Here is a 52,551-nt window from a genome sequence, read left to right on the forward strand (position 1 = left end):
CGTATGCAGACACGCTCAGCTGGAATTGATTTCAGTGCGACCGATCGGCAAACGAAGCGGCTCATCGCGCTTGAAGACATTGAATACTCGGCTGGCGACAAGAAGTTGTTTAGCGGATTGGATTTTGCGATCACGGCCGGCATGCGTGTAGGGCTGGTCGGGCCGAACGGCAGTGGCAAGACTACATTGCTGCGGCTGTTGAGCGGCGAGATCGAACCGGATGCGGGATCGATTCAGCGAGCCAACGCGCTGAACGTAGTTTACTTTGAGCAGAATCGGCAGATGGACGAATCGCTCACACTGCGGCGCGCGCTTGCTCCAGAGAGTGATTCAGTGGTGTATCAGGACCGCGTCATTCACGTCGCCTCATGGGCGGCGCGCTTTCTCTTTACCGGCGAGCAGCTCAATCAGCCGGTGTCGCGGCTTTCTGGCGGTGAGAAGGCGCGAGTACTGATTGCGAATCTCATGCTGCAACCGGCAGACCTGCTGCTGCTCGATGAGCCGACGAATGATCTTGATATTGCCACGCTGGAAATTCTGGAAGAGAGCCTGCTTGAATATCCGGGCGCACTGGTGCTGGTGACGCATGACCGCTATATGCTCGACCGCATCTCGAATGTGGTGCTGGGCCTCGATGGCGCAGGTGGCGCAGAGCGTTTTGCGGATTATTTACAGTGGGAGTCATGGCTGGCGGAAAGAAGGCAGCAGAAGGAGCAACCTGCGCGCCAAACTCCTAAAACGGCTTCGACGTCATCAAAAAAGAAGCTGTCATATCTTGAGGCCCGCGAATGGGCAGATATTGAAAACCGCATCTCAATAGCGGAAGCAGCGCTGCAACAAAAGCAGGCGGAGCTTGAAGACCCGAAAATTGCTGTCGACGCCTTAAGATTGCAGGCTGCGCTTGCTGAAGCGGAAGTAGCACAATCGGCAGTCGATGCGCTGTATGCGCGCTGGGCGGAATTAGAAGCGAAGCAGAGTTAGACGCGGGAGTGGTCAGGTCTCCAATTCTGAATTCTCTTCTTAATATCTTTAGGACCTAATTGCTCTCTAAGCGCTTCTTGAACCAGATTTGGAACTTCCGCATCAGACGCGAACCTGAGCGCAATGAGTTGGTGTTCCGTAAGCTCTGGAACGCGCGCCCGCTCTGGTTCAGAAAGCAGTGCGGTAAGTCGCATTCGCTCTTCAAGGCGAATCAGGCGATCCTGCACTTTGATGGGATTGATGCGCACCAGAAATGCGAGCATCAATAATGCAGCGGAAACGATGAGCAACCATGCCGGCAGCAGTCCCGGATGCAGTATGAGATACACGATGGCCACGATAAGGTTTGTAATGAGAACAGGAATGACGAAGAAGTGAAACGGGGGTAGTCGGCGCTTGTAGTTTGCGAATGACTGCGGTGTTCTCTCACTCATATTCTGTTCATCCTATAGAAATGTCTAGTGGCCGTCATGAATCCGGCGCTGGCCGCAAATTTTTCTCACGATTGCCTATTTGCCGGTTAAATGCTGTAACCTTTTCTCCGTCCCATATTCTTATGGGCAGCAGCAGGTCTCCCACCGTCGCGAAGAGCGGCAGGTCTTAGGCTTGCAAAATCACGGAGGAATGACAACGTATGAAGCATTCAATGAAGACCTTGATGGTTGCCGCAGCGGTTTCCGGCATGTTGGGCGGCGCCGCGACCATGCAAGCTGCGACCACGTCAACCAGCGCCACTTCAGTGGTCAAGGTGGGCAAAGCGTCGTTTGCAAACGGTTCGATGCAGGACACTACGAAGCACTCCTGTAAAGGCAAGAATGACTGCAAGGGACAAGGTGGTTGCAAGAGCAGCGACAACGGCTGCAAAGGCAAGAACAGCTGCAAAGGCAAGGGCGGCTGCGCGACTGACGGCTCGAAGATGCCGAAGTAGTCTTCTTCATCAAGGGGCCATGCGCAGCACGGGCATGGCCCCTTGTACTTTCTGGGGAGAATGAGCAGTGCCTGCGAATCGCTTTAACGGCTTTACGGAATACGGCGTTGGAATCGGGCTGCGTATTCCGCACTACCGGCACATTCTGAGCAAGAAACCAGTGGTGGACTGGTTCGAGATCATCTCGGAAAACTACATGATTGACGGCGGGCGCCCGCTGGATGTGCTGGATCGGATACTCGAACAGTACAACGTGGTGCAGCACGGCGTATCGATGTACTTCGGCTCTGCGACCGCGCCCGATCCGGAGCATCTGAAGCGCTTGAAGCGGTTGGTGAAGCGAACGAAGACGCCGTGGTTGAGTGACCATCTTTGCTGGGGATCTGTTGATGGACGTTATACGCATGACCTGCTGCCCATGCCCTACACGTGGGAAGCGGTGAAGGTGACGGCGGAGCGTATCCGGAACGTTCAGGATTTTCTTGAGATTCCAGTTGTGGTTGAAAATGTTTCGAGCTACGCCGAGTATCACGTTTCAGAAATGACCGAGTGGGAGTTTTTGAACGAGGTCGTCGAGCGCGCGGACTGCGGCATTCTGCTCGACGTGAATAACATTTACGTCTCGTCGCAGAACCACAGCTTTGATCCGTTTACCTATGTGAATGCAGTTCCGGCGGAGCGAGTCGCGCAGATTCACATCGCCGGGCATTCAAAGTTTGAGAAGTACATTCTTGATACACACGATCACCCGGTGCTGGAACCGGTGTGGCAGCTGTATGCGCGCGCTATCGAGCGCGCAGGCCCGACGGCGACTCTGCTGGAGTGGGACGACAACATACCGTCATTTGAAGAAGTTCATGCCGAGGCCTTGAAGGCGACCAGGTTTCTGCGGGCAGCGGCGAAAACGGCGCATCCGGAACTGGAAGAGGCGGCGCGATGAGCGAGCTTCAGGAGATACAGCGCCGGGTTGCCGCAGCGATCATGCATCCTCTAACGCGGCAGGAGACTATGCCTCACCGTCGCAAGGATGGTACGTCGAACAACAGCGAAGCCGAGGCGCTGATCAAGCCGAATGACCGGCTCACATCGTTTGAGCGGCTCGAGATTTACAACCGCCAGTATTGGTTCCGTCTGTACTCCTGCTTTGAAGAGGATTTTCCCGGACTGATGGCGGTCATAGGCCGGAAGAAGTTCGATGCGCTTATGCGCACGTATCTTACCGACTTCCCTTCCCGGTCGTTCACGCTGCGCAATCTGGGATCGCAGCTTGAAAACTGGCTGCTGACACATCGCGAGTATGTTGAACCGCGCGCCGAGCTTGCCCTCGATATGGTGCGGATTGAGTGGGCGCACATTGAGGCGTTTGATTCGGCGGACGATCCGCTGATTGACGCGGATGATCTGGCGGAGATTCACGACGGCTCGATCCTGCGCCTGCAGCCTTATTTGCGCGTGCTGAAGCTGCATTATTCGGTTGACGATCTGATCATCGATATACGCAGCGAGAGCGGCAGCAGCGATTCGAGCAGTAACAACGCCAGCATTGCGCGGAAGCGGAAGCGGGCGCGCCATGTTGCGGAGATGGAGCCGGAGGAAATTTACCTTGCGGTGCACCGGCATGAGAACTCGGTCTTCTACAAGCGGCTCAGCCGCGAAGACTACCTGCTTCTATCGGCACTGATGGCAGGCGAGCCGATCGGCATGGCCATCGACACGGCACTTGCCGGGAGCGCAATGCCTGAAGCGGAGCACGCGGCGTTTCTGCAAGCGGCGTTTCAGGCCTGGTCCTCGCTCGGCTGGTTCACAAGATACGAAAGGCAAGAAGAAGTATTATGAGCACGCAACCCGCACCCATCACTGCGACCAAGAGCCATTCGCTCATACGAAGGCTCAGCGGCTTGTACTGCCGGTTCAAGAGCTACGCCGCGTGGCTTGATTCGCCATTTCTGTTGCTGGTGCGGCTTTACTGGGGATGGCAGTTTGCACAATCGGGCTGGGGTAGACTGCACAACTCGCACGCAGTTGAGTTTTTTGCGAGCCTGGGTATTCCGGCACCTGGGATTGTGGAGCCAGCGATCTCCTGCCTTGAGCTTTTTGGCGGCATTCTTTTGATTGTCGGCCTGGCGACGCGACTCACGGGTTTTTTGCTGGCGTGCGACATGTTTGTCGCGTACCTGACCTCAGACCGTGATGCCCTGCGTTCGATTTTCAGCGACCCTGGCAAGTTCTACAATGCCGATCCGTTTACGTTTCTCTTTGCCTCGCTTATCGTACTTATCTTCGGCGCCGGGTTCTTTTCGCTTGATTACTACTTCACGCATCGGCGCAGGCGATAGCATGACCGCGCCACAGGCCATAGCGGGATTGCAGCAGGAGCGCGAAGGGGCGTTTATTGCGGCAGTCCTGAATGGCGAACGCGAGAGATTCCACGATCTCATCCGCCCGTATGAGCGGCAGGTGTACCTCACTGCGCTGTCGCTGGTGAAGAATGAAACAGAAGCGGAAGACGTGGCGCAGGAGGCCATCCTGCGCGCCTATCGCAAACTGGCCAGCTTTCGCGGCGACGCGAAGTTCAGCACATGGCTTATTGCGATTACGCTGAACGAAGCGCGGACGCGCTTACGTGAAGCAAAGCGCGCGACGTTTGACTCGCTCGATGACCATGACGCGGAAGACGGCGACTACACCCCGGCTGCGCTCACGGACTGGCGCGAGGTTCCGTCCGAAGCGCTGGAGCGCCAGGAAATACGTGCGCTGATGCGTCAGGCGATAGCCAATTTGCCCCCTAGGTTTCGTGAGGTGGTCATCCTGCGCGACATGCAGGAACTCAGCGTGAATGAAACTTCCGAGGCGCTGGGGATTTCTATATCGCTGGTAAAAGTCCGGCTGCATCGCGCACGCCTGCTGTTGCAAAAACGTCTTGCGCCGCAGTTAAAAGCAGAATTGAAAAGCACAAAAAGGGATGGAATGCTGAGGGGGTTGCCATGGTTCTGAACTGCAGACATGTGTGGGACCGCATCTCCGATTACATTGAAGGCACGCTCGACCCCGAAGTGCGCGCCGATGTGGAGAGGCACCTCGCGCACTGTGAAATATGCTCGGCGGTGCTCGACTCGACGCGCAACGTCATCATTCTCATGGCGGACGACCGTGTCTTCGAACTGCCGGTTGATTTCAGCAAGCAGCTTCATGCGCGGCTCGATCTGGTGCTGGCTGAGGAAGCTCCGGAGCCGGCCTGAAGAGTTGCGTTCGATTAATAATCGGGGCGTAAGGTATGCTTTGAATCGAATCTCGAAGGAGAAACGTTGGGGGAACTAAAATTCGTTCTTTTGGCGGTCAGTCTTATAGCATTGGGCACTTCACGCGCTTCAGCACAAAGCGGAACGACATATCGGGATGGACCGAGGATCACTTGCGCCTCCGATGACGGCAACCGGCACTACTGCGCGGCGGACACGCGCTACGGCGTGCGCATGGTGAATCAGCGAAGCGGATCGCCCTGCAGACAGGGATACAGTTGGGGATACGACCGGCGCGGCATCTGGGTAGATCGCGGTTGCAGGGCTGATTTTATTGTCAGGATTCCGTACGGCCCCGGTCCCGGCTATCCATCGGTAGGACCAGGACCAGGTTACCCGCCACAGGGACCGCCGACTGGGTCAGTCATCACCTGCTCGTCTAATAACGGTGGTCGAAATTTCTGCCCCGCCATTACACGCAACGGCGTGCGTCTGGTACGGCAACGAAGCGACGCTCCCTGCCGCAGCGGATATAGCTGGGGATTCGATCAACGCGGCATCTGGGTTGACCGCGGTTGCCGTGCCGATTTTGCACTTGGTCGATAAATCGAACCATACATAGCAAAAGGCCTCCGTCCGACGGAGGCCTTTTTATTTACTTCTGTGCTCATGCTGCTTTTCCGAGGTATCCGTTTGGGTCGAGCACATATTTCTTTGCCGCCCCTTTATCGAAATCCGCGTAACCCTCGGGAGCCTTGTCGAGGCTGATGACGGTTGCGTTGACGATCTTCGCGATAGGCAGACGGTCGTGAAGAATCGCCTGCATAAGCTGGCGATTGTACTGCAGCACGGGCGCCTGGCCGGTGTGGAAGTGCAGCGACCGGGACCATCCTTTGCCGATGCGAATTTTCAGGATTCCCTTCTTCGCGTCTTCGTTTGGCGCGCCGGGATCTTCGACAACGTAGAGTCCTGGAATGCCAACGCCGCCGGCAACGAAAGTGATGCCCATCAACTGGTTCAGCACGCTCGCCGGCGCTGCTTCGCTGGGGTTTCCATGAGCGCTGGCTTCAAAACCAACGGCATCGACGGCAGCATCAACTTCGGGCACGCCTATGAGCTGTTCAATCTGCTCGGAGAGATTGTCGTGCTTGCCTATATCGATGGTTTCGAAGCCCATCTTTTTCGCGTGAGCAAGCCGCTCGGCGATCTTGTCTCCGACGATAATGACTGCCGCGCCTAAAATCTGGGCCGCTGCGGCGGCAGCCATCCCAACCGGGCCCGCCCCGGCAATATAAACGATCGATCCAACCTCTACGCCCGCAGACTTTGCGCCGTGATAGCCGGTTGGCAGGATGTCGGAAAGCATGGTGAGGTCTTTGATCTTCGACATGGCTTGGTCTTTGTCAGGAAATTTGAGCAGGTTGAAATCGGCATAAGGAACAAGCACATATTGCGCCTGGCCCCCCGCCCATCCACCCATATCGACATAGCCGTAAGCTCCACCGGGCTGTTGCGGATTCACATTGAGGCAAACACCTGTGTGTCGCTCGCGGCAGGCGCGACAGCGCCCGCAGGCAATGTTGAACGGGACGGAGACGAGATCACCAACATTGATGAACTCGACATCTTTTCCCTTCTCGATGACTTCACCGGTAATTTCGTGGCCGAGAATCAGGCCTTTAGGGGCTGTGGTGCGGCCTCGGACCATGTGCTGGTCAGAACCGCAGATATTGGTTGAGACGATCTTCAGGATCGCGCCATGCTCGATGGAGCGCCCCTGAGGCGTCTGCATTTTCGGATAGTCGATGGATTGGACCTCAACCTTGCCGGGGCCCATGTAAATAACACCACGATTTGTGGCCATGGTTCCTCCGTGATACTGCGTATGAAAATTAGCTGGGTTTTAAGTTTCCTGCGCGCTGATACGGCTAGAAAGCCGCTGCGCCAGCATCTGCAACTGCGTGGTCCTGATCACCTGAACCGCCACTCACGCCGATGGCTCCTACAACTTTGTCTCCGCTCTTGAGCGGAATGCCGCCAGCGAAAATCATTATCTTTCCATCATTCGAAGCGTGGATTCCGAAAAACTGACTGCCACTTTGCGCATGCGGCGCCAGATCTTTCGTGGAAATGTCAAACGCGCGCGATGTAAATGCCTTTTTCTGCGAGATATCAATGCTGCCAATCCACGCGCCCGGCATCCGAACAAAAGCGACGAGATTCGCTCCCTCATCAGCGACAGCTATGTTCATAGGCTGACCAATCTCCTGCGCCTTCTTCTCTGCTGCGGCAATGACGCGGCGCGCGTCTTCAAGCGATACGCCCGTTTTCTGTGCTGTTGCCATTGGTCTTCCTTTCTTTCTGCATATGAGATGGACTGCGTCTATATCTTATGGGATGCGAGTGACATGCGCATGAAATCCGGAGGCGGTATTTGACGGAAACGAAAAGGCCTCCGGTAACGGAGGCCCCTTGCTTCCAACTGCAACTATTTCACGACTGCGAAGACGATGAGCAGGGTGAAGAGGGCCAGCGACTCAATGAAAGCCAGGCCGAGGACAAGCATCAGCTGAATGCCAGCGCGCGCTCCAGGGTTGCGGGCAATGGCTTCGGCAGCGGAGCCGGCAACTCGGCCCTGCCCGATGCCGCAAAGGCCGGAAGCGATGCCCATGCCGATGCCGGCGCCGATGGGCACCCAGCTGGGCGCGGAACCGCCGGTAGATTGTGCGAACGCGGGCGAGGCCATGCAGAGGACGGCCAGCGTCATGAATAGATATTGCAGTTTGCGCATTGTATTTCTCCTTGCTTCCTTCAAAATGTGCCGTCAGTGGGTGGTTGAGGCTCACCGGGCTGGCTCCCTCACGCTCACGGCCGCTTTTCCGAAGTGGAAGCAGAACTCCGGATGCGAAGCTTAATTCTGAATCAGTGGCCTTCCTGCGCCGTCGCCTCGGCGAGATAAATCATCGTCAGCAGCATGAAGACATACGCCTGAATAATCGCGACGCCGAGGTGCAAGAAGAGAAAAATGACCGGAATCGCAATCGGAATCAGCGAATAGAAGACGAGCGTAAGCAGATCGCTGGCAAACATGTTCGCGTAGAGACGAACGGTGAGCGACATGATGCGCACCAGGTTCGAAAAAATCTCAATCGGGAACATGAGCGGAGAAATCCAGATAACCGGGCCGAGAAAGTGCTTGAAATAGCCAATAGGCCCCTGCACGCGCACGCCGTGGAAGTTGTAGTAGATGAATGTGATGATGGCGATGCCGAGCGGAACAACCGGGCTTGCTGTGGGCGTCTCAATATGCGGAAAGAGACCCATGATATTGCAGAGCAGAACAAAGAGCAGGATCGTGGTCACATACGGCATGAATCCTTCGTACCCATGAGACCCCATGACCGATTGCGCCTGTTCATCCACAAATCCGTGAATCAACTCGGCCAGATGCTGGATGCTGCCCGGCTTCTCGACGCTCAGTGTTGCCCGCACCACGATGAAGAACAGCACCAGGACAGCAGCTACTACCAGCTCAAGGGTGAGCCGGTCATTAATAGGCGTAGTGGGATGCAGCGGATAGATGTGCAGCTTATTCAGCAGCTCGGTGACATACGCTCCGAAGAGCCGGTTAAGCAGACTTGTGATTGCGACGAGAAAGCTGTGCATGACTTCCTAAAAACGTCTCTGTCCCTGTAGGTAATTTGCCGCAGATCTTTGTCAGGAGCGAATCATGCGCACAGCTTCGACGGTCAGGGCAAAAATGCCTAAAGCCAAGCCCGCCACCAACGCGTAAATCGACCCGTGTAAACACCTTAGACTAACATAGAGCAGTCCTGCCGCGAACAACAAGCGCAGCAAAAAAGTGGTGGCAACACGGCCCGCCCCGGTGGTTTTTTGCTTGTCGAGCCGGGCATTGATGAAGGCCACCAGCCGCTGCCATTCCCACAGACCAGTTGCCGAGATAACAGCCCCAATCAGAAGCAGAGTGCCTGTCCGCCAGCCATAGACGAACGTCAGGACGACGGCGAGGACCACCCCGATGATCGCGGTCACCTTGAAGGCGCGGCGCAGCGCAGCTTTCAGGTCTGCGTCGGTAAAGTCGAAGATTGGATTGCCGGTTTCGGTCACTGCTGGTCTTTTCCTGAGGCGGCGATCAGCCGGAAGGTTTGAACGAAGCCAGCCACCGCTCCAAAAATGATGCCGGCAATGTAGATCCAGTGCTGGTGGAGCCACTTGTCAAGCGCCACGCCCATCAGCCATCCAATAAAAACCGCGCAAGGGAGGATGACAGCGATCTGCGTCAGCTTTTCAGCGCGCAGCAGCGTGTCCATTCCTCCGTCGTCTTTTTTCTGGGGCGGCTCGTTCGGAGTCATGTTTAGTGGGTGCTCGAAGGATGTTATATCACTTCAGCGGGTTGGCAAGTCAGCGCGCTTGACAGCGCAGGCGAGTGAGCAGCCCCGCAGACATTCCGAATCTCAGCGACACGCTGACTTGCTGGCCTGCTTGTGCCGCGAGGCGCGCTGGCTCGCTATACTTGTCCTTTACCCATTTCAAATCGCACCAAGCAGAGGCGCCAACGTGTTTGAATCCGAGTTTGAGCGGAACCTTTTCGCTCTTCGTAAGGAAAAGCTGAACCAGATCACCGCTCTCGGGCAGCAGGCCTACCCGAACCAGTACGTCGCATCGCATACCATCGCCGATATCTGGGCGAAGTATCGCGAGGCGACGGCGGAGGAGCTGGAGGCGAATCGTGTTCAGGTTTCAGTCGCCGGACGCCTCATGGCAATTCGCGGTCAGGGCAAGGCGGGCTTCGCGCACCTGCAGCAGAATGGCGAACGTCTGCAGATTTACGTCCGCAAAGATGACGTGGGCGAGACGGCGTTCCAACTCTACAAGCTGCTTGATCTGGGCGACCACATTGGTGTAACCGGCTATCTCTTCCGCACGCGGACGGGTGAACTGTCGGTGCATGTGCAGACGATCACGTTTCTATCAAAGGCCATGCTGGCACTGCCGGAAAAGTATCACGGCCTGTCGGATGTGGAGCTGCGCTATCGCCAGCGCTATGTCGATCTCTTCATGAATACGCCTCTCAATGAAGGCGGTCTCGACGAGATCAACGTGCGCGATGTTTTCATCAAGCGCGCCCAGGTACTGAAGGCGATCCGCAACTTCTTTGACGCGCGCGGATACATCGAAGTGGAAACGCCGATGATGCAGCCTATCGCGGGCGGCGCGGCGGCTCGTCCGTTTGTGACGCATCACAACACGCTTGACATGGACCTGTTCCTGCGCATTGCGCCGGAGCTTTACCTGAAGCGGCTGGTGGTTGGCGGCATCGACCGCGTGTATGAGATCAACCGCAACTTCCGCAACGAGGGCATCTCGACGCAGCACAATCCTGAGTTCACGATGCTCGAGTTCTACCAGGCATATGCGAACTACCACGACCTGATGCAGTTGACGGAAGAGTTGATCGTTTCGGTTGCTAAGGATGTAAATGGTTCGACGATTACGCACTTCTACGGGCATGAGATTGATCTGGCAAAGTGGGAGCGCTTTTCAATGCGTGAGGCAATCATTGAGTTCTGGCCTGAGGATTATGGTGCAAAACCGAAGATGGCAGACTTCGAGAGCATAGAAACACTCGAACGCGTGTTGTCCTCTGCACTTCAGAATGCACCAATATCACACGGTCGATGGCGCGAAGGCGGAAAGGAGCACTCGGTGCTTCCAAAGAATTTACCCCATGGTTCTTTCGGCGGTCTTAGTACACCGGAAGAGGTTGCTATCGACGCGCAGTGGCGAAAATCCGCCGAGATTCATGTTGCACTAAGCCCTGCGAAGGATGCTCTAGACAAGTTAGGCAATCTTGGGATAGCCATCGCTACTCTTTTTGAATCCATTGCCGAACATCAGCTCATCCAGCCAACCATCATCTACGACTTCCCTCTCGCCGTCTCGCCGCTGTCGAAGCAGAAGCCAGACGAGCCGGACTGGGTGGAACGCTTCGAGTTTTATATTGGCGGATTCGAGCTGGGCAACGCCTTCAGCGAGTTGAACGATCCCGAGGAGCAGCGCAAGCGCTTCGAGCAGCAGATTGAGCAGCGCGAACACGGCGACGAAGAAGCCCACCAGATGGATGAAGATTACGTCCGCGCCCTGTCCTATGGCCTTCCGCCAACCGGAGGCGAAGGCATCGGCATCGACCGCCTCACGATGATTCTCACCGGGGCACGGTCGATTCGAGATGTGATTCTGTTTCCGTTGTTAAGGCCGCAGAAGACCGAGGAGTGATCTTAGATCGTGTAATTAACCCGAGTCGTTGCTGGAGCATAGAGAAAAGCAGATCCTTCGCTGCGCTCAGGATGACAGCACTATCTGTGCTGCGATTTAGCATAATGATACAAACACCATCGCTAGCAATTGTGATGTCATCCTGAACGAAGCGAAGCGGAGTGAAGGATCTGCTTTTTTTCGTCGGTAGCTGCACTAACCTATCCGCAATGACTCAACGAATCTACTACACCTACATCATGGCCAGCGCGAGCCGCAATCTTTACATAGGTGTCACTAGCAACCTAGAACAACGTGTCAAAGAGCATAAAGAGGGAGCCTTTGGAGGCTTCACAGCTCGATATCGCTGCCATCGCCTCGTCTGGTTTGAGCGCTATAGTTGGATTGGCCAGGCTATTGCTCGCGAGAAAGAACTAAAGGGCTTGCTCAGAGCTAAGAAGATTACCTTAATTCAGCAGGCGAACCCGACATGGGTTGATTTGAGTGAAGAGTCGGGTACTCAGATCAAACCTTACCGAGGGTAGAAAAGCAGATCCTTCGCTACGCTCAGGATGACAGCATAAAGTTTCTATCTATGCGGCAGTAAGCAGCAAAGGCTCGCTGTCTGTAATCATCAAAGTATGCTCATAATGCGCGGCGAGTCCCCGGTCGGCGGTGCGCATGGTCCAGCCGTCGTGGGCCAGAACTGCGCGGCTGGATTGGCTGGCGATGATGGGCTCGATGGTGATGACCAGCCCTTCAGTAAGAATCTGCCGGGCATGAGGATCGGCAAAATTCGGCACGCTTGGCTGTTCATGAATGGTTCGGCCAATGCCGTGACCGCATAGCTGATGAATCACGAAGAATCCACTCTTGCGAACTTCAGCTTCCACCGCGCGGCCGATTTCATTCACCCGGTTTCCCGCGCGGGCAGCCAACAAAGCATGTTCGAAAGCGCGTTGCGCGCAGACTGCCAGGCGCTCTCCCACCTGCGATGCGTTTCCAACCACCACCGTCTCAGCAGCGTCGGCCATGAAGCCATCTTTCTCGATGGTCACGTCGAGTTTGAGCAGGTCTCCGTTGCGAAGCCGTCGCTTGCCCGGAATGCCGTGCACGATCTCATCATTTACGCTGATGCAGCTTACGCCCGGAAATCCATAGACCATGGCAGGGGCTGAACGCGCTCCATGTTGGCGCATAACGGTGGCGCCAACCTCGTCGAGTTCGCCAGTGGTGACGCCGGAACGGCCGGCGCTTTTCATGGCATCCAGCATTTTGCGTACGATGCGGCCCGCGGCCTTCATTCCTGCCAGTTCTTCCAGCGTCTTGATGGACATAAGTTACTCTCCCAACAAAAACCGTTGTGTCCGTAATGCCCTTCCCGTAGCGCCATCGCATTCGATCAGAGTCGCAGCCATGCGCGGATCGCCCTTTGCTGCTTCAAACTTTCCCGGCATACCGGTAAGAAAGCGCTGCAGTACCAGTTCTTTTTCTACTCCAATGATGCTGTCGTATGGTCCACTCATGCCCACGTCCGTTTGATAGGCTGTGCCATTGGGCAGAACGCGGTTGTCTGCCGTGGGCACATGGGTATGCGTGCCCAGCACGGCCGTCACGCGGCCATCAAGATACCAGCCCAGAGCGGCTTTCTCTGACGTGGCCTCCGCATGTACGTCAACCAGAATCACCTTCGCCGTGATCTGCTTCAGCAGGGCATCGGCTACACGGAAGGGATCGTCACTTGACCCCATAAAGACGCGGCCCTGGAGATTGATGACAGCGTATTCCTGCCCTGACGCGAGCTGGCCCTGATAGAAGCCATAGCCAGGGGTTCCGGCTACATAATTTGCCGGACGAATCACACGGCGTGGGTGTTCGTGGCTATCTTCAGGCACGGACTTCATGTATTCGATAATTTCGCGTTTGTCCCACACATGGTTGCCGGTCGTAATGACGTGTGCGCCCAGTTCGAACAACTCATCGGCGATTGCAGGCGTGAGACCGAAGCCTCCTGCGGCGTTTTCTCCGTTAATAACGAGCAGATCGACATGGTGCTGCTCAACGACGTGACCGAGATGTTCGCGGACGATGCGGCGGCCGGCGCTCCCGAAAACATCGCCTACAAAAAGAATGTGCAAATGCAGAACTCCCACAGTCTAAATAAGAATCTGATATTCACTTTAGAACAGGTTGGCTGGAAGTCCTATTTGATCTGTGACGGTTACAAACCATTTTGGCGAATTTCACAAAACGATTCGCGGAACCTATGGTAGCGTGGCAGTATGGCCGTCAATACCCGATTCGCTACCGGCGTACACGCCCTCCTTCTGCTCGCTGCCGAACCGGATGTACTGCAGACCTCAGAGGATGTGGCGCGTAAGCTCAACACAAACCCTGTCGTGATTCGGCGCGTCTTTTCGTTGCTGCAACGGGCTGAGCTGGTGGAAAGTCAGAAAGGTCCCAGCGGCGGCTCGCGGCTCGCGTGCTCTGCCAAGGAAATTTCGCTTGCTGATATTTACCGCGCGCTGAATCACGGCGACATGTTCCATTCAGCTTCTGCGCATGCAATCCCAGGTGGAAAACTGAACCATGCGCTGGGCCAGATTTTCAGAGATGCGCAGAAGGCCCTGGAAAAAGAGTTGGCGCAGACAAACCTCAGCCAGCTTGTGAAAAAGGCTGGGAAAAAAGACAAGCATTGAGAGCTGGGCTTTACATCTGGGCAATGCTCAGAATGTTGCCATCCGGATCTTTGAACCAGGCAATTTTCGCGCCACCAGGGGCAGTCCAGATGCCGTCGGCATCCTGCTCTACGTGCGGATATTGCTCAGGCTTCACTCCGGCTCTCGCAAGAGCACGCGCCATTGAAGTTGCGTCACTGACCTGCCATCCGAGCACAGTGTACGGCTGTGGATGCACCTCGCCCACAAGCGTCACACGCAGCATCACGCCGCCCACATCAAAGACGAGCGCGAAGCCGTCCTCATAAAGCATATTCAGCCCCAGAGTGTCGCGATAGAAGGCGCGCGCCTTGTCCGCATTACTCACTCCTACAAAAGACATGATCCTTTCGTTCTCGAGCATCACCCACCTCACACAAATCCTTGCGGCAGTGTAGACCAGAATTGTGAATACGGCGTAGGCTGAATGGATTCCGTCGCAACCCTCATGGCCCTGCTCACATTTCTCTACGCCTGCGTTGTGTTTCTGAGCGCCTTTCTGCTTTTTCTGGTGCAGCCCATGGTGGCGAAGCAGTTGTTGCCCGTGCTCGGCGGCTCGGCGGCGGTGTGGACGACGTGCCTGGTCTTTTTCCAGACAGCGCTATTTCTCGGCTATGTGTACGCGGACTTCGTCGCGCTGCGTTTGCGGCCCCGAGCGCAGGCGCTGACTCATGTCACTCTGCTTGCGGTTGCCCTGGCCACGCTGGGACTGCACATTCGCGCTAATCAATGGGCCACAACGTGGCATCCCATCCTGACCATCTTCACGTTGTTGACGCTGATTATCGGCCTGCCTTATCTCGCATTGTCGGCGACCACTCCTCTTTTGCAGACATGGTATACGGACAGTTTCCATGCCGGCTGGTCGTACCGCATGTTCTCGCTATCCAATGCGGGGGCGCTTCTGGCGCTGCTCGCGTATCCCACAGTGATCGAACCGCACATCACACTGAAGACGCAAACTTGGGGCTTTTCGACGGGCTTCTTCATTTTCGCGGTGCTATGCGGAGGCATCGCCTGGAGCGTGCGCCACACGCTGCCGGAACGCAAAGAACGGCCAGGGCTGGAGTCTGAGAGCGAAAGAATAACTCCGCAGCGGCGTGTTCTCTGGCTGCTGCTGCCCGGCTGCGCTTCCCTTCTGCTCTGCGCTATCACCAATCATCTAAGCCAAAATGTCGCGGCCATCCCCCTGCTGTGGATTCTGCCGCTCTCAGCCTATCTGTTGAGCTTTATTGTTGCGTTCCATTCGTCGGGTGCATACCGGCGATGGCTGATGGTGCGGCTCGCAGCCTTTACGCTGGGCGTTCTCGGATATCTCGCCCGCGATGTGCATCAGGGCTTGCCTGTGCAGATTTCCGTGCCTCTATATTGCCTAGGCCTGTTTGTGCTCTGCCTCTTTTTTCACGGCGAGCTTTACCGGCTGCGCCCCACTTCAGGGCCAGCAACCGGTTTTTACCTGCATGTTGCGCTTGGTGCGGCGATGGGAGGGCTGTTCGTCGGCGTGGCCGCGCCCACCATCTTCCGAGCAAACTACGAACTGGCCATTGGCCTCGTGCTCTCCGCGATTTCGGCCCTGGTGGTGATGTGGAATTTTGGCGTCATGGCACGAATCTTCTGGACCGCGGTGGCATTGGCCCTCGCTTGGATTGGCGTAATGCAGGCGAGGGCCTGGCAACAGGATGCTCTTGTTCAGTTGCGAAGCTTTTACGGCACGCTGCGCGTCACGGAAACACACTGGCCTCCTCTGGCCGAAACAACCCGCACTCTCTATCATGGAACAATTCAGCATGGCGTACAGCTCTTCGGCAACGGCCTGCGGATGCAGCCCACGTCCTACTATGGACCAGATTCAGGCGTGGGCCTGGCGCTGCGTTATTGCTGCGAAGGCCGCGCCAAGCGCGTCGCAGTTGTTGGATTAGGTGCCGGAACCATCGCCGCCTACGGAAAGCAAGGCGATATCTTCCGTTTCTTTGAGATCGATCCGCTGGTGGAGCGCATTGCGCGGGAGCTATTTACCTATCTACGCGAATCTCCGGCGCACACTGACGTAGTGCTTGGCGACGCCCGCTTTTCCATTAGCCGCGAACACGGCGACCCATTCGATGTGATCGTGCTCGATGCATTTTCCGGCGATGCAGTTCCCGTACATCTGCTCACGCAGCAGGCAGTGGCGCTCTACCGCAAGCATCTTGCGCCAGGTGGAATCCTGGCGTTTCACATTTCCAGCCAGTATCTCGATCTGGAGCCAGTGCTGGCGCGCGAAGCGCAGCAGGCGGAAATGCGCGCCGTCACAATCCAATCGGCGGGAGATGAAAATCACGGAATCTTCATCGCGGAATGGGTATTGCTGACAAACAATGAGCGGTTTCTTGCCCAACCCGAAGTGGCGCATGCCACCCTTCCGTCAGCAACGCGCAGCAATGTGGGCTTGTGGACGGACGACTATTCGAGCATCCTGCCGATTCTGAAATGGCCGCAACGTGTTCATTGAGGCTGAACAGGCTTTGCCGCCGGCTGTGGCGAGGACGTGTCCTTGATCGAAGAAGCTGGGGGCTGTGGCATCACTTTCGGAGTCGGCTCAGGAATCGTCTTAACAATAGGCTGCCCAAATGATTGCCGGTCATCGCTCACGCCGATGACATGGCCATTCGCGTCGTAGCTAATGTCCCACAAACGGTATTCCACAGGAGAGATGGGATCAACGAACCGGACCTCGTGATCCTGTCCGCTGACGGAAATCCGCAACGTTGGCGGAGGGGCTTTGATCATGCGCACATCCATGCTGGGATGGTTAGGCACCTGCGGCCGCGCGCCTGTCATCTCTGCATAGCAGACCGATAGAAGGAGCCATTTGCCGTCAGGACCGCTGTTTGTCTTTGCCACATCGGCAGGCACAACCTGGCTGAAGATTTGAAAATTCCTGGGGTCAACCGGGGCCGGCTTAAAGCGTGTCGCTCCGTGGCTGAGCACAGGAACTGCCAGCACGCGCCCCCCGCTGCGCGGCACCAGTGCCGTAAAGATGGAATCCGCGCCCGCTGCGTCTTTGCTGGTATAGCGCACTAGGACGTAATCAGGCATGAGCGAGCAGACAGACTGCTCATAGTTCCACCCCGCCGTGCTCATGTCATAGCCGTAGAATTCGGCCTCGTTCAGCAGGTCGCGGTTTCGATTCTTTAGCAGGTCGGCATCAGTCGGCTCAATCTGGGCCGGCGAGCGGTGTTCGAGCGTGAAGAACTGCAGCTTCTCAATGGGGGAGAAGACGGTCTCGGTTTCCAGGTTTCTAACTTCGGCTTGCTGCGAGGATTGACCGGCTGGCGGCGCGTTCTGAGCGGACGCGAATGCAGCAAGCAGGGGAAAAAGAGCAGCCGGGGGGAGCAGGCCTGAAAATCTTGCCATTGATTTTTACTCTACCAGACAGAGAGGGCAGCCTCGCGGCTGCCCTCTCTGGATTGATGAATGGTCCTATTTCCTGCCGCTCGGGTGATGGACAGGACGCCTTGCTGTTGGCTTCTTCGGCGCTGCTGGAGGCTCGCCATCCTTGAGGATAATCATGAGCGGGTTCTGCGTGTAGGAGTCGAAGGTCGCAGTGTACTTCACTTGCGCTCCGGCCTGCGGAACTTCCTTGAGCGGAGTCTTCATGTTGATGGTGAAGTCCGCCTTGTTGGAAGCTTTCGCGTCATCAGAGACAGCCAGTTGCACGCTGTCCGCGGTAGCGGTGACCACCGTGCCCGGCACTTCCGCGGTCACGTCCTTCAGAACATCCCAGACCTTTGCGGCATCATCCGGAGTGCCGTTGGCCAGGATAAACTCCTTGTCGCCCAGCGCCAGCGTCTTCAGATCAGGCGTGCTGGCAATGGCCTGGTGCGCCAGGTCCTGTGGCGAAGGCGGCGGAGGCGCGGCTACCGGCTTGTAAGAATCCGGCGGGAATACGTTGGCCTTGGCTAACTGCTGAATCGCCGCGTACCCGTCAAGGTTCGTCTGGCAGGCCGTGTCGTTCTGTGCGCAGTGATACTTCTTGTACCAGTACTCGGCGGCCTTTTCGATTTGGTCCTTGTACCCCGCAGGAGCATATTGAGCGGCGCGGGTCAGGAACCAGACGCCATTCACCAGGTCCTTGGGATCTTGCGAAACATAGGCATTGCCAAGGTTGTAGGTTGCCAGCAGGCCCGGACCAGACTGCGTCTGCGCGGGATCATACGCTTTCAGCTCCGCGGTATAGGCTTCAATCGCGCCCTTGTAGTCCTTCTTGCCATTCGCATCGACGGCAATGGCATCCTCAAAGATAGGAGTAGTTGCAGTCTTCAGCTTCTGGAAGTCAGCATCGGAAAGGTTGGACGGCTTGGGCGCGTTCAACGCGGTCTTCGCCTTTGCTGCGGCATCGTCCAGCTTGGCCTGGTCGCTGGTCTGCTTCTTCTCCATGTAAACAACGATGGTCAGAGCGCGGATGCTGTTCGGGTTTACCTGTAACAGGCGATTGGCGGCATCCAGTTCCTTATCGGCTTGCCCAGCCTGCTCATAGGCGGCCATCAACTGCTCCAGCATTTCTTCCTTGACCTGACTGTTCGGATACTGCTGGAGAAACTGCTCGATCGCCGAGGCCTTGGCAGCCGGAGACGACTGCCCCACCGCGTTGGTGTAGGCATTGTATTCAGCCGGATCTTTAATGGTGATCTGGCCAGATTGCGCACCCTGGTTCTGGGCATCGTCCAGCGCCAGCGCGGCAGGCAGATAATATGCGGTGCAGGCGCCTACGGCCAACACGGAAGCAACGACGACTTTCTTCATTCAACGCTCCTAGGAAACTTCCTGATAATTGCTCAATGCGGATTTTAGGGGGTGCTCACTCGCATTGAAACACGCCAGCCCATCATTGAGGAAAAAAATTCGGCAGTCCGATGCGATTTGCTGAATTATAAAAACCCGCAGCCATCAGTGACAAGTAATCACTTTTGGCGATTCCGTCAATGCCAAAAGTGAGATGCGGCTTCAGGACAATTCGGTTGACCTGCCGCTTTTACCTCCTTTTATGCTTAAGACACCAAAGCTGCGCGGAGAGTGCCGCAATCAACAGGAGTTTTCGCATTATGGAACTTGCAGGTCAACTGGCAGTAGTAACAGGGGCAGGACGCGGCATCGGCGAGGCCATCAGCAAGCGTCTTGCGTCCATGGGAGCATTCGTTATGCTCGTAGCGCGCGATATGGAACGGCTGGAACGCGTACAGCGCGAGATTCAATCCTCCGGCGGCTCGGCGCAGGCCGCACAGCTCGACCTTCTCAACGAACAGTCCATCGCAAAATTCGCAGAAAACCTGTGCGCGCACCACGGGCGCTGCGACATCCTGGTCAACAATGCAGCTATAGGTTCGACCGGTACACCGCTGCATGAAATGCCGCCCGCCGAGTGGGACAGGCTGATGGCGACGAACCTTCGCGGGCCTTATCTGATGATTCGCGCGCTGACGCCAATGATGATCGCCGCAAAGTCAGGGCACATCATCAACATCTCATCGCTGGCCGGCCACAATCCCCTGCCCAGAGGAGCCGCCTATTCCGCGTCAAAGTGGGGACTGAACGGGCTGACCTATTCCGTCGCCGAGGAGCTGCGACCGCACAATATCCGCGTCTCCGTCATTGCTCCGGGATCAACCAACACACGCTTTGAAGGCCAGGGCGACCGCAAGGACCCCAACAAGAAAATCCAGCCCGATGACGTGGGCCGCATCGTCGCCATGCTGGTGACGCAGGCCCCGCAGTCGTTTATTAGCGAAGTGCTGATACGTCCCACGCAGAAGCCGTGAACGCGGCTGTCATACTGAGCGCGGCGACCGATCTGGGTGCCCCATCCTATCGCCTCTTTTGCGATAGGGTGGGAGACCACAAAACTGACCCCGCTACCGCTACTCGGCCCGCAGCGCCTCCACCGGGTTGACGGATGCCGCCCTCCGCGCCGGCAAATAACTCGCCAGCAGCGCGCACGCTCCCAGCACCACTGCCACGGTAACCAGGGTCGGAACGTCCCACGCGCGCACGCCAAACAGCAGCTTACGCATCAGCATGGTTGCAGCCAGTGAAACCACCAGCCCTGCCGCGATTCCGAGAAGCGTAAGCCATCCTGCTTCACCCAGCACCAACCGGTATACAGAGCCGCGCTGCGCTCCCAGCGCCATGCGCACGCCGATTTCTCGCGTCCGCTGGCTTACGGAATATGCAATGACGCCATACAAGCCGACAACGCCGAGCAGCAGAGCAAGTGCGGCAAAGCCGCCCACCAGCCATGCCGCCGAGCGGTGCAGATAGGCAGACGGTGAATCGTGAATGCGTTCCGCCATCGTCGAAGGCTCGAAGGTTGCAAGCATGGGATCGATCTGATGAATGGTCGAAGTCAGCGAAGGCAGAATCGCCTGCTCGCTCTGCGACGTGCGGACAACCAGCGAGAAAAAGCTGCTTGGGCCCTGATTGTATGGAACATACATGGCAGCGCGTGGATTGGCGTCCAACTGCCCTTCCTGCAGGTCCTTGACTACACCAACAATCTCGATATGAGGATCACTGTCGCCCATGCTGATCGCCATGCCAACAGGATTCTCGCCGCGAAAATACTGCTTCGCCATCGTCTCGCTGATGATCACAACTTCCGGCTTCGATTTGTCCTCGTCCTCTCTGAAATAGCGGCCCTGCAATAATTGCGCGTGCAACGTTTGAAAATAGCCGGAACTTACCTTGCGAATGGCGACCTCCATGTGCTCGCCATGATATGGACGTCCGACCACGCGGAATCCCGCCGTGCCGTCGCCGTCGCCGATGGGCAGAGTCGATGAGATTCCCACAGACTTCACGCCCGGCAAACTGGATACCCGGCTGATCATCTCCCGTTCCAACGCAATCCGCTGTTCGTCCTTGTCATAGCTGTTTGTAGTTGCGCCAATCGTAAGCATCGCCAGATGGTCCGGCTGTAATCCGATATCCACATGGAGCAGCCGGTAAAAGCTCTTGCCCAGCAGCCCAGCGCCCACCAGCAGCACCATCGCGGTCGTCAACTCAAGCACCACCAGGTTCGAGCCGAACCTCCGCCACATGGTTCCCGCGTAGCTTCGTCCGCCGTCTGTCAGGCCATCGTGCATATCTGACAAGGACAGCCGCAGCGCCGGAGTCAGCGAGAACAACACGCCCGCGAGGACCGAAATCGCGCAGGCAAACAACAGAACCCGCCAATTCAGACCAATCCCTTGCAGATACGGCATGCCGGCCATCATGTCTTTGGGAATGGCATGAGCAAGAAACTGCATGATCCCATAGGCCGCTGATATCCCAAGCACGCTGCCCGTTGTCACCAACACCAGCCCTTCGGTCACAAACTGCCGCATAAGCCGCGCTCGCGACGCGCCCAGCGCTCCGCGAACAGCAATCTCGCGCCTGCGGCTTTCAGAGCGCACCAGCAGCAGACTTGCTACGTTCACCGTCGCAATCAGCAGCAGCAGTCCTGCCCCGCTCAACAGCACCAGCAGTACAGGTCGGATGTCTCCTACGATCACCTCGCTCATCGGCAACATGAATGCCTTCTGGTCGCGGTTCGAATCCGGGTATTGCCGCGCCAACTGGTCGGCAATCTGCTTTATGTCTGCGAATGCCGTCTGAAAAGAAACCCCGTCCTTCAGCCGCGCCACTCCGTAAAGCCCGTGACAGCCCCGGCAATCACTGATTTCGCTCTGCGAAGTTGTCCAGAAGTCGGCCGGCTCGGCCGGAGCAAAGTGAAAGTCACTCGGCAGCACTCCAATGATCGTATTGGGATGGCCGTCAAGGACCACTGTCTGGCCTAACACATCGTTTCTTCCACCAAAACGCCGTTGCCACGCGGAATAGCTCAACAAAACGGTGCGCGGCGCATTTTTCTGGTCCTCGCCGGAACGGAAATCACGCCCCAGCACGGGAGCAACACCCAGCGTGCGAAAGAACCCGTCGCTCACGCGCGCACCATACGCCTGATGCGTTCCGTCACGGTCCGTCAGCATGAAGCCATAAGGCGCATACACATCGAGCGACTGAAAAACCGTATTCTCCCGCTTCCAGTCCAGATAGTCAGGATAAGAAAGATGAAAGCGCGGCCCCAGCGGAATACTCTCAAACAACACGACCAGTCGATTGGGATTCTTGTAGGGCAAAGGTTTAATCAGCGCCGCATCCACGAAGCCGAAGATGGCCACGCTCGCGCCAATGCCCAGCGTCAGGATGAGAATCGCGGTCAGTGCGAACCCAGGATTCTTCCGCAGTTGCCGCAGGGCGAAGCGAAAGTCCTGCAACACGCTCTCAAACCAGAACCCAGCGGTCTCGCGCGTCTGGCCTCTCAGCTTCGCATCATTGCCGAACTGCCGGTTCGCCGCGTGCCGCGCATCTTCAGATGCAATACCCTCGGCGCTTAGTTCCCTGACCGTCTCCTCGCGATGAAATGTCATCTCTTCTTCAAGCTCGCGGTTAAACCGGTCTCCGCGAAGAAAGATTCCCAGTTTGCGAAAGAAGCGAAGCATCCAGTCCATCGATATCTCCTGTGCTATGTACGTTCAAAAATCCAACGGGTGATGGGTGGCCCATTCAAGCCTTCCTTTGGCTTGAGTGGGGTTGTTTTCCGGTTTGAGAACTACTCGCTCGGGTGCCCCATCCTATCGCGTAGTTTGCGATAGAGCCTGCCCTGAGCTTGTCGAAGGGGTGGGAGACCACAGAACTGACCTGACCACCCTTACTCCGCCCTCAACGCCTCCACCGGATCCACCGAAGCCGCAATCAAAGCGGGCCGCAATGTTGCCAGTACGACAGGAACCAGCAGCAGCGCAATGGACCCCAGATAAATAACCGGATCGTCCGGCGTTACACCATAAAGCTGGCTGCGCAACAGGCGCGTCAGCAGAAGCGCGCATACCGTTCCGGCAAATAATCCGAACATGGCCGAAGTCAGTGCCCGCCTTATGAAGTGGCGGGAAATCTGACCGCGTGTCGCGCCAAGGGCCATGCGCACGCCAATCTCCTGTGTCCGCTGCGCCACCGCATAAGCGACCACGCCATAGATGCCCACACAGGCCAGCAGCAGCGCGACCACGGCAAATGACACAACGATGGCCATATTCAAGCGTGGCTGCGCAACGGCCTTATCGAGCAGGTCGTCCATCGATCGGACATTGGCAATCGCCTGCCGCGGATCGACCTGATGCACCTGTTCCCGGATGGCGTTCATCATCTGCTCCGGCGGGACATGCGAGCGGACAACGAAAGAGCGCATCACCGAATGCCCATCCAACGGGAAATAGACTTCCGGCCCGGCCTTGCTCGCTATTGAGCCAGCAGTCCCGCGCACATTGCCAATCACGCCGACAATCTCTACCGTTCCGATGTAGCTGTTGTCGCTTATCAAATGCCGGCCGCTTGGATTGCCGCCGGGAAAATACTGCCGAACAAATTGCTGGTTCACAATCACTGGCGCAAGGTCCGCAGTCGCATCCTGCTCCGTAAATGTGCGTCCGGCAAGCAGAGGCGTACCCATGGCAGCCAGATAGTCCCATGCAAACGAGCGCTCTTCTACATTCACGGTGTCCCGTTTTGGGCTGCGCGGCAGCCAGTCCGCGTCGAAGTTCCCTCTTAAATGCCAGTCAACTATGGGTAGCGTGCTGATTTGGCCTACAGACTGCGCCCCCGGCAAAGCGGCGATCCTGCGCTGTATCTCGGCGTAGAAATTACGGACGCGTGCTTCATCCGTGTTCCACGGCAGGTCAATGGAAAAGGTAAGCAGATGGTCAGGCTGAAAACCCAGCGGCGATTTCAGCAGGTTCCAGAACGATTCGGCAAGCAGCGACGCGCCAATCAGCAACACAACAGAAAGTCCGACCTGGACGGAGATAAATGCGCCGCGTACTCCGGCGCCAGTTGGAACGGAGAGTCGAGCTTCGCCGCGTTTCAGACTCGTATTCAGATCAATCTGCCGGTTCCTGATGGCTGGCGTGATTCCGAAGACGATTCCCACCCCGACCGCAAGAACAACAGCGAACCACACCACCGGCCAATTCATGGCGATGGTTCCGGGCGCCCCCAGTCTCCCCGGCAGCTTTGCCGCAACCGTGCGGACCAGAGCAAATGTCGCAGCCAGTCCGGCGCAGCCTCCAAACAGGGCCAGCATGGTGCTCTCAATAAGAAATTGCAGCCTGATTCGCGCTTCTGACGCGCCCAGCGCCCGTCTCAATGCCACTTCGCGCTCTCGGGATGTCGCGCGGGACAGCAGCAGATTGGCGACATTCACGCAGGCGATCAGCAGCAGAAAACCGGATGCAATCAGCAGGACAACGAGAGCAGGCCGCAATTCGCCGTAAAGATCGTCGCGCAATGACTCGCTGCTGAATTGCCATCCGGCGTCTGTCGCGGGATATTCCCGCCGCAACTGCTCGCCAATTGTATGCAAGTCGTTTTGCGCTGCCTGTAAAGAGACGCCCGGCTTCAGCCTTCCATAGACATTGATGAAGCGCGTATTTTCGCCGCGATTCTTGCTCCACAAATCAGCAGCATCGCGTTGCGCAGGCTGCCAGAGGTCGATGCCGTTCGGCATGTTGAAACCCTGCGGCATCACGCCAACAACCGTCGCCGCTTTCTGGTCGAGCGTGACTTGCTTGCCGATCACGCCCGGATCGCCGTCAAATATCTGCTGCCACGTGCCATAACTCAACACAACCGCGCCCGGGGCGTTCGGCATGTCGTCCTGCTCGTTAAATGTGCGTCCCAGCATCGGCTGGACGCCTAAAATATTCCAGAATCCCGCGCTTGCGCCTATGGCCTTCATCGCCACTGGCAGGTGGTTACCGGCGATCAGCGTTGTGTGGTCGAAATAGAAGAATCCCAGGCTCGCAAAAGACTTCGAGCGGGCGCGAATATCAAAGAACCGCCCCATGCCCACTAATCCGGCGGTTGACTGGCCCTGCAAGCGCGCGTCTTCAATGTGAACAACGCGGTCCGCCTGCGGATAAGGCAGGCTGCGCAGCAGGGTTGCATAGACCAGCGTGAAAATCGCGGTTGTGGCGCCGATGCCGAGCGCCAGAGTCACGACGATAGTCAACGTAAAGCCCGACGCCTTCATAAACTGCCGCATCGCGTAACGGCAATCAGTTAAAAAGCTTTCAAACCAGAACGCTACCGTCTCGCGGCTTTCGTCTCGCAATCGCGTTTCGTTTCCAAACTGACAATTCGCGGCGTGACGCGCATCACACGCGTCCATACCATCGGCGCGAAATTCTTTTTCCGTTTCCTCTTTATGGAAGGCCATTTCCTCTTCCATCTCGCGATTGAAGTTTTCGCGGCGAACGAAGAGCCGTAACCTTCTTAGGAAACGTGAAAGCGAATGCATCACCACGGCCTCCTCTGCCCTACACCCTGAGCGCTGTGCCCTGTTATGCGTCCTGCAGCACCCGCCCGATAGCGGCAATCACCTGCTCGAAAGAGGAAAGCTCCTCGCCCAACTGCTTGCGGCCATCCGGAGTCAGCGTGTAATAACGCGCGCGGCGATTGGTCTCCGTCTTTTTCCATTCCGCCTTCACCCATCCCTGCAGCAGCAGCCGCTGCAGTGCGGGATACAAGGAGCCTTCTTCAACTGTCAGCACGTCATCGGAAAGACGTTTAATGGACTGGGCGATGCCGTAGCCGTGCAGCGGTGCGCGCGTCAGCGTTTTCAGGATTAGCATGTCCAGCGTTCCAGGAAGCAGTTCGGATTTTTTTGCCATGGGTTATATATAGATTGTCTATGGATAGAAAGTCAATGGCTGTTAAAGACCCCCGGATGCACCAAAATATGCACTAAATCGCTCGATTTTGCCTTGTTTTTTATCCCTATTGCGGTCTAATTTTGAAGCATCTGGCAGCACTCCGCGATTTTCCCCACATCCCCGAAAAGACAGGTTCAGTCTCGATTTGAGACAATATCTGTCATTACAGTCCTATTCGTAGGATTTGGGACGGCTTATCCACAAGATGTTGGGGTGCGACTGTTGATTCCACCTTCTCTCAAGTCTAGAGTTTCAAGTGGATACAGCCTTGTCCGCGCAGAGGAGTAATTCGCCATGCTGAAGCTGAAAAAAATCCAGATTCTGGGCTTTAAGTCCTTTTGCGACCGCACGGAAGTGGCCTTGCCCGGCGAGGGCATCGCTGTCGTCGTCGGCCCTAATGGATGCGGTAAGTCCAACATTCTGGATGGAGTTACCTGGGTATTGGGCGAACAGAGCGCCAAAAGTCTGCGCGGCGGCAAGATGGAAGACGTCATCTTTGCCGGTACCCGCGACCGCAAGCCATTGGGCATGGCTGAAGTTTCCATCACGCTCATCGATCCGGATGCTTATGCCGGTGGGCCATTACTGGATGAGCCCGAAGTTGTCGTCGAGACCGAACTGGACACGGATTGGGATGAAGAAAAGCTGCGGGAACAGAGTGCGGCTGAAGTGGAAGAGATTATTGCCGAATCGCAGCCCGGCCAGGTGATCGAAGGCGAAGCTCCTGCGGCAGCTGAAGCGCAGCCGGGAGAAGGCGAGCCCGGCAACAATGTCGTTCTGAAAATTCGACGCCGCAAGTTCCGCAAGACGCCGCAGCAGGGCGAGATCATAGTGACCCGCAGGCTCTTCCGCACCGGCGACAGCGAATACCTGCTCAACGGCAAATTGTGCCGCCTGCGCGACATTCAGGACATCTTCATGGGCACCGGCCTTGGACCGGAGTCCTACGCCATCATCGGGCAGGAGCGCATTGGGCAGCTTCTCAGCTCAAAGCCGCACGACCGCCGCGCCATTATCGAAGAAGCCGCAGGCATCACGCGCTTCAAGACCAGGAAGCGTCTTGCAGAACTGCGCCTCGAACAGGCCAAGCAGAATCTCGCACGCGTGAACGACATTTTTGAGGAAGTCACGCGCCAGATGGGATCGCTGAAGCGGCAGGCGGCAAAGGCCGAGCGCTATGCAGCATTGCGCGATGAGATGCGCGCCCGTCTACGGATTGTCCTGGCCAGCAAGATCGCACAGATGGATGCAGAACATGTCAGGTTTGAGGAAGAGATCGCTTCCCTCACCCGGCAGATTGATGAGCACAGTGCGCAGATACAGACTCTTGACGCCGAACACGCGGCAGGAATGCAGCGTGGATATGAGCTTGATGCTGCCGCAAAGGAATCGTCGACTCGAGCCAGCCAGAGCGCAGTCGAGCTGGAGCGGGCCACTTCGCGTCAGAACGCAAACCAGGAACGCATCGCAGAGTTACAGACGCGAGCAGCTTCTTCTACGGCAGAACTCGAACAGGCGAAGCAACAATTCGAGGGAATGAAGAACGAGCGCGAGTCGAATCGCGCTTTCCTCGAAAGCGCCGCAAGCGAAGCGCTGACTTTCCACGAGCAGGCCCAGGCAAAGCACCAGCAGGCGCGTGATGCGGTGCAGGCTGTTGCGACCGCCGAGCAACGGATGGAAGCGGCAAGACGCCAAGCCATGCAACTGCTACAACAGGTAGGCCAGTCGCGCAACCAGATGACGCAGGCTGAAGAGTCGCTGGCCGCACTGGACCGTGATGCGCAGCGCCTCGGGTCAGAGATGGAGTCGGTCAAGCGCGATCTGGAATCACTGGGCGCGGAGCGCGGACAGGTCTCAATCAAGTTTGAATCAGTCACTGAGACCCTCAATCGTCTCGAATCCGAAATCGCTGCCCTTCGCAATGAGATAGCAGCGAAACGAACAGCCGAAGTTGAAGCCAAAAAGCACGGCGATCAGCTTCGGGCTGAGGTTGCAACGCTTACTGGCCAGCGCAATTCGCTTGACGCGCTTATTCGCGAACATAGCTATTCGACGGACACTGTGCGCAAGCTTTTCCAGTCGAATTCTCTTGGTGGCGGACTCGCTCCGGTTGGAACATTGGCTGATTTTCTTGAAGTCACCGGCCAGCACGAAAATGTAGTCGACGAATTCCTTCGCGATGAGTTGAACTACATCGTGGTCAAGAGTTGGGACGCAGCCCACGAAGGCATGCGCCTACTCAAGACAGACGTAAATGGACGGGCGACGTTCCTTGTCCATCCTGAAGATGCGCAGGCGAAATTTTCCTTCGCAGGCGAAGCGAATGGCAACCACTACGAGCAGCAGAGTGGCGTAGTGCCGTTGAAGAATTGCATTCGGGTGCTGGACGGTTTCGGCAGGTCCCTCGAAGTGATTCTGCCCAAACTGCGCGATGGCTATGTGACTCCGGACGGCGAGACTGCTCGCGGCCTTGCGCTCGAAAACCCGAATGCTTTCTTCCTCGCTCCATCAGGAGAATGCTTCCACAATGTGACTGTGACCGGAGGCAAGCCTAGCGCGGCTGGCCCGCTGGCGCTGAAGCGCGAACTGCGCGAGACGCAGCAAAAGCTGGAAATCGTAGAAAAAGAGCTGGGTCAGGCGGACATTGCAGCGGCTTCTCTTGCGCGTGACCTTGCCGAACTGACGAATCAGCTCGATGCGCAAACAGAAGAGCGTCGCAGCGCTGAGCGTGAGAGCGCGAACCAGAGCGCCGCCCTGCGGCAAATGGATTCAGAAGTGCAGCGCCTCGAACGCCGGCTTCAAGAGTGGAATCTGCAGAATGAGCGCAACAAGGATGCGCGCAACGCCAAGCAGAGCTTCATCGAACAGCGGAGTGAAGAGATTACCCGCCACGAAGCTGCTCATGCGGCTGCGGAAAAATCGGCTGAAGAAATTCAGCAACAGGTTGAAGAGCTACGAACTGCTCGTGAAGCTGCGCAGCAGGAAGCGGCGCAGATGTCGGCGGAACTGGCGGGTCTCGAAGAGCGCCGAAAGGGTGCTGAGGCCGCCTTTGCCCGTATTGACCGCATGTATGGTGATTTAGCGCAGCGTGTTTCTCAGATTGAACAGCAACTGACCGCCGCCGGCACAGAACAACAGCAGCGCGTGCAGGAAAATGAGCAACTAGCCGTGCAGCGTGAGGATTTGTCGCAGGTTCGCGAGCAAGCACAGCAGGAAGTGGCCCGTCTGGGTGAAGAAGCAAAGACATTGCGCGCTGGTCTGGCGGAGACGGAGCAGAGATTGAAGATGCTGCGCGGGGAAACCGACGCTCTGCGCGAAGCTCGTAGCCAACATGCAACAAATGACGCCACTCTTACCGCAGATCTCAAGCACCTGGAGGAAACGAGCCTGAATGATCTTGGTATTGAGGCAGTTGCGCTCCGCCAGGACGCTGAAATCGCGCGCATTGAAGGCGAAGCACTTACTGCCGAAGACGAGACGTGCCGCGGATTCAAGCAGAAACTTGAGTCTATGGGACCGGTCAACATGATGGCGCTCGAAGAATACAAGGAAACGGAGCAGCGCCACCAGTTCCTGGAAACGCAGCGCAAGGACCTGCTCGACTCCATCGAAAATACCCAGGCCACGATCAAGGAGATCGACGAAATTTCGTGCACCAAGTTCGACGAGGCTTTTGTTCGCATCAATGAAAACTTCAGCCTGACCTTCGCGAAACTTTTCGGCGGCGGCCAGGCCTTCATGCGCCTCACTGACGAGGAAAACGCAGCCGACAGCGGTGTAGACATCGTCGCTCAGCCACCGGGCAAGAAGCTGCAGAACGTCTTTCTGCTCTCGGGCGGCGAAAAGGCGCTCACTGCGCTATCACTGCTGATGGGAATCTTCCAGTATCAGCCCAGCCCCTTCTGCGTGCTCGACGAAGTGGACGCTCCGCTTGACGAGACGAACGTAGGACGGCTCGCGGAAATGTTGCGCAGCATGGCTGACGATACACAGTTCGTAATGGTCACGCACTCCAAGCGCATGATGACCGCCGCCGATTTGATCTACGGCGTAACCATGCAGGAGCCGGGAGTGTCGAAAATTGTAAGCGTGCGCATGGGCGGGCAGGAACAGGCGCGAGAGCTGCGTCGCGCAACCGCGTGAGTAAAAACAGATCCTTCCCCTTTGTTCCACTTAGGGTCAGGATGACAACTCTAAATAACTATTTGTTGTCTGTTTTCGGCTTGTTTCATTCTTATCTATTGACATCGTCCATTCTTCGTGACAGGACGTTACATCGTTACATTTTTTGCACCGTTGCGATGCGTTGACAAACTTTTCCGGCAGAAGCAGAATCAACTTTCAGCCTCTCGACGAAAGGTTCCACTTCCTTGCCAGCCCTCCTCGAAACCGAAATCGGCGATCTTGTCTTGCATGCGCGCGGCAAGGTGCGCGATTTGTATGAAGTAGGCGAGTTTCTGCTGCTGGTGGCGACAGACCGCATCTCCGCATTCGACCATGTGCTGGCGACTGGAATTCCGGGCAAGGGCACAGTCCTCACGCAGATTTCTCTCTTCTGGTTCAATTTTTTAAAAGATATTGTTCCGAACCATCTCATTACTGCTGACTTGAATCAGTATCCTGAAGAACTGCACGACTATGACGACGAGCTGCGCGGTCGCTCGATGCTGGTCAAGCGCGCGCAGATGTTTCCCGTTGAGTGCGTGGTGCGCGGCTATCTTTCAGGCTCGGGATGGAAGGACTACCAAGCAACTGGCGCCGTCTGCGGCATACCCCTCCCGCAAAGCCTGCGGGAATCGGACAAGTTGCCGGAGCCAATTTTTACTCCGGCGACGAAGAGCCTGCACGGCAAGCACGATGAAAATATTTCCTTCGACCAGATGGTCTCGCTCATCGGTACAAAATCAGCAACAGCCTTGCGCGGTCTGAGCCTCGCAATTTATCAGAAAGCATCGAACCATGCGGAGAGTCGCGGGCTGATTCTTGCCGACACCAAGTTTGAATTTGGGACGACAGCGGAAGGCATCATACTTGCTGACGAAGTTTTGACGCCGGACTCATCGCGCTTCTGGCCGCGTGATAAATATGCGCCCGGCGGCGCGCAGCCTTCATTCGATAAGCAGTTTGTGCGTGATTACCTAGAGAGTATTCATTGGAACAAGCAGGCGCCTGCGCCCGGCCTGCCTGACGAAGTTGTGAAAAAGACGCAGGAAAAATATTTCCAGGCATACGAGTTGCTGACTGGAAAATCGCTGTCGCTGTAAGAAGTACGAGGTATACGACCGGGTATGGCACTGATAGATTGGGCGATCGTTATTATCCTGATCGTTTCTGTGTTGAGCGCGGCAAAACATGGATTTTTTGTGGAAGCGTTCTCGCTGGCAGGCGTGGTGCTTGGATTGCTTCTGGCCAGTTGGAATTATCAGAAACTGCTCCCGCTATTGGACCGTTGGGTGCATTCTCCGGGAGTGGCTGAAGTCATCGCATTTGTGGCTATTGCGATTGCGGTGATGGTGATTGCCGGGTTGGCCGGCAGGCTTATTCGATGGTCGGTGCGGTCGATTGGCCTGGGATGGGCTGACCGTTTTGTCGGCGCTGTTTTTGGCCTGCTGAAGGGCTGCGTGCTAGTGACGTTGGGAATTATGGCGATTGCCGCCTTTCTTCCTCGCGCCACATGGATGGAAAAGTCGAGGCTGGCGCCTTATTTTTTGTCGGCGGCGCATGGAGCTTCTGTGATGACTCCCGTTGAGCTCGGCGAACGTATACGGGAGGGGGTAAAAGCGATTCGCGATGCGCAACCGGACTGGCTGAAGCCAGACGCGTCTGTGGTTCCGGGGCCATTGCAAAACCAGAATAAGCCGGAAACATATCCGGCATAAGAGAGAGAGAGGAATCTGTGAAACGCGACCTGGAACTCCTTGTGACAGCAATGCATGCAGGCGGCATAAAGTATGCTGAAGCTGTGCGCGAATTCAAGCGCCATTATCTGCTCACTGTTCTTGCGCATAACAGGGGGAACCAATGCAAGGCCGCAAAGGAGCTGGGCGTTCACCGCAACACCCTCAGCCGCATTATTGCCGAGCTGAACATCGACCCGGCGCAGGTCCGCAATGGGCTCAAGCGCCCGCCGCACAGCGAGCGTCCTGTACTTGAGATGAAGCAGACCGCGCGTTGATCTTTCCGGTGGCCGTGGTCTCTGCTTTACTCTATTGAGAGACATGGCGAACAAGTCGAGTTCCACCACAATTGATCCAGTATTTACGCAGCCAGATGAGGGCAGTCCGCGCATTCATGTTCAGGGAGGTTTTCTCTGGGACCGGCAGGACGCTTATCTCTTTGACATAGATGGCACACTGCTGCGCAGCCGCGACCGCATTCACTACGAGTCATTTTTTGAGAGCGTGCGCAGTGTGATGGGGCGCGAGCTTGTGCTCGACGGTGTAACGTTAAGCGGCAACACCGATCCGGGCATTTTGTATGATGCTTTTCGTCTTGCCGAACTTGATGACGAGCATTGGCAGCCAATGCTCGCGGACGTGCTCGCGCACATGCGTGCTACCGTAGCCGCACAGCGCGACCAGATGGACCTGGTAAAGATGCCCGGTGTTGATGAAATCCTCGCGTATCTGTATGGCAAGAGCGCGGCGCTTGGTATAGGCACGGGAAATCTTGAATCAATTGGCTGGCTCAAGCTGGAAGTGCTCGGCGTGCGTCGCTGGTTTACGTTTGGCGGATTCGCAGACAACTTCCCTGCCCGGGCAGACATGATTGCCGACGCAGCCAGACAGGCGCGCAGCATCAAGGGAGCGGATGCTTCTGTCTGCGTAGTTGGCGATACGCCTTTCGATATACGTGCCGCGAGGGCCAATGGCCTGCCCACCATTGCGGTCGCTACAGGCCGCTATTCGTTTAATGATCTTATGCAGGACCAGCCTGAAGTTTGCGCCAGCACGCTGGCGGCTTTGATGAACGTATGACCTTTCGCAACAGCATGGTCTTACTCTTGTGCGGCGTGATCGTGGGATCAGCCTTGCACGTATGCGCGCAATCGCCCCAACCCGTCCAAAAACCACCCTCAGAACACGAAAGGAACGAAGCGTCGAAGGCATTTCTGGATGGAGCCAAGGCGCTAAAGAAAGACGATCTGCGCGAAGCGGAAAAGCAATTCGAGCGCGCAACGCAGATGGATCCAGGCAATACCGACTACCGCGCGGCGTTGAGCATTGCCAAAGAGCATCTGCTGACGCAACTGGTACAGGACGCGGGGAAAGCGCGTCTGATGGGACATGAAGATACAGCGCGCTCACTGCTTGCCGAAGCCTATCTCATCGATCCGAAGAACCCAATTGTGCAGCAGCACATTGTTGATATGGCGCGCGATGTTGAGCCGAAAGAGGCTGTCCTTATGCCTTCTGCCGAAGAAGCTGGCGAACCAGCGGAACTTAAGCCGAAGGGCGGAAGGCAGAGCTTTCATATTCGCAGCGCTGCCAACGAGGTACTGCGTCAGGTTTTGACGGCTTTCGGCATATCACCAACGCTGGATTCTTCCATCAGGAACCGCATTGTCCGCTTCGACGCTGATGACGTGGATTTTGCGCAGGCGGCAACGATGCTCAAGCTGATTACTAACACGTTTTTCGTTCCACTCGATGAAAAACGCGTGCTTGTCGCGCTAGACGACAAAGAAAACCGTGCTAAGTTTCAGCGCGAAGTAATGGAGACCGTCTATCTCCCCGGTCTGACTGCGACCGAAATGAGCGATATGGGCAACATAGCGCGCAATGTGTTTGAAGCGCAGCAGGCTACCATTCAGGCCTCTGCGCATACGCTTACAATCCGGGCGCCGCAGGACCGCATCAATGCACTAAATAAGATGCTCGTCGACCTGCTTGATGGCCGGAGCCAAGTGCTGTTGCATCTGCGTCTTTATGAAGTGGCGCGAATGCGGATGACGAACATCGGCGTGGAACTTCCGCAAACGACAACAATCTTCAATGTTCCCACAGAGGTCAATCAGATCATCCAGGCCAATCAGAGCGCCGTCCAGCAGATTATTGCAGCGGGCCTGGCGCCTGCGGGCGATAACCTGGCTATTGTGGCCATTCTTATCGCTACCGGCGTCGTTTCAGGTACAGTCTTCAATCAACCGTTTGCTTTGTTTGGCGGCGGAATTACCCAAAGCGGTCTGACCCTAAATCAGGGGGCAACGGTGAATCTGGCCCTCAACTCGTCGGACACACGAATGCTCGATCAGGTGCAGTTGCGCGTACAGGATCAGGAAGACGCCACCATCCGTAGCGGGACACGCTACCCCATCATCACGTCTACTTATTCAGGATTGACGGGGAATTCTCTCGGCATCCCCGGCATTTCGCAGGCAGGAATTTCAAGCGCGCTGCAGAACCTAGGCATCAATTCGGCGGCACTGCAAAGCACGGTTAATCAGACTATTCCGCAGGTGCAATACGAGGATCTCGGGCTGACTCTGAAGGCAACGCCTCACGTCCAGCAGAATAAAGACGTCGCCCTGAAGCTCGACCTAAAGATTGAATCGCTGACTGGCCAAACCCTCAACGACAATCCTATTCTCAATAGCCAGCAGTTCACCGGCTCAGTGACACTACCGCAGGGCGAGAGCGCGCTGATGATCAGTGATCTCACTCGACAGCAGAGCGCTGCCGTCAGCGGCATCCCAGGTTTGAGCGAATTGCCGGGCTTCCAATCTACGACGAACAAGGAAAGCAATCTGGACGTGTCAAAGCTAGTCATTCTCATTACACCCGAGATTGTCCGCCTGAGTCACACCAAGCCCGCAAGCCAGCTTGTGATGCTGCCTGTGCATCCGTAATCTGCTATTTGTCTTCCTTTTCCTGAAAGGCGACAATCTTCTGCAATGTCTCATAAGGCGCTCCGCCCATGGGGACGCCGCGACCGTTAATGAAGAGCGTCGGGGTCTCATTCACGTTGAGTGATTGCGCCAGCTTTATAGAAGCTTCGACGCTGGCCTTCGCCTCGGGGGTCAGCGTGCAGGAGCCGACTTTAGCGCCATCCGCGCCTGCCTTGGTGGCGGCCTCATTGAGCGTGGTATCAGAGGTCTGCGGCGTCAAACCTTCCTGGTTTTGAAATACCAGGTCGGCAAATTTGAAGAAGGCATCGTTGCCGTATAGTTTTGCCACGCACGTGCTGTAGAGCGCGGCTTTCATTGCCTCAGTGTGTATTGATGTGAGGGGAAGGTTTTCGAAAACGTAGTGCGCATTGGGAAAATCCTGTAACAGCCGTTGCACCGTAGGCTGCGCGGCTTTGCAATGCGGGCACTGGAAATCGGCAAACTCGACTAAAAGCAGGTTTTTGGATGCAGCGCCGCGCGAAGGCCCGTTGGCCTCGGCCAGCAGGAGTTTATGAGCTGCGTCGAATGGGCGCGCACCGAATGGCATCACCTCGCTCGAAATCAAGTGCTGGCCATCGGGAGTGGTGAAGAATTGCAATGTCCCGATTTGCGGGCTGGTCTTCTGCGCCGCCAGCACCGTCACCTTGCTTATGCCGGGAGCAGCCGTTTTCTGGATGGCCTGGATCTGCCACACACGGTCAGGGTCGTAGCCCCAAAATTCATGTAGGAAGGCATTCACCGTGTCCTTGCTCGGAGTGTCCACCGTGAAATTAGCAGGATCTACCGGCGGAAACTGCGGCGGCCCTGTTGGCCGAGGAGCAGCGGCGGGGGCGCTGGGCGCCGCGGGCACTTCTTCCGTGGTTGATTGCGCGTGAAGCAGGGGTGAGGTTATGCCGATGAAAACAATCGCAAAAAGAGTATTGCGAAGAGAAGCAAAAAGTTGCATCGAATTCCTTTCTAATCCTGAGTCTATACCTGAACTTTTACCGCGATGGGAAAGCGCCTGCCCGGCCCGAAAGCCTTCTTCGTAACTTTGAGCACAGGCGCTGCCTGCTGGCGCTTGTATTCGCTGCGCTCAACAAGTTTGACGACTTTGCGCACCAGTTGGAGATCGACATGCTGTTTCGTCGCTATCTCTTCCGGCGTTTCGTAGCGCTCCACATAAGCCTCGATTATCGGGTCGAGCACTTCATAGGGCGGCAACGAGTCCGTGTCCATCTGTCCCGGGCGTAATTCGGCTGAAGGTGGCTTGTTAATGGTGGCTGAAGGTATCCGCTCACCATTGCGATTTGCGAAGCGGCTGAGGTCGTAGACGCGCGTCTTTACCAGGTCGCCAATTACCGCCAGCGCGCCTACCATATCGCCGTATAGGGTGCAGTAGCCGACCGCCATTTCAGATTTGTTGCCGGTCGTCAGAACCAGGGCGTTGAACTTGTTCGACAAAGCCATCAACAGGTTGCCGCGAATGCGCGATTGAATGTTCTCTTCTGTGATGTCGGGCTTGAGGCCGGTAAACAGCGGGCACAACGCCTTGTCGTATTCTGCAAACAAACCGCTGATGGAAATAAGTTCAAAACCAATGCCAAGATTCTCAGCCAGCTTACGACCGTCTTCCACCGATCCGGCTGACGAATAGGGGCTCGGCATGCCAATGCCCATGACATTTTCTTTGCCTAGTGCGTCAACTGCAATCGCAGCTACCAGTGCCGAATCAATGCCGCCGCTCAGGCCAATCAGTATCTTAGAAAAGCCGCACTTCTGCACATAATCCCGGGTGCCCAAAACAAGCGCGTTATAGACCGCTTCATCCACGTTGTCCGTTTGCCAGTGCACATCGCCGGCGCGCGCGCTCATGTCGGCAAAGACCAGGTCCTCTTCAAACGATTTGGCCTGAGCAATCACCGAGCCGTCAGCGGCGATCACCAAGCTCGACCCGTCAAAGATGAGTCCGTCATTACCGCCAACCTGGTTCACCATCACTATGGGCGCGCAGTGATGGCGCGCAATCGCGGCGAGCATGTCGCGGCGCGTCCTACGTTTTCCCCGCCAGTAAGGAGATGCAGCGATGTTCAGAATGATGTCGCCACCTTCGCGCATCAGCTCTTCAACGGGGTCGACGGTATGCAGCCGTTTCTGCCAGAAATTCTTATCGTTCCAGGTGTCTTCACAGATAGTGAGCGCGATGCGCTTGCCGCTAAAGTGGCAGAGGTGCTGTTTTTCGGCAGGCGCGAAATAGCGCTGGTCGTCGAAGACATCGTAAAACGGCAGCAGCATCTTTGATTGCACAAAAGCTACTTCTCCTTCGCGAATCAGAGCCGCCGAGTTCATCACGCGCTTTCCGGTACTGGCATGAGCAGGCGTAACGTAGCCAACGATGCTTGCGATATTCAGCTCAACGGTGGCTTGTGCGATCTCTACAATGGCCTCTTCTGATCGCGCTACAAACGATGGTTTATCAAGAAAATCCGCCGGCGGATAGCCGCAGACGGCAAGCTCGGGAAAAAGAACGAGGCCAGCGCCGCCTTCGGCTGCCTTGCGCGTGAAATCGAGAATCTTCTCTATATTTCCGGTGAAATCACCGATAGTGGGATTGATCTGAGCGAGCGCAATCTTCACTCTCTTAGTGTAGCAATCTACCTGACGACCTTCTCCCAGGTCAGTTGGACGGCAACAACGCCGTCACCTGAAGGGATAGGCGGTGTGCGCAGGATCAGCCGATTGCCCTCGCGCTTGTGATAGCGCAACTGCGCCGTTCCCAGCCAGTTGGGAAAGAGGCTCACTTCAACATGATGCGTCACCGTATCGCCTTCAACGGTGTAAGGGCCGGCATAGGCAATGTAGTCGCGTTTGCGGCTGGCCTTCTCGACGTTGTGCCTGCGGCCCGCGGGGCTGAGATTGCCGCTCATGTAGCCTTCGGCAGAATAGAGAAGATAGCCCACAACGTGGTCGCCCCACGGCTTCTCAACCGTGCCGTCCTCACGGAGAAAAGAATAGTCAACCAGCTTCCACGTCCCGACAAAGTCGCTCGCAGTCGTGTGGTGCGTGCCGGCTTCTTTTGTGTTCGACATAACTATGCTTCCGGTAGCACCAGCGCATCGAGTTCCAGAAACTGGCGCACAATCTCGTCGTCGGACCGCTCCATTTCTTCCATCGTTCCGAAAAAGTGCGATTTAGCCTGATGCAGAAACAGTACTCGGTCAGCCAGCTTTTTGGCGAAGCGCATGTCGTGCGTCACAACAATGCTGGTCAGGTGGAGCTGATGCTTTAGCTTTTGAATCAGGTCGCCCAGCAAACGCGCAATCAGTGGATCGACCATCGTCGTTGGTTCGTCGTAAAGAATCGCCTCGGGCTGTGCGGAAAGGGCCCGCGCGATGGCCACACTGCGTTTCATGCCGGTTGAAAGGTCGGACGGCAACAGTTCTTTCATGGCCGCCACGCCTACCATCTCCAGAAGACCATTCACGATCTGTTGGATCTGGTCTTCCATCAACTCGCCGCGCTCACGCAGAGGAAACGCTACATTCTCGCCGACCGTCAGCGAATCAAACAGAGCACCATTCTGAAAGACCATCGTCACCTTGCGGCGGATGGTCTGCATCTGCTCCTCGGTGTATCCGCAAATGTTTTCTCCGGCGACAAGAATCTCTCCTGAATCCGGCTTGAGAAAGCCCATGATCTGCTGCAGAGAAACCGACTTGCCAACGCCGCTTCGCCCCAGAATACAGAGCGTTTCGCCGGGTAATACATAGAAGCTCACGTCATCGAGCACCACCAGATCGCCAAATGACTTCGAGACTTTGTCGAAGGCGATGTAAGGCTCCGGAGCGGACGCCGTCTGCTTCTCTTCCACTACGACGATGGGAACAGTACTCAATACAGATTCCTAAACATCAGCTTATCAGCAGCTTATCAGCGCTATGTCCGCTGGTGTATTCAGGTTCTGAAACCAGCGGTGCAGCGGAAGCTCGTGCGGCCAGTCGTCGCGCGTTGAGGCAACGGCTTCCACGCTGAAGATGTCTATTTCGGATGGCAAATCGGCATCGGTAATTCCCTCCATTACCTTGTAGATGCCCGACTCAATCGCAACTCGAACCCCAGCCAGCAGATTGCGGCGATACACGGCACACAAAGGCTCTGGCCTTCCTGCCAGCGTTGGAATGGTCGCACATGCACCTGTGATGCGGGCGCGCTCGATCAGATATTGCACGAACTCCACGGGCAGCAGGGGCAAATCGACCGGAAGAAACACATTCGATTCGCTGCTGTTTGACGCCAGCGCAGCTTCAATCCCGCCGAGCGGGCCGCATCCCGGGTGCAGATCCGCAATCACCGGAGCAAACATCGCAAGATCAGACCGAGTGCCTACAATGTGCGGTTCAACGCCCGCAGACTTCAGCAGGTCGACAGCATGAGCGATGAGCGGCTTGCCGGCATAGAGCAGCAACGCCTTGTCCGTTCCCATGCGCGTGCTGCGCCCGCCGGCGAGAACGTACCCGTTCACTTCCCCAGCTCTTCAAAGAAGGTGATGATGGATTCAATGCCGCGATAGAAATTCGCCAAGTGAAATTTTTCGTTCGGCGCGTGCAGATTGTCATCAGGCAGGCCGAAGCCCATCATCACTGTCGGGATTTTCAGGTGCCGCTCAAAGTCGCCGACAATCGGGATCGAGCCACCCGAGCGGATAAAGACCGTATCCTTGTTCCAGACCTGCTTCAGCGCGTTTGTTGCAGCCTTGATGTAAGGATTGTCCGTGCCAATTACAATTGCATCGCCAGAATGAATCAGCCGCACGTCAAGCTCAATGCCTGCTGGCTTCAGCGACTCGACGTAGCTCTTGTACTTTGCAAACGCCTCAGTCGGCGTCATGTCCGGAACGAGACGCATGGAGACTTTGGCGACGGCTTTGGCTGGAATCACTGTTTTTGCGCCCGCTCCGGTAAAGCCTCCGGGCATGCCGTGAACATCGAGTGTAGGCCTCGCCCAGGTGCGCTCAATGACCGAATATCCCGATTCGCCTGTTAACTGCGATGAGCCGACCTCGGTCTGGCGATAATGTTCTTCGTCGAACGGCAGGCTCTTCCACGCTTTCAGCTCATCTTTGCTCGGAGCCTGCACCTTGTCATAGAAACCTGGGATGAGAATGTGCCCGTCTTTGTCCTTGAGTTGTGCAATGATTTGCGCCAGAGCAACAAACGGATTCGGCGCCGCGCCGCCATAGATCCCTGAATGCAAATCGGTCTTCGCGCCGCGTGCTTCGATCTCGGTATAGATCATGCCGCGCAACCCCACGCACAACGTAGGCAACTCAGGCGCGAATAGTTCCGTGTCTGACACCAGAGCGAAATCAGCCTTCAATTGCTCCCGGTGCTCGCGCACGAATTTCGCGATTGATTCGCCGCCAACCTCTTCCTCGCCTTCAAGAATCACACGGATGTTCAGCGGCAGCTTGCCGCCGTGCGCAGCAAAGAGCGACTCGAGCGCCTTGACGTGCATGTACATTTGGCCTTTGTCGTCCACCGCGCCGCGCGCGTAGAGATTGCCATTGCGCTCTGTCGGATCAAATGGCGGCGAGAGCCATTCATCCAGCGGGTCGGGTGGCTGCACATCATAGTGTCCATAGCATAGGCACGTCGGTTTGCCTGCGGCGTGCAGCCAATCGGTATATACTAGCGGGTGCCCCGCTCCCTCGATGAGCCGGACATTCTCCATCCCAATGCGCTTCAGTTCGGCAACCAGGGATTCGGCTGCACGACGCACATCGCTTTTGTGCTCGGGCAATGTGGATACGGACGGAATCCGCAACAGCGTCTTTAATTCATCCAGAAAGCGTGGGTATTGTTCCCGCGCATATTCAACAGCAGTCGGCATCGTTTCTCCTCAAGCTTAAACATCCCAGTGTATCGCTGCGCCATACAATTTACTCTGACCGATCACGTCTGGGATGAAACCGGATGAACCGCTTCCTGTCTGCGCTTCGCGCGGTTGCGCCACACAAGTGCGAGCACCAGCAGAAGAATGATGTTCGCCAGCAGTGCACCCGAGAAATCGATGCCCACATCAGAAACCTTGCTGGTGCGGTTGGGCAAGAACGACTGGTGCCACTCGTCCCACGAAGCCAGCAACAGCGTTGAGATAAGCGCCAACGGTGCAACAACAGTAAAGATTCGGCGGTGGCCCTGCATTCTTTCTGAAAATGTAGCGCGCCAGCCTTCGAAAAAACTCAGACTTACCAACCCGTATCCAACAAAATGCCCGGTCTTGCGAATCCAGTGATGGACCACAGCCCAGTGCTCAGGCGTGATCGGGCCAAAGAGCTTGACCCAGATGGGCAACAGCCAGCGGCTGGTATTGTTCGCACCCATCATTGCGGTCGACTCGGTTAGGATTACGGCAATCCCGATCATCGCCGGAATCCAGTGCAGGAAAAGATAGAGTCGTGTTCTAGACATTCGTCAGACTTAATACCGTGCAATTGTAGGATCTACCAGAGCCGACCAGGCGTCGATGCCACCGCGAAGCGATTGAGTTTTCTCAAAGCCCTGGTTGCGAAGCCACACTGCCACGTTCATCGAGCGCACCCCATGATGGCAGATGGTGATGATGTGCGCGTCCGGGTCCAGCTCCTGGTTAGCGCGGCCAGGCACGTCGCCCATTGGCATCAGAATGCTGCCTTCAATGCGCGCAACGCCATGCTCGGCAGGCTCGCGCACGTCCAGCAGGACAACATGCTCGCGCTCTGGGCCGGCAAGAATCGCTGCCAATTGTGAGGGAGTAATTTCGTAGTCGAGCATGTATTCAGGATACATGCTCCGTAATGATGAGTTCAGCGCTGCGGGGCCGCGCTCGTGGCTACATATTGCTGCTGCTGCGGAGAACTTCCGCCCGGCTGCGAAGCAGGAGGAGGGTTAGACGGCGGCTGCTTCTGTTGAGTCTGGGTTGAGCCGGAACCCGAGTCTTGTCCCATTCCGGACGGAAATTGAACCGGACCCATTGTTGGATGATCCTTGTCGTTGTCCGTAGGCAAAGTCTCACCGGGCTCACGCAAGGTTGGCGGAGCCTGCGGCGCGCTCTGCTTGGCTACATCTCCTGGAGCTTCGTCACCCATCTTTATTTCGCGCGTGTTCGGAGCAGGATTGTTATTCCAATAATCCCCCATTTCATTTTCAGCGCGAATCACAGGGGGCTTGCCGACCTCGGCGATCTCCACGCGGATGACGCGGTTGCCATTGATGCGGATGAACTGAACCGGCTGCGGGGCTTCGCCGTATATCCATTCTTCAAATGGCATCTGCCCCTGACGCTCGCGAATTTTCTGCTGGGGTTCTCCCATTGCGTAGATCACCATATCCGTGCTCATGCCCACAAGCACATGATGATCGAGGATGGCCTGCTTAAGCTTCGGCGGCAGAGTGTCGGTGTAGGCCACTACAGGCGACTTCACGCCGAATCCAAGCAGCGGAGCGAGCAATGCTTCAACCGTTTTGCCGGAGATTTCCGGGACCGCGTGTGGAAACACGAGCGTGATGCGCGACCCAACGGGTTCTTGTCCATTGTCCTGTACAACGGGCGTTGTATAGTTCGGATCCGTCCCGATCGAAATATGCCGCAGCCACTTGTGCTTAGGGTCGGGGCCACCATTCAGCAACAAAACAATTTTGCCCTCTTTGATCTTTACGTCTGTGATTACGCAACGGTCTCCCGCCTTTGCGGATGTGCCCTTCTGGCTGAGCTCATTCATATAGTCAGTGCCGCTGGGCTGCATATCCCCGTTTGCGTGCAGAGTCAACCCGGCAAGCGGAAGAGGCCGCATTGCGAATCCCTGCTCGGCAGTCAGAGAACGTATGAGTTCCTGCTTGCCTCGTTCAGTCAGTGGATTAGTGGGGAGAGAAACGTTGGTAGGGTGAAACTCGAGGTAGTGCCCGCCCATGCCTTCCGGGGTGACGGTAAAGACCTGAGAATTGGCGGTGACTGAAAACAACATCAGCAGCGCAGCCGCGCCGGCTGCGATCCGCAGCAGGCTGCCTGTCGCCACTCGCAACAGGCGCCGATTCCACGTGCCCTGAGTTGCGAACCCCTGCATGCCGAGGCCCCCAAAACCTTTCGCTCTATAAGCATGGCGCTATTCAGCGGCTTTTGCAAGCCTCAGCTCGCTAAACCGTGCATATATTGTTTTGAAATGGGTGAAACAGATTTATGCGAAGCTATTCCGATTGTGGCTCTGAAGCCTGTCGAGGCGCTTCGAGGACAACCTGTTCATCTACTTTTGTTTCTGAAGCTTGCGATGAATTGCCATTCGCAGGAGGAATCGCAGGCAATATTTGTATCAATTGAGGTTCATTAGATGTCGTTGCTGCACCCATAGCAGCCTCATGTTGCTTTCTCGCAATTGCATCCAGATCCACTGGAATGCCACCCGGCACAATCACAGGCTGAGCGTAGCGATGGGCATAGTCGCGGGTGGCTCTTATCAAGACAATTGAGAGCAGAGGCAGAACGATGACCGCAACAGCACTGCCCTCGGGTCCATACCCGCCGCCGGTGAGCCATAGTGGACCAACAGCATTTGTCGTGATTACAGGGTTGAACACTGTCGATCCACTCACCGGTAATCCGAATAACAGGCCCATGCTCGCATTCCAGGCAAAGTGCAGCCCCCAAGGCAGCCATAATGCCCGCGTGCGCAGATAGGCAATTGAGAAGAGCCACCCCGCAAGAATCGTGACCAGAGTGCTCGCCGCGGTTGCATTCGTGTTCAGCAGATGGATCACAGCGAACAGCACGGACATACCGAGTGTAGCCAGTGTGGGTCCGATGGCGTCAATCAGTCGCTGGAATGAATACCCGCGAAATGCTACTTCTTCAGCCAACGCCGCAACGGCCAACGTCAGCAGGTTTACAAAGAGAAGAAAAAATTGATGACTGTCCGTCCAAAAACGAACCACCAGGCTGCCAAATAGAGCGATGGGCAGCACGCATGCCACGACGCCGCCCCACCCGAATGCTGCTCCTACTGCAAATTCGCGTTTCCAGCCTTCGCGCCGCACGAGGCCCATCGTCTTCAGCGGCTCGCGCTGGCTCTGACCCGCATAGCCCATCGCAGCGTATCCGACCAGAAGCAAAAAGAGCAGAATGGCGCTCTGCACCAACAGAAACCAGTCGCCTGTACTAAGTCCATTCGCCGCGCGCAAAGAAATCTGCTGCGCGAAGACGAAGTAAATTGCGGCAATGGCAAACCAGCTGAAGGCGCGGAGGCGTCCGGGAGATTTCATCGGGAAACTCCGTCAATACTCAGCAGGGACAACAATTCCGTGAAGAACGCCATTATGTCTATGTCGTATAGAACTGCGCGATGTTGCGAAACTTCTCATAACGGCGCGATAGCATATCTTCGAGCGGCAGCGCCTTGATCTCATTGAAGTGCCAGGTCAGCTTTTCATCCAGCAGCCGAGACGCTTCTTCAACATTCGACTGCGCTCCTCCCTCCGGTTCTGGAACAATGTCGTCTACGCAACCTAGCGCTTTCACGTCTTGCGCCGTGATCTTCAGCGCCTCCGCCGCCTGTGCCCGCTTGCTGGCGTCGCGCCACATGATCGAAGCGCAGCCTTCCGGTGAAATTACCGAATATACTGCATTCTCCAGAATCAGCACGCGGTCAGCAACAGCCAGCGCCAGCGCGCCGCCTGAGCCGCCTTCGCCTGTGATTGTGGCAATGAGCGGCACGCGCAGCCGGGACATCTCCATCAGGTTGCGCGCAATCGCTTCGGCCTGCCCGCGTTCTTCCGCGCCAATGCCAGGATTCGCGCCTGCAAGATCAATAAAGGTGAAGACCGGACGCGACCACTTTTCGGCTATCCTCATGGCGCGCAGCGCCTTACGATAGCCCTCGGGATCAGGCGAGCCAAACTTGCGCTGGATGCGCTCTTTTACCGTACGTCCTTTGAGGTTGCCGATCACCATGACCTCTTCGCCGTGGAAGCGGGCCATACCGCACGACATCGCCTCATCGTCGCCAAAGGCGCGGTCGCCGTGGATCTCGCTGAAGTCAGTGAATATGCTTTCGATAAAGTCCATCGGATACGGCCGCTGCGGATGTCGTGCCAGCTCCGTTTTCACCCACGCCGCAGGCGTGGCCTCGGCCACAGCCTGCATCTGCTCAACACTACCTGCCTGCTCAGTCATAGACGCTGCAAGTCTTACTTTTCGATTGTACAGGGATAGGGGGCAGGGTACAGCGCTCAGGGTAAAGAAGATGTTTGGCAGCACAGGTTGCGCTCGCATTTTGAAAACAAAGCTCGTCAGCTTGAAAATTCAGAGGGTATGCTCTGTGCCCTTTTCAGTCGAGCGCCTGCACCATCCCGCGCCCCAGTAGTTCTTCAGCGCGATCTACAAACGCCCGATCAGCCGCAACCGTTACCCCGACAGGCTCCATCATCACGCAGAACTCGCCGCTCCGTTCTAGATTGAGCATCAGCTTGCCCGGCCCCGGTGATGCCGCAATCATCTGCCGCAATTCAATCAAAGTAGCTTCGCTCGCCCGCTCCAGCGGCACTCGGATGCGCACATTCTGCGGCAAGCGGACCTTCACATCTTCAAGCGCCTGAATCGATGACACCGCCAGCTTAGGCGCAGCCTCTTCTTCCGCGCGCAGTTGTCCACGAACCAGTACCGGGACTTCGATCTTCAGCGTCTCCTTCAACTTCTCGTAATCTTTAGGGAAACAGATCAGATCGATCTTGCCCGTAGCATCCTCCAAAGATGCCTGCGCATACAGCTCACCCGATCGTTTCGACTTTGCAACCTTCAATCCGACAATCACACCGGCAATTGCCGTTTCGTTTTCCGGAGCCTGACCGCGCCGCCCGTTGCTAGGCGCAGGCTTCGTTTCGAGCGCCGTCGCCGCATCCATGACTCCAGGAAGATTCCGCAGCTTCTCCGCGTACTTATCCAGAGGATGCCCTGACACAAAGAACCCAAGCACTTCCTTCTCAGCCTGAAGGCGCTGATACTCATCCCAGTCCGCGATATTCGGCAACTCGTCGGCTTTTGCAGCCGCTGTCGGGTGATCGTCGAAAATCCCGAACAACCCATGCTGCCCTGCATCGCGGTCGCGCTGCGTTTTCTGCGCGCGCTCCATCGCCTTGTCCACCGAGGACATAAGAGCCGCTCGCCGACCAAACGAATCCAGGGCCCCAGCCTTGATCAGCGATTCCACCACGCGCTTGTTCATCAGCCGCAGATCGACCTTCTCGCAGAACTCCCAGAACGATGCGAAAGCCTTTTTCTGCGCGGCCAGTTCATTACGCGCCGTCAAAATTGAATCAATTGCATTGCGTCCGACGTTCTTGATCGCTGTCAGCCCAAAGCGAATGGCTTTTCCGTGCGGCGTGAAATCAGCGTCGCTGAAAAGCACATCAGGCGGCTCAACCGGAATCTCCAACTCGCGGCATTCCTTGATGTACTTCACCACGTTTTCCGGCTTCGAGATTTCCGAGGTCAGCAGCGCCGCCATAAACTCCACTGGATAGTGCGTTTTCAAATAAGCCGTCTGGTAGGCCACCAGCGCGTATGCCGCCGAGTGTGACTTATTGAAACCGTATCCGGAGAACTTCGCCATCAGATCGAATATCTCGCCAACAGCGGCCTTGGGATGCCCGAGTGCAGCGGCACCGCTCATAAACCGGTCTCGTTGCTCGGCCATTGCCTCGGCATTCTTTTTTCCCATCGCCCGACGCAGCAGGTCGGCCTCGCCCAGCGAGTAGCTAGCCAGCACGTTCGCGATCCGCATCACCTGTTCCTGGTACACGATCACGCCCAGCGAATCCTTCAGTATTCCCTCAAGCTCCGGCAGCAGAAACTCCACCTTTCGCCGTCCCCATTTGCGCTCGATGAAGTCGTCGATCATGTCCATCGGCCCAGGACGATACAGCGCATTCAGCGCCGTCAGGTCTTCCACCGTATCCGGCTTGTAGCGCCGTAAAATGTCCCGCATCCCGGGCGATTCAAACTGAAAGACCCCTGACGTCAATGCCGTATGAAACACTCGTTTGAACGTCTCCGGGTCGTCCGGTGGGAGCATCTCGATATCCAGCTTCTCGCCACGGGTCTGCTCAATCAGCTTCAGACAATCAGTAATCACGGTCAGCGTAGCGAGGCCTAGGAAATCCATCTTGAGAAGGCCCATCTTCTCAACTGCCTTCATGTCATAGGCAGTTACGATTTCATCATTCTTGCTGCGGCTAACCGGAACCAGGTCCGCCAGCGGGCGAGGCGCAATCACCACCGCCGAGGCATGCACACCCGCCCCGCGCACCAATCCCTCCAGCTTTTTCGCTGTATCAATCAGTTCCCGAATCTGCGGGTTTCCGTCGTACGCCTCCTGCAACTGCGGCGAATTCATCAGGGCCTGTTCAATCGTCACGCCTATCGTAGTGGGGACCAGTTTCGCAATCCGGTCCACATCGCCGTACGGCATATCCAGCGCGCGTCCCACGTCCTTGATCGCAGCCTTCGCCGCCATGGTGTTGAACGTGATGATCTGCGCCACCTGCTCGCGCCCATATTTCCGCGTCACATATTCGATCACTTCGCCGCGGCGGTTCTGGCAGAAGTCCACATCAATATCGGGCATTGTGACCCGCTCTGGATTCAGAAACCGCTCAAAGAGCAGCACATTCTGCATTGGGTCAATGTTGGTAATCTCCATCGCATACCCGACCAGCGAGCCCGTAGCCGAGCCTCTTCCCGGTCCCACCGGAATCTTATGGTCCCGCGCATACTTGATAAAATCCCACACGATCAGGAAGTAACCTGAGTACTTCATCTGCTTGATGATGTCGATCTCAAAGTTCAACCGCGCTTCGTACTCATGCACGGGCGTCCGCAGTACCCCGCGAGCTTCCAGGTTCCGTACCGCCGTCTCCAGCCGCTTCTTCAGCCCTTGCCGGCAGACTTCCTCAAAGTAGCTGTCAATGGTGTGCCCTGGCGGAACAGCAAATTCTGGAAACGGATTGTCAACCTGGCTGAGCTTCAAATTGCAGCGCTCGGCGAACTGCATCGTGCGGCCCACCACTTCGGGAGAGTGCGAGAACAGCTTCTCCATCTCCGCTGCGGTCTTTACGTAAAACTGATCGGAATCGAATTTGAAGCGCTTGGGATCGTGAATCGATGCCGCCGTCTGCACGCATAGCAGGACCTCGTGCGCATGCGAATCGTCCTCGCAGAGATAATGGCTGTCATTCGTCGCCACCAGCGGAATGTCTAATTCCTTCTCCAGCCGGAAAAGATCGGCATGAATCTTCTTCTCAAGCTCCAGCCCCTGGTCCTGAATCTCAAGAAAGAAATTGCCTTTGCCGAAGATCTCCTGATACTGCCCTGCCGTTGTCCGCGCCGCTTCGTACTTCCCTGCCATCAGATTTTCGCAAAGCTCGCCCGCCAGGCAGCCCGAAAAACCAATCAATCCTTCCGAGTGCTCCGCCAGATATTTCTTGCTCACGCGCGGCTTGCGATAAAAGCCATGCAGCGAAGCCTCCGACGTGATCCGTACCAGATTGCGATAGCCTTCCTCGCTCTCCGCCAGCACCAGCAGATGGTTGTAGTCGTCCCCCTGAGGGTCGGCGCGATGGTCGTCCTTTTTGCAGATATAAAGCTCGCAGCCCAGAATCGGCTTCACGCCGCGCTTCTTCGCCGCATCAAAAAAGTGCACCGCACCGTAAATATTGCCGTGGTCGGTGATGGCAACAGCGCTCTGGCCAATGTCAGCCACGCGGTTCACCAACTTGTCCACGTCGCAAGCCCCGTCCAGTAGTGAATAGTCGGTGTGCAGGTGCAGATGGGTAAATTCAGCCATGGGATATGGCTATTTTAGTTCTGATGTGATGGGTGTTTCAGGCCGAGGCGAGGTGCAAAACGTAAATGAGATGAGGAAAAGCAGTGTCGAAATTGGTGCCATTATCGACAGCTGTCATTCTGAGCCATAGGCGAAGAATCTGTTTTCTATTCCGGCCTACTGGAAATTTTAAGAAACAGATCCTTCGTCGTTTTTCTCCTCAGGATGACAACGTGGGTTTCAGTCGTAATATTCCAGCCCGAGGTGTGTAATCAAATCCTCGCCCATAATGTGCCGTAGCGTGTTTTTCAACTTCATCGACTGGATAAACAGATCGTGCTCGGGATACAGCCCCTCGGTTGTCATCGGCGACTTGAAGTAGAAGCTCAGCCATTCCTGAATGCCCAAGTGCTTCAGTTCCGGACTGCGCTGTGCTAAGTCGAGGAACAACACCAGATCGAGCGCAATGGGGGCCGCCAGAATCGAGTCGCGGCAGAGGAAATCGACCTTGATCTGCATCGGATAGCCCAGCCATCCGAAGATGTCGATGTTATCCCAACCCTCTTTATTATCACCGCGCGGCGGGTAATAGTTAATGCGGACTTTGTGGTAAATGTCCTTATAAAGCTCAGGATAAAGCTCCGGCTGAAGAATAAAGTCCAAAACGCCGAGCTTCGATTCTTCTTTTGTCTTGAACGATTCGGGATCGTCCAATACCTCGCCATCGCGGTTACCGAGAATGTTCGTCGAGTACCAACCGGAAACCCCCAGCATGCGAGCCTTGAACGCCGGAGCAAGGACTGTCTTCATGAATGTCTGCCCAGTCTTGAAATCCTTCCCGCAGATCGGCGCACCCGTCTGCTTAGAAAGCTGCTGCATGCAAGGCAAATCAACAGTCAGATTCGGCGCGCCATTGGCAAATGGAACGCCTTCTTTCAATGCGGCATAAGCATAAATCTGCGAAGGGGCAATGTTCGGATCGTCGTTCACCAACCCCTTCTCGAAAGCCACAATGGACTGGTGCACCTCGGAAGGTTCCAGAAAGATTTCAGTAGATCCGCACCAGATCACCACTACTCGTTCGACCTGTGACTTGAAAGCCTGAATCTCAGACCGCAACTGCTGCGCCAGGTCGCACTTGCTCTTGCCCTTCTTAACGTGTGTCCCGTTCAGGCGCTTCACATAATACTGGTCGAAGACGGCCGGCATCGGCTTGATGGCCTCAAGAAACGGCTTGATGCTCTTCAAATGGTCGCGGTCGAGAACGGCAGCTTGCTCGGCGGCCTCATACATGTTCTCCGGAAAAATGTCCCATCCTGTAAAGACCACGTCGTTCAGGTCCGCCAGCGGAACGAAATCCTTAATCAACGGCGTGCGCCCGTCTGTACGTTTGCCCAGACGAATCGTTCCCATCTGGGTCAGCGACCCGATGGGCTTCGCCAATCCTTTGCGTACCGCTTCAACCCCGGCAATCAGCGTCGTGGCCACGGCGCCCATGCCAACCGTCATGACTCCCAGTTTCCCCTTGGCTGGCTGAACTTTCTTCTCTGCTGCCGCCGTCTTGCTTGCGTCCTTAGGCGTAGACATCCCCTTGCTTCAACCGTCCTTCCATAAAAATGCAGATTGAACATTCAGTCTCAGCCCTCGGCATAGACTTTGGCAAATGCGGTCTGTTTAAATGGTAGCTGTCATGGTTTGAATGGAAAATTTATGGAAGCGACGTGCTTCGCTCAGTATCCTTCACACTTAACGCTATGCCCGCTGCTTTATGCTTCCTGTTCCCGCACGCGGTTCTTCCAGTGCGTCCAGATGAACCAGACAATGCCAATCACAATGACAATTTCCACCGCCAGGTGGAAACGATGGAACGCGGCTTTAAATCGTGGATCGCTCTCCCATGCCTGCCCCAGCTTCATGCCGACATAGGCCAGCACATAGCACCAGGGCCACGATCCAAGAAACGTATAGAGGTGAAAGCGAAGCTGCGGCATTCGCGCAATGCCTGCCGGTAGCGCAATAAACGTGCGCACCACAGGCAGCAGCCGCCCGATAAAGACTGTGATTCCGCCAAACCGCTGAAAAAAGTGCTCTGCCCGGTCAAGATCGTGCTGGTTTAGCAATACAAACCGGCCATACTTCATAATGAATGGCCTGCCGCCCACCGCTCCGATCCAATATGCAACCAGCGATCCTAGATTGCAGCCGATTGCCCCTGCCGTCGCCACCCAGAACAGCTTCAACTGCCCCGTATGCACCAGGTAGCCGGAGAACGGCATGATGATCTCCGACGGCAGCGGAATGCACGCTGACTCAACCGCCATTAACAGGGCAATGCCCGCATAGCCTGAAGCGGAGATTACAGCAATGATGAACGAGGCAAGAACGGCCAGGATTTTTTCGGTCATTCCCGTTGAGTATACCCGCCCGCATTTTTAAAGAACGGCGGCGACATCGGTGTGCATAGGCTAGTCGGATCAAAGTCAGTTCGTAAGGCGCTCATCCCGCCGCAGCGTATACCAGAGCCCACTGCCGATAAAAAGCATGGCCAGTCCCGCACCTTCGATGACCGCATTAGACGACCTAACATCCAGTCCCGGCATGGTCAGGCCATGCGCAGCGAGCGAATACAGAGCCCAAAAAATAAAAACTACGCCATAAACTACGCCTGCAATTTTTAAGATGTTCAGAAAGCGTGTGGCCCGTGCCAGCGCAGCCATTTGGCGGTGCCGCTCCGCTTCCGCCCATACCACCGCCAACGATGGCGGTGTGTTCCGAGAGGCAAGATCGCTCGCATCCTGCCGCAGAGCCTCTGCCACCAGCACCGTTTCACGGCAATCGGTACAGTTTTTCTGGTGCTCGATAAGCGCATTGGAAGGCGCGCCCGTATACAGCGCTCGCATTGTCTCGCTTTCGTATTTACATCGCATCGTATTCATCTCGTTTTCAGCAGCCCGGCTGCAGTACGCCGCGCGCGTAACAGCAGCAGCCGGATACTCATCGCGCTAAGGCCGGTAATCTCGGCAATCTCGGTATGGCTCATGCCCTCCACATAGGCGAGCCATAAAAGCTGGCGCGCGCGTGGCTTTAGGGCCTGCATCATTCGGCGAACATCAATCTTCGCAGCCGGATCATCTTCCACCGCCTCCTCATGGTCCGCATCATCACAGAAAGCGCTCTCACCACTCCGCCAGCGGTCGCGCAGCAGATTTGTGGCAATGCGGTAGAGATAGCTGCGCGTCTCAGTCTCATTCATCGTCTGCTCGCCTGTTTTGCGACTGAGAAAGCGGCAGTATGTCTCCTGCAGGAGGTCATCGGCAACTTCGCGCTGGCCTGAGACTCGCAGCAGATATGCCCAAAGCGGACGTGCCGTCCTGTCATAGATCACCTGAAAGGCGGCTTCGTCCAGCGCTCGCGAATCATGGCTCGCGCTCTCCGGGAAGTTCGTGATGGAATCCGCCAGGGTCATCTGTAACGAGCAACTCACTAGGCCTGCGGTCTACGGTCAAAAAGGCCGAACGATCGCGAAAGTAGATACGACGCCGCAGCCGCTACACCGAAGCCCACGCCGAGTGCTATCGCCAGTGTCCCGAAGATGGTGAAGGCCTCATCGGAAAAAGGCAGCTTCGCCCGCAGCACCAGCAGGGCAATTCCAAAGGCCGTGATAATAATGGCCGCCTGCGTGCTGCTGAGGATACGTTCATAGGGCGTAACCCGTTCCGTGCTCAATCCTTCGATAAATTGCTTCCCGGCGGGTGTATCCACATAGGCAAGAAGACTCTCGCTCGTGTCCAGCCTTTGCAGCAGCCGCGATTGGACGTCGGCCTGAAACTTGGCGATCTTGTAGCGGCGGATCGAGGAAAACAGAACCCAGACGATCCATCCAATCATGAAAAATGCGCCGCTTGGTAC

The 52,551-nt window shown here is 56.3% G+C and carries 51 protein-coding genes; 19 read left to right on the top strand and 32 right to left on the bottom strand.

The genetic code is table 11. The annotated features are described in order from the left end of the window. A partial coding sequence (locus VEV40_RS01275) for an ATP-binding cassette domain-containing protein (protein ID WP_324829564.1) occupies positions 1–981 on the top strand: 981 nt, incomplete at its 5' end. On the opposite strand, the gene VEV40_RS01280 is transcribed toward VEV40_RS01275, so the two are convergent. Next, a complete protein-coding gene (locus VEV40_RS01280; protein WP_324829565.1) occupies positions 978–1,415 on the bottom strand; it encodes a DUF6526 family protein in 438 nt (145 codons plus the stop codon). The two genes, VEV40_RS01275 and VEV40_RS01280, sit on opposite strands and share 4 nt — an antisense overlap. Positions 1,416–1,615: 200 nt before the next feature. Here VEV40_RS01280 and VEV40_RS01285 point away from each other — a divergent pair, with 200 nt between their 5' ends. The 7 genes from VEV40_RS01285 (at position 1,616) to VEV40_RS01315 (ending at position 5,754) form a co-directional block, all read left to right on the top strand. Further along, positions 1,616–1,909: a hypothetical protein gene (locus VEV40_RS01285; RefSeq protein ID WP_324829566.1), complete on the top strand. Its 294-nt coding sequence runs from the start codon at positions 1,616–1,618 to the stop codon at positions 1,907–1,909. A gap of 67 nt (positions 1,910–1,976) precedes the next feature. Then, positions 1,977–2,849 carry a DUF692 domain-containing protein gene (locus VEV40_RS01290; RefSeq protein ID WP_324829567.1) on the top strand — a complete coding sequence of 291 codons (873 nt, stop codon included), beginning with the start codon at positions 1,977–1,979 and terminating at the stop codon, positions 2,847–2,849. Next, positions 2,846–3,745, top strand: a complete 900-nt coding sequence (locus tag VEV40_RS01295; protein ID WP_324829568.1) for a putative DNA-binding domain-containing protein — start codon at positions 2,846–2,848, stop codon at positions 3,743–3,745. The genes VEV40_RS01290 and VEV40_RS01295 overlap by 4 nt, the downstream gene beginning before the upstream one ends. Further along, the gene (locus VEV40_RS01300; RefSeq protein WP_324829569.1) at positions 3,742–4,245 is read left to right on the top strand and encodes a DoxX family protein; all 504 of its coding nucleotides are present in this window, start codon (positions 3,742–3,744) and stop codon (positions 4,243–4,245) included. The genes VEV40_RS01295 and VEV40_RS01300 overlap by 4 nt, the downstream gene beginning before the upstream one ends. 1 nt (position 4,246) lies before the next feature. Continuing rightward, positions 4,247–4,903: a sigma-70 family RNA polymerase sigma factor gene (locus tag VEV40_RS01305; protein WP_324829570.1), complete on the top strand. Its 657-nt coding sequence runs from the start codon at positions 4,247–4,249 to the stop codon at positions 4,901–4,903. Continuing rightward, complete coding sequence (locus VEV40_RS01310; RefSeq protein ID WP_324829571.1) at positions 4,894–5,148, top strand: zf-HC2 domain-containing protein; 255 nt, start codon at positions 4,894–4,896, stop codon at positions 5,146–5,148. The genes VEV40_RS01305 and VEV40_RS01310 overlap by 10 nt, the downstream gene beginning before the upstream one ends. A 66-nt stretch (positions 5,149–5,214) precedes the next feature. Continuing rightward, complete coding sequence (locus VEV40_RS01315; RefSeq protein ID WP_324829572.1) at positions 5,215–5,754, top strand: DUF3011 domain-containing protein; 540 nt, start codon at positions 5,215–5,217, stop codon at positions 5,752–5,754. A gap of 61 nt (positions 5,755–5,815) precedes the next feature. Here VEV40_RS01315 and fdhA read toward each other — a convergent pair whose 3' ends face one another. The 6 genes from fdhA to VEV40_RS01345 all read right to left on the bottom strand — a co-directional run bounded on the left by fdhA (position 5,816) and on the right by VEV40_RS01345 (position 9,521). Then, positions 5,816–7,012, bottom strand: coding sequence for a formaldehyde dehydrogenase, glutathione-independent (gene fdhA, locus VEV40_RS01320; RefSeq protein ID WP_324829573.1), 1,197 nt, complete (start codon positions 7,010–7,012; stop codon positions 5,816–5,818). Positions 7,013–7,076: 64 nt separating this feature from the next. Continuing rightward, positions 7,077–7,493 carry a heme-binding protein gene (locus tag VEV40_RS01325; RefSeq protein ID WP_324829574.1) on the bottom strand — a complete coding sequence of 139 codons (417 nt, stop codon included), beginning with the start codon at positions 7,491–7,493 and terminating at the stop codon, positions 7,077–7,079. A gap of 143 nt (positions 7,494–7,636) precedes the next feature. Next, positions 7,637–7,939, bottom strand: coding sequence for an ATP synthase F0 subunit C (locus VEV40_RS01330; protein WP_324829575.1), 303 nt, complete (start codon positions 7,937–7,939; stop codon positions 7,637–7,639). A 131-nt stretch (positions 7,940–8,070) separates the two neighbouring features. Next, positions 8,071–8,814, bottom strand: coding sequence for a F0F1 ATP synthase subunit A (atpB, locus tag VEV40_RS01335; protein WP_324829576.1), 744 nt, complete (start codon positions 8,812–8,814; stop codon positions 8,071–8,073). A gap of 51 nt (positions 8,815–8,865) precedes the next feature. Next, a complete protein-coding gene (locus VEV40_RS01340; RefSeq protein ID WP_324829577.1) occupies positions 8,866–9,276 on the bottom strand; it encodes an ATP synthase subunit I in 411 nt (136 codons plus the stop codon). Next, the gene (locus VEV40_RS01345) at positions 9,273–9,521 is read right to left on the bottom strand and encodes an AtpZ/AtpI family protein (protein WP_324829578.1); all 249 of its coding nucleotides are present in this window, start codon (positions 9,519–9,521) and stop codon (positions 9,273–9,275) included. The genes VEV40_RS01340 and VEV40_RS01345 overlap by 4 nt, the downstream gene beginning before the upstream one ends. 205 nt (positions 9,522–9,726) lie before the next feature. Between VEV40_RS01345 and VEV40_RS01350 the strand changes: the two genes are divergently transcribed. Together VEV40_RS01350 and VEV40_RS01355 are read left to right on the top strand one after the other, a co-directional pair. Beyond that, positions 9,727–11,445 carry a lysine--tRNA ligase gene (locus tag VEV40_RS01350; RefSeq protein ID WP_324829579.1) on the top strand — a complete coding sequence of 573 codons (1,719 nt, stop codon included), beginning with the start codon at positions 9,727–9,729 and terminating at the stop codon, positions 11,443–11,445. Between the two features lie 161 nt (positions 11,446–11,606). Continuing rightward, positions 11,607–11,969 (top strand): GIY-YIG nuclease family protein, encoded by a 363-nt coding sequence (locus VEV40_RS01355; RefSeq protein WP_324829581.1) that lies wholly within the window; start codon positions 11,607–11,609, stop codon positions 11,967–11,969. Positions 11,970–12,017: 48 nt separating this feature from the next. On the opposite strand, the gene map is transcribed toward VEV40_RS01355, so the two are convergent. Continuing rightward, positions 12,018–12,761, bottom strand: coding sequence for a type I methionyl aminopeptidase (gene map, locus VEV40_RS01360; protein ID WP_324829582.1), 744 nt, complete (start codon positions 12,759–12,761; stop codon positions 12,018–12,020). 3 nt (positions 12,762–12,764) lie between these two features. After that, positions 12,765–13,562 carry a TIGR00282 family metallophosphoesterase gene (locus VEV40_RS01365; RefSeq protein ID WP_324829583.1) on the bottom strand — a complete coding sequence of 266 codons (798 nt, stop codon included), beginning with the start codon at positions 13,560–13,562 and terminating at the stop codon, positions 12,765–12,767. Between the two features lie 144 nt (positions 13,563–13,706). Between VEV40_RS01365 and VEV40_RS01370 the strand changes: the two genes are divergently transcribed. Next, positions 13,707–14,123 (top strand): Rrf2 family transcriptional regulator, encoded by a 417-nt coding sequence (locus VEV40_RS01370; protein WP_324829585.1) that lies wholly within the window; start codon positions 13,707–13,709, stop codon positions 14,121–14,123. A 10-nt stretch (positions 14,124–14,133) separates the two neighbouring features. On the opposite strand, the gene VEV40_RS01375 is transcribed toward VEV40_RS01370, so the two are convergent. Further along, on the bottom strand, positions 14,134–14,484 hold the full coding sequence (locus VEV40_RS01375) for a VOC family protein (protein ID WP_324829586.1): 351 nt from the start codon (positions 14,482–14,484) through the stop codon (positions 14,134–14,136). An 84-nt stretch (positions 14,485–14,568) separates the two neighbouring features. On the opposite strand from VEV40_RS01375, the gene VEV40_RS01380 reads away from it, so the two are divergent. Then, positions 14,569–16,632 carry a fused MFS/spermidine synthase gene (locus tag VEV40_RS01380; protein WP_324829589.1) on the top strand — a complete coding sequence of 688 codons (2,064 nt, stop codon included), beginning with the start codon at positions 14,569–14,571 and terminating at the stop codon, positions 16,630–16,632. On the opposite strand, the gene VEV40_RS01385 is transcribed toward VEV40_RS01380, so the two are convergent. After that, positions 16,626–17,537: a hypothetical protein gene (locus tag VEV40_RS01385; protein WP_324829591.1), complete on the bottom strand. Its 912-nt coding sequence runs from the start codon at positions 17,535–17,537 to the stop codon at positions 16,626–16,628. The two genes, VEV40_RS01380 and VEV40_RS01385, sit on opposite strands and share 7 nt — an antisense overlap. A gap of 66 nt (positions 17,538–17,603) precedes the next feature. Further along, a complete protein-coding gene (locus tag VEV40_RS01390) occupies positions 17,604–18,926 on the bottom strand; it encodes a hypothetical protein (protein WP_324829593.1) in 1,323 nt (440 codons plus the stop codon). A gap of 299 nt (positions 18,927–19,225) precedes the next feature. On the opposite strand from VEV40_RS01390, the gene VEV40_RS01395 reads away from it, so the two are divergent. Continuing rightward, positions 19,226–19,939, top strand: a complete 714-nt coding sequence (locus VEV40_RS01395) for an SDR family oxidoreductase (protein WP_324829594.1) — start codon at positions 19,226–19,228, stop codon at positions 19,937–19,939. Between the two features lie 99 nt (positions 19,940–20,038). On the opposite strand, the gene VEV40_RS01400 is transcribed toward VEV40_RS01395, so the two are convergent. From VEV40_RS01400 to VEV40_RS01410, 3 genes are all read right to left on the bottom strand, one after another. After that, positions 20,039–22,672: an ABC transporter permease gene (locus VEV40_RS01400; protein WP_324829595.1), complete on the bottom strand. Its 2,634-nt coding sequence runs from the start codon at positions 22,670–22,672 to the stop codon at positions 20,039–20,041. Between the two features lie 200 nt (positions 22,673–22,872). After that, complete coding sequence (locus VEV40_RS01405; RefSeq protein ID WP_324829596.1) at positions 22,873–25,515, bottom strand: ABC transporter permease; 2,643 nt, start codon at positions 25,513–25,515, stop codon at positions 22,873–22,875. A gap of 43 nt (positions 25,516–25,558) precedes the next feature. Next, the gene (locus VEV40_RS01410; RefSeq protein ID WP_324829597.1) at positions 25,559–25,888 is read right to left on the bottom strand and encodes a PadR family transcriptional regulator; all 330 of its coding nucleotides are present in this window, start codon (positions 25,886–25,888) and stop codon (positions 25,559–25,561) included. A gap of 336 nt (positions 25,889–26,224) precedes the next feature. On the opposite strand from VEV40_RS01410, the gene smc reads away from it, so the two are divergent. The 6 genes from smc to VEV40_RS01440 all read left to right on the top strand — a co-directional run bounded on the left by smc (position 26,225) and on the right by VEV40_RS01440 (position 34,778). Continuing rightward, positions 26,225–30,073, top strand: a complete 3,849-nt coding sequence (smc, locus tag VEV40_RS01415; protein WP_324829598.1) for a chromosome segregation protein SMC — start codon at positions 26,225–26,227, stop codon at positions 30,071–30,073. Between the two features lie 227 nt (positions 30,074–30,300). Next, positions 30,301–31,194, top strand: coding sequence for a phosphoribosylaminoimidazolesuccinocarboxamide synthase (locus VEV40_RS01420; protein ID WP_324829599.1), 894 nt, complete (start codon positions 30,301–30,303; stop codon positions 31,192–31,194). A 24-nt stretch (positions 31,195–31,218) separates the two neighbouring features. After that, positions 31,219–31,809: a CvpA family protein gene (locus VEV40_RS01425; protein ID WP_324829600.1), complete on the top strand. Its 591-nt coding sequence runs from the start codon at positions 31,219–31,221 to the stop codon at positions 31,807–31,809. Positions 31,810–31,826: 17 nt separating this feature from the next. Then, positions 31,827–32,105 (top strand): helix-turn-helix domain-containing protein, encoded by a 279-nt coding sequence (locus VEV40_RS01430; RefSeq protein WP_324829602.1) that lies wholly within the window; start codon positions 31,827–31,829, stop codon positions 32,103–32,105. Between the two features lie 43 nt (positions 32,106–32,148). Then, complete coding sequence (locus VEV40_RS01435) at positions 32,149–32,907, top strand: HAD family hydrolase (RefSeq protein WP_324829604.1); 759 nt, start codon at positions 32,149–32,151, stop codon at positions 32,905–32,907. Continuing rightward, positions 32,904–34,778 carry a hypothetical protein gene (locus VEV40_RS01440; protein ID WP_324829606.1) on the top strand — a complete coding sequence of 625 codons (1,875 nt, stop codon included), beginning with the start codon at positions 32,904–32,906 and terminating at the stop codon, positions 34,776–34,778. The genes VEV40_RS01435 and VEV40_RS01440 overlap by 4 nt, the downstream gene beginning before the upstream one ends. A gap of 4 nt (positions 34,779–34,782) precedes the next feature. On the opposite strand, the gene VEV40_RS01445 is transcribed toward VEV40_RS01440, so the two are convergent. The 17 genes from VEV40_RS01445 to VEV40_RS01525 form a co-directional block, all read right to left on the bottom strand. Continuing rightward, the gene (locus tag VEV40_RS01445; protein WP_324829608.1) at positions 34,783–35,763 is read right to left on the bottom strand and encodes a DsbA family protein; all 981 of its coding nucleotides are present in this window, start codon (positions 35,761–35,763) and stop codon (positions 34,783–34,785) included. A 23-nt stretch (positions 35,764–35,786) separates the two neighbouring features. After that, positions 35,787–37,433 (bottom strand): NAD+ synthase, encoded by a 1,647-nt coding sequence (locus VEV40_RS01450; protein ID WP_324829609.1) that lies wholly within the window; start codon positions 37,431–37,433, stop codon positions 35,787–35,789. Positions 37,434–37,450: 17 nt separating this feature from the next. Then, a complete protein-coding gene (locus VEV40_RS01455) occupies positions 37,451–37,885 on the bottom strand; it encodes a lipocalin-like domain-containing protein (protein ID WP_324829610.1) in 435 nt (144 codons plus the stop codon). A gap of 2 nt (positions 37,886–37,887) precedes the next feature. Next, positions 37,888–38,691 (bottom strand): ABC transporter ATP-binding protein, encoded by an 804-nt coding sequence (locus tag VEV40_RS01460; protein ID WP_324829611.1) that lies wholly within the window; start codon positions 38,689–38,691, stop codon positions 37,888–37,890. Positions 38,692–38,715: 24 nt separating this feature from the next. Then, positions 38,716–39,318 (bottom strand): molybdenum cofactor guanylyltransferase, encoded by a 603-nt coding sequence (gene mobA / locus VEV40_RS01465; RefSeq protein WP_324829613.1) that lies wholly within the window; start codon positions 39,316–39,318, stop codon positions 38,716–38,718. After that, positions 39,315–40,685: a dipeptidase gene (locus VEV40_RS01470; protein WP_324829615.1), complete on the bottom strand. Its 1,371-nt coding sequence runs from the start codon at positions 40,683–40,685 to the stop codon at positions 39,315–39,317. Before VEV40_RS01470 ends, mobA begins: the two co-directional genes overlap by 4 nt. 62 nt (positions 40,686–40,747) lie before the next feature. After that, positions 40,748–41,266, bottom strand: coding sequence for a VanZ family protein (locus tag VEV40_RS01475; protein ID WP_324829617.1), 519 nt, complete (start codon positions 41,264–41,266; stop codon positions 40,748–40,750). A 9-nt stretch (positions 41,267–41,275) separates the two neighbouring features. Beyond that, on the bottom strand, positions 41,276–41,623 hold the full coding sequence (locus VEV40_RS01480) for a rhodanese-like domain-containing protein (RefSeq protein ID WP_324829618.1): 348 nt from the start codon (positions 41,621–41,623) through the stop codon (positions 41,276–41,278). Between the two features lie 17 nt (positions 41,624–41,640). Next, a complete protein-coding gene (locus tag VEV40_RS01485) occupies positions 41,641–42,897 on the bottom strand; it encodes a hypothetical protein (protein ID WP_324829619.1) in 1,257 nt (418 codons plus the stop codon). 121 nt (positions 42,898–43,018) lie between these two features. Beyond that, the gene (locus VEV40_RS01490) at positions 43,019–44,086 is read right to left on the bottom strand and encodes a type II CAAX endopeptidase family protein (protein ID WP_324829621.1); all 1,068 of its coding nucleotides are present in this window, start codon (positions 44,084–44,086) and stop codon (positions 43,019–43,021) included. A gap of 58 nt (positions 44,087–44,144) precedes the next feature. Further along, entirely contained in the window at positions 44,145–44,996 is an 852-nt protein-coding gene (locus tag VEV40_RS01495) for an acetyl-CoA carboxylase carboxyltransferase subunit alpha (RefSeq protein ID WP_414637767.1), read from the bottom strand. Positions 44,997–45,150: 154 nt separating this feature from the next. After that, on the bottom strand, positions 45,151–48,663 hold the full coding sequence (dnaE, locus tag VEV40_RS01500) for a DNA polymerase III subunit alpha (protein ID WP_324829625.1): 3,513 nt from the start codon (positions 48,661–48,663) through the stop codon (positions 45,151–45,153). Between the two features lie 219 nt (positions 48,664–48,882). After that, positions 48,883–50,229 carry an inositol-3-phosphate synthase gene (locus VEV40_RS01505; protein WP_324829627.1) on the bottom strand — a complete coding sequence of 449 codons (1,347 nt, stop codon included), beginning with the start codon at positions 50,227–50,229 and terminating at the stop codon, positions 48,883–48,885. A gap of 179 nt (positions 50,230–50,408) precedes the next feature. Beyond that, positions 50,409–51,047 carry a DedA family protein gene (locus VEV40_RS01510; protein ID WP_324829629.1) on the bottom strand — a complete coding sequence of 213 codons (639 nt, stop codon included), beginning with the start codon at positions 51,045–51,047 and terminating at the stop codon, positions 50,409–50,411. Between the two features lie 75 nt (positions 51,048–51,122). Beyond that, the gene (locus tag VEV40_RS01515) at positions 51,123–51,569 is read right to left on the bottom strand and encodes a hypothetical protein (protein ID WP_324829631.1); all 447 of its coding nucleotides are present in this window, start codon (positions 51,567–51,569) and stop codon (positions 51,123–51,125) included. Between the two features lie 5 nt (positions 51,570–51,574). Then, complete coding sequence (locus VEV40_RS01520; RefSeq protein ID WP_324829632.1) at positions 51,575–52,108, bottom strand: RNA polymerase sigma factor; 534 nt, start codon at positions 52,106–52,108, stop codon at positions 51,575–51,577. Between the two features lie 17 nt (positions 52,109–52,125). Beyond that, positions 52,126–52,551, bottom strand: a 426-nt coding sequence (locus VEV40_RS01525; RefSeq protein ID WP_324829633.1) for a hypothetical protein, incomplete at its 5' end; no start/stop codon positions are given.

It is taken from the genome of Alloacidobacterium sp., assembly GCF_035631355.1.
Lineage (GTDB): Bacteria > Acidobacteriota > Terriglobia > Terriglobales > Acidobacteriaceae > Alloacidobacterium.

Excerpts from the sequence above, each read along its gene's own strand:
- VEV40_RS01280 (WP_324829565.1), bottom strand. The coding sequence starts at position 1,415 with ATGAGTGAGAGAACACCGCAGTCATTCGCAAACTACAAGCGCCGACTA.
- VEV40_RS01285 (WP_324829566.1), top strand. The coding sequence starts at position 1,616 with ATGAAGCATTCAATGAAGACCTTGATGGTTGCCGCAGCGGTTTCCGGC.
- VEV40_RS01295 (WP_324829568.1), top strand. The coding sequence starts at position 2,846 with ATGAGCGAGCTTCAGGAGATACAGCGCCGGGTTGCCGCAGCGATCATG.
- VEV40_RS01300 (WP_324829569.1), top strand. The coding sequence starts at position 3,742 with ATGAGCACGCAACCCGCACCCATCACTGCGACCAAGAGCCATTCGCTC.
- VEV40_RS01305 (WP_324829570.1), top strand. The coding sequence starts at position 4,247 with ATGACCGCGCCACAGGCCATAGCGGGATTGCAGCAGGAGCGCGAAGGG.
- VEV40_RS01310 (WP_324829571.1), top strand. The coding sequence starts at position 4,894 with ATGGTTCTGAACTGCAGACATGTGTGGGACCGCATCTCCGATTACATT.
- fdhA (WP_324829573.1), bottom strand. The coding sequence starts at position 7,012 with ATGGCCACAAATCGTGGTGTTATTTACATGGGCCCCGGCAAGGTTGAG.
- VEV40_RS01325 (WP_324829574.1), bottom strand. The coding sequence starts at position 7,493 with ATGGCAACAGCACAGAAAACGGGCGTATCGCTTGAAGACGCGCGCCGC.
- VEV40_RS01330 (WP_324829575.1), bottom strand. The coding sequence starts at position 7,939 with ATGCGCAAACTGCAATATCTATTCATGACGCTGGCCGTCCTCTGCATG.
- atpB (WP_324829576.1), bottom strand. The coding sequence starts at position 8,814 with ATGCACAGCTTTCTCGTCGCAATCACAAGTCTGCTTAACCGGCTCTTC.
- VEV40_RS01345 (WP_324829578.1), bottom strand. The coding sequence starts at position 9,521 with ATGACTCCGAACGAGCCGCCCCAGAAAAAAGACGACGGAGGAATGGAC.
- map (WP_324829582.1), bottom strand. The coding sequence starts at position 12,761 with ATGTCCATCAAGACGCTGGAAGAACTGGCAGGAATGAAGGCCGCGGGC.
- VEV40_RS01370 (WP_324829585.1), top strand. The coding sequence starts at position 13,707 with ATGGCCGTCAATACCCGATTCGCTACCGGCGTACACGCCCTCCTTCTG.
- VEV40_RS01375 (WP_324829586.1), bottom strand. The coding sequence starts at position 14,484 with ATGTCTTTTGTAGGAGTGAGTAATGCGGACAAGGCGCGCGCCTTCTAT.
- VEV40_RS01380 (WP_324829589.1), top strand. The coding sequence starts at position 14,569 with ATGGATTCCGTCGCAACCCTCATGGCCCTGCTCACATTTCTCTACGCC.
- VEV40_RS01385 (WP_324829591.1), bottom strand. The coding sequence starts at position 17,537 with ATGGCAAGATTTTCAGGCCTGCTCCCCCCGGCTGCTCTTTTTCCCCTG.
- VEV40_RS01390 (WP_324829593.1), bottom strand. The coding sequence starts at position 18,926 with ATGAAGAAAGTCGTCGTTGCTTCCGTGTTGGCCGTAGGCGCCTGCACC.
- VEV40_RS01395 (WP_324829594.1), top strand. The coding sequence starts at position 19,226 with ATGGAACTTGCAGGTCAACTGGCAGTAGTAACAGGGGCAGGACGCGGC.
- VEV40_RS01400 (WP_324829595.1), bottom strand. The coding sequence starts at position 22,672 with ATGGACTGGATGCTTCGCTTCTTTCGCAAACTGGGAATCTTTCTTCGC.
- VEV40_RS01405 (WP_324829596.1), bottom strand. The coding sequence starts at position 25,515 with ATGCATTCGCTTTCACGTTTCCTAAGAAGGTTACGGCTCTTCGTTCGC.
- VEV40_RS01410 (WP_324829597.1), bottom strand. The coding sequence starts at position 25,888 with ATGGCAAAAAAATCCGAACTGCTTCCTGGAACGCTGGACATGCTAATC.
- smc (WP_324829598.1), top strand. The coding sequence starts at position 26,225 with ATGCTGAAGCTGAAAAAAATCCAGATTCTGGGCTTTAAGTCCTTTTGC.
- VEV40_RS01425 (WP_324829600.1), top strand. The coding sequence starts at position 31,219 with ATGGCACTGATAGATTGGGCGATCGTTATTATCCTGATCGTTTCTGTG.
- VEV40_RS01435 (WP_324829604.1), top strand. The coding sequence starts at position 32,149 with ATGGCGAACAAGTCGAGTTCCACCACAATTGATCCAGTATTTACGCAG.
- VEV40_RS01440 (WP_324829606.1), top strand. The coding sequence starts at position 32,904 with ATGACCTTTCGCAACAGCATGGTCTTACTCTTGTGCGGCGTGATCGTG.
- VEV40_RS01445 (WP_324829608.1), bottom strand. The coding sequence starts at position 35,763 with ATGCAACTTTTTGCTTCTCTTCGCAATACTCTTTTTGCGATTGTTTTC.
- VEV40_RS01455 (WP_324829610.1), bottom strand. The coding sequence starts at position 37,885 with ATGTCGAACACAAAAGAAGCCGGCACGCACCACACGACTGCGAGCGAC.
- VEV40_RS01470 (WP_324829615.1), bottom strand. The coding sequence starts at position 40,685 with ATGCCGACTGCTGTTGAATATGCGCGGGAACAATACCCACGCTTTCTG.
- VEV40_RS01475 (WP_324829617.1), bottom strand. The coding sequence starts at position 41,266 with ATGTCTAGAACACGACTCTATCTTTTCCTGCACTGGATTCCGGCGATG.
- VEV40_RS01480 (WP_324829618.1), bottom strand. The coding sequence starts at position 41,623 with ATGTATCCTGAATACATGCTCGACTACGAAATTACTCCCTCACAATTG.
- VEV40_RS01485 (WP_324829619.1), bottom strand. The coding sequence starts at position 42,897 with ATGCAGGGGTTCGCAACTCAGGGCACGTGGAATCGGCGCCTGTTGCGA.
- VEV40_RS01490 (WP_324829621.1), bottom strand. The coding sequence starts at position 44,086 with ATGAAATCTCCCGGACGCCTCCGCGCCTTCAGCTGGTTTGCCATTGCC.
- VEV40_RS01495 (WP_414637767.1), bottom strand. The coding sequence starts at position 44,996 with ATGACTGAGCAGGCAGGTAGTGTTGAGCAGATGCAGGCTGTGGCCGAG.
- dnaE (WP_324829625.1), bottom strand. The coding sequence starts at position 48,663 with ATGGCTGAATTTACCCATCTGCACCTGCACACCGACTATTCACTACTG.
- VEV40_RS01505 (WP_324829627.1), bottom strand. The coding sequence starts at position 50,229 with ATGTCTACGCCTAAGGACGCAAGCAAGACGGCGGCAGCAGAGAAGAAA.
- VEV40_RS01510 (WP_324829629.1), bottom strand. The coding sequence starts at position 51,047 with ATGACCGAAAAAATCCTGGCCGTTCTTGCCTCGTTCATCATTGCTGTA.
- VEV40_RS01515 (WP_324829631.1), bottom strand. The coding sequence starts at position 51,569 with ATGCGATGTAAATACGAAAGCGAGACAATGCGAGCGCTGTATACGGGC.
- VEV40_RS01520 (WP_324829632.1), bottom strand. The coding sequence starts at position 52,108 with ATGACCCTGGCGGATTCCATCACGAACTTCCCGGAGAGCGCGAGCCAT.